The organism is Aquirufa sp. 5-AUSEE-100C1, from assembly GCF_054558655.1.
Genome location: NZ_JBPXKO010000002.1, coordinates 57672 through 115342, shown reverse-complemented (window position 1 = coordinate 115342; position 57671 = coordinate 57672). Strand labels below are relative to the sequence as shown.

General features: G+C 42.7%; 56 protein-coding genes and 1 tRNA gene (2 of these 57 cut by a window edge). 29 read left to right on the top strand and 28 right to left on the bottom strand.

The features are described 5' to 3' along the window. On the bottom strand, positions 1-1801 hold the 5' portion of the coding sequence (gene secA / locus ACMH5P_RS04370; RefSeq protein ID WP_459493101.1) for a preprotein translocase subunit SecA. 1559 nt of this gene lie to the left of the window's left edge; 1801 of the gene's 3360 nt are visible here — the first part of the coding sequence; the start codon lies at positions 1799-1801; the stop codon falls past the left edge of the window. Between the two features lie 151 nt (positions 1802-1952). Between secA and ACMH5P_RS04365 the strand changes: the two genes are divergently transcribed. The 9 genes from ACMH5P_RS04365 (at position 1953) to ACMH5P_RS04325 (ending at position 11825) form a co-directional block, all read left to right on the top strand. Further along, positions 1953-2417 carry a hypothetical protein gene (locus ACMH5P_RS04365; RefSeq protein ID WP_459493100.1) on the top strand — a complete coding sequence of 155 codons (465 nt, stop codon included), beginning with the start codon at positions 1953-1955 and terminating at the stop codon, positions 2415-2417. Between the two features lie 64 nt (positions 2418-2481). Further along, positions 2482-3852 (top strand): DUF1800 domain-containing protein, encoded by a 1371-nt coding sequence (locus tag ACMH5P_RS04360; protein ID WP_459493099.1) that lies wholly within the window; start codon positions 2482-2484, stop codon positions 3850-3852. A gap of 3 nt (positions 3853-3855) precedes the next feature. Then, the gene (locus tag ACMH5P_RS04355; RefSeq protein WP_459493098.1) at positions 3856-5391 is read left to right on the top strand and encodes a DUF1501 domain-containing protein; all 1536 of its coding nucleotides are present in this window, start codon (positions 3856-3858) and stop codon (positions 5389-5391) included. Positions 5392-5474: 83 nt separating this feature from the next. Beyond that, positions 5475-6431 (top strand): hypothetical protein, encoded by a 957-nt coding sequence (locus ACMH5P_RS04350; protein ID WP_459493097.1) that lies wholly within the window; start codon positions 5475-5477, stop codon positions 6429-6431. Continuing rightward, positions 6431-7123, top strand: a complete 693-nt coding sequence (locus tag ACMH5P_RS04345) for a DUF6089 family protein (RefSeq protein WP_459493096.1) — start codon at positions 6431-6433, stop codon at positions 7121-7123. Before ACMH5P_RS04350 ends, ACMH5P_RS04345 begins: the two co-directional genes overlap by 1 nt. Positions 7124-7195: 72 nt before the next feature. Further along, positions 7196-7945 (top strand): isoprenyl transferase, encoded by a 750-nt coding sequence (locus tag ACMH5P_RS04340; protein ID WP_459493617.1) that lies wholly within the window; start codon positions 7196-7198, stop codon positions 7943-7945. 9 nt (positions 7946-7954) lie between these two features. Then, positions 7955-10618, top strand: a complete 2664-nt coding sequence (locus ACMH5P_RS04335) for a BamA/OMP85 family outer membrane protein (RefSeq protein WP_459493095.1) — start codon at positions 7955-7957, stop codon at positions 10616-10618. Positions 10619-10629: 11 nt separating this feature from the next. After that, positions 10630-11169, top strand: a complete 540-nt coding sequence (locus ACMH5P_RS04330) for an OmpH/Skp family outer membrane protein (protein ID WP_459493094.1) — start codon at positions 10630-10632, stop codon at positions 11167-11169. 38 nt (positions 11170-11207) lie between these two features. Further along, positions 11208-11825 (top strand): OmpH/Skp family outer membrane protein, encoded by a 618-nt coding sequence (locus ACMH5P_RS04325; RefSeq protein ID WP_459493093.1) that lies wholly within the window; start codon positions 11208-11210, stop codon positions 11823-11825. A 58-nt stretch (positions 11826-11883) separates the two neighbouring features. On the opposite strand, the gene ACMH5P_RS04320 is transcribed toward ACMH5P_RS04325, so the two are convergent. From ACMH5P_RS04320 to ACMH5P_RS04310, 3 genes are read right to left on the bottom strand one after another with little or no spacing between them, the layout of a single operon-like run. Continuing rightward, complete coding sequence (locus tag ACMH5P_RS04320; protein WP_459493092.1) at positions 11884-12612, bottom strand: sulfite exporter TauE/SafE family protein; 729 nt, start codon at positions 12610-12612, stop codon at positions 11884-11886. 9 nt (positions 12613-12621) lie between these two features. Next, a complete protein-coding gene (locus ACMH5P_RS04315; protein WP_459493091.1) occupies positions 12622-13206 on the bottom strand; it encodes a lipoprotein signal peptidase in 585 nt (194 codons plus the stop codon). Beyond that, positions 13206-14402, bottom strand: a complete 1197-nt coding sequence (locus ACMH5P_RS04310; protein WP_459493090.1) for a proline dehydrogenase family protein — start codon at positions 14400-14402, stop codon at positions 13206-13208. Before ACMH5P_RS04310 ends, ACMH5P_RS04315 begins: the two co-directional genes overlap by 1 nt. A 112-nt stretch (positions 14403-14514) precedes the next feature. Between ACMH5P_RS04310 and ACMH5P_RS04305 the strand changes: the two genes are divergently transcribed. After that, positions 14515-15609 (top strand): chorismate mutase, encoded by a 1095-nt coding sequence (locus tag ACMH5P_RS04305; RefSeq protein WP_459493089.1) that lies wholly within the window; start codon positions 14515-14517, stop codon positions 15607-15609. 342 nt (positions 15610-15951) lie between these two features. On the opposite strand, the gene ACMH5P_RS04300 is transcribed toward ACMH5P_RS04305, so the two are convergent. Then, positions 15952-16845, bottom strand: a complete 894-nt coding sequence (locus ACMH5P_RS04300) for a DMT family transporter (RefSeq protein ID WP_459493088.1) — start codon at positions 16843-16845, stop codon at positions 15952-15954. Positions 16846-16921: 76 nt separating this feature from the next. Here ACMH5P_RS04300 and ACMH5P_RS04295 point away from each other — a divergent pair, with 76 nt between their 5' ends. Genes ACMH5P_RS04295 through gatC form a run of 4 tightly spaced genes read left to right on the top strand, consistent with a single transcriptional unit; the run spans position 16922 to position 19268 of the window. Continuing rightward, positions 16922-17296 (top strand): RidA family protein, encoded by a 375-nt coding sequence (locus ACMH5P_RS04295; RefSeq protein WP_459493087.1) that lies wholly within the window; start codon positions 16922-16924, stop codon positions 17294-17296. A 3-nt stretch (positions 17297-17299) separates the two neighbouring features. Beyond that, complete coding sequence (gltX, locus tag ACMH5P_RS04290) at positions 17300-18802, top strand: glutamate--tRNA ligase (protein WP_459493086.1); 1503 nt, start codon at positions 17300-17302, stop codon at positions 18800-18802. A 3-nt stretch (positions 18803-18805) separates the two neighbouring features. Next, positions 18806-18994: a hypothetical protein gene (locus ACMH5P_RS04285; protein WP_459493085.1), complete on the top strand. Its 189-nt coding sequence runs from the start codon at positions 18806-18808 to the stop codon at positions 18992-18994. Then, on the top strand, positions 18981-19268 hold the full coding sequence (gene gatC / locus ACMH5P_RS04280) for an Asp-tRNA(Asn)/Glu-tRNA(Gln) amidotransferase subunit GatC (RefSeq protein WP_459493084.1): 288 nt from the start codon (positions 18981-18983) through the stop codon (positions 19266-19268). Before ACMH5P_RS04285 ends, gatC begins: the two co-directional genes overlap by 14 nt. Here the strand turns inward: gatC and aroB are convergent, their stop codons facing one another. Next, positions 19269-20297 (bottom strand): 3-dehydroquinate synthase, encoded by a 1029-nt coding sequence (aroB, locus tag ACMH5P_RS04275; RefSeq protein WP_459493083.1) that lies wholly within the window; start codon positions 20295-20297, stop codon positions 19269-19271. A gap of 142 nt (positions 20298-20439) precedes the next feature. Here aroB and ACMH5P_RS04270 point away from each other — a divergent pair, with 142 nt between their 5' ends. Continuing rightward, positions 20440-21423 (top strand): pyruvate dehydrogenase complex E1 component subunit beta, encoded by a 984-nt coding sequence (locus ACMH5P_RS04270; protein WP_459493082.1) that lies wholly within the window; start codon positions 20440-20442, stop codon positions 21421-21423. 149 nt (positions 21424-21572) lie between these two features. Here the strand turns inward: ACMH5P_RS04270 and ACMH5P_RS04265 are convergent, their stop codons facing one another. Continuing rightward, positions 21573-23048 carry a Do family serine endopeptidase gene (locus tag ACMH5P_RS04265; RefSeq protein ID WP_459493081.1) on the bottom strand — a complete coding sequence of 492 codons (1476 nt, stop codon included), beginning with the start codon at positions 23046-23048 and terminating at the stop codon, positions 21573-21575. Positions 23049-23221: 173 nt separating this feature from the next. On the opposite strand from ACMH5P_RS04265, the gene lysS reads away from it, so the two are divergent. Beyond that, positions 23222-24934 (top strand): lysine--tRNA ligase, encoded by a 1713-nt coding sequence (gene lysS, locus ACMH5P_RS04260; protein WP_459493080.1) that lies wholly within the window; start codon positions 23222-23224, stop codon positions 24932-24934. 136 nt (positions 24935-25070) lie between these two features. Here the strand turns inward: lysS and ACMH5P_RS04255 are convergent, their stop codons facing one another. Then, positions 25071-25265 (bottom strand): cold-shock protein, encoded by a 195-nt coding sequence (locus ACMH5P_RS04255; protein WP_130895221.1) that lies wholly within the window; start codon positions 25263-25265, stop codon positions 25071-25073. 313 nt (positions 25266-25578) lie between these two features. On the opposite strand from ACMH5P_RS04255, the gene ACMH5P_RS04250 reads away from it, so the two are divergent. Beyond that, entirely contained in the window at positions 25579-25800 is a 222-nt protein-coding gene (locus ACMH5P_RS04250) for a PspC domain-containing protein (protein WP_459493079.1), read from the top strand. Here ACMH5P_RS04250 and ACMH5P_RS04245 read toward each other — a convergent pair. Further along, positions 25797-26801, bottom strand: a complete 1005-nt coding sequence (locus tag ACMH5P_RS04245; protein WP_459493078.1) for a glycosyltransferase family 2 protein — start codon at positions 26799-26801, stop codon at positions 25797-25799. The genes ACMH5P_RS04250 and ACMH5P_RS04245 overlap by 4 nt on opposite strands. Positions 26802-26888: 87 nt before the next feature. Here ACMH5P_RS04245 and ACMH5P_RS04240 point away from each other — a divergent pair, with 87 nt between their 5' ends. Then, entirely contained in the window at positions 26889-28604 is a 1716-nt protein-coding gene (locus ACMH5P_RS04240; protein ID WP_459493077.1) for an amino acid permease, read from the top strand. Positions 28605-28737: 133 nt separating this feature from the next. Here ACMH5P_RS04240 and ACMH5P_RS04235 read toward each other — a convergent pair whose 3' ends face one another. From ACMH5P_RS04235 to ACMH5P_RS04225, 3 genes are read right to left on the bottom strand one after another with little or no spacing between them, the layout of a single operon-like run. Further along, positions 28738-29415, bottom strand: a complete 678-nt coding sequence (locus ACMH5P_RS04235) for a zinc metallopeptidase (protein ID WP_459493076.1) — start codon at positions 29413-29415, stop codon at positions 28738-28740. 4 nt (positions 29416-29419) lie between these two features. Then, positions 29420-29899: a D-glycero-beta-D-manno-heptose 1-phosphate adenylyltransferase gene (gene rfaE2 / locus ACMH5P_RS04230; RefSeq protein WP_459493075.1), complete on the bottom strand. Its 480-nt coding sequence runs from the start codon at positions 29897-29899 to the stop codon at positions 29420-29422. Next, positions 29880-30872: a lysylphosphatidylglycerol synthase transmembrane domain-containing protein gene (locus ACMH5P_RS04225; RefSeq protein ID WP_459493074.1), complete on the bottom strand. Its 993-nt coding sequence runs from the start codon at positions 30870-30872 to the stop codon at positions 29880-29882. Before ACMH5P_RS04225 ends, rfaE2 begins: the two co-directional genes overlap by 20 nt. Before the next feature lie 132 nt (positions 30873-31004). On the opposite strand from ACMH5P_RS04225, the gene ACMH5P_RS04220 reads away from it, so the two are divergent. The 3 genes from ACMH5P_RS04220 to ACMH5P_RS04210 are packed head-to-tail and all read left to right on the top strand — an operon-like array spanning position 31005 to position 33936. Next, positions 31005-31814: a glycogen/starch synthase gene (locus tag ACMH5P_RS04220; protein WP_459493073.1), complete on the top strand. Its 810-nt coding sequence runs from the start codon at positions 31005-31007 to the stop codon at positions 31812-31814. After that, positions 31765-33135, top strand: coding sequence for a DUF4270 family protein (locus ACMH5P_RS04215; RefSeq protein ID WP_459493072.1), 1371 nt, complete (start codon positions 31765-31767; stop codon positions 33133-33135). Before ACMH5P_RS04220 ends, ACMH5P_RS04215 begins: the two co-directional genes overlap by 50 nt. A gap of 12 nt (positions 33136-33147) precedes the next feature. Then, positions 33148-33936, top strand: a complete 789-nt coding sequence (locus ACMH5P_RS04210; RefSeq protein WP_459493071.1) for an amidohydrolase — start codon at positions 33148-33150, stop codon at positions 33934-33936. On the opposite strand, the gene ACMH5P_RS04205 is transcribed toward ACMH5P_RS04210, so the two are convergent. Continuing rightward, positions 33920-34663: an ABC transporter ATP-binding protein gene (locus tag ACMH5P_RS04205; protein WP_459493070.1), complete on the bottom strand. Its 744-nt coding sequence runs from the start codon at positions 34661-34663 to the stop codon at positions 33920-33922. The two genes, ACMH5P_RS04210 and ACMH5P_RS04205, sit on opposite strands and share 17 nt — an antisense overlap. 63 nt (positions 34664-34726) lie before the next feature. On the opposite strand from ACMH5P_RS04205, the gene ACMH5P_RS04200 reads away from it, so the two are divergent. Then, positions 34727-35947, top strand: a complete 1221-nt coding sequence (locus ACMH5P_RS04200) for a bifunctional 3,4-dihydroxy-2-butanone-4-phosphate synthase/GTP cyclohydrolase II (RefSeq protein WP_459493069.1) — start codon at positions 34727-34729, stop codon at positions 35945-35947. Positions 35948-35980: 33 nt separating this feature from the next. Here ACMH5P_RS04200 and ACMH5P_RS04195 read toward each other — a convergent pair whose 3' ends face one another. Continuing rightward, positions 35981-36886 carry a prohibitin family protein gene (locus ACMH5P_RS04195; RefSeq protein ID WP_459493068.1) on the bottom strand — a complete coding sequence of 302 codons (906 nt, stop codon included), beginning with the start codon at positions 36884-36886 and terminating at the stop codon, positions 35981-35983. A 95-nt stretch (positions 36887-36981) separates the two neighbouring features. Here ACMH5P_RS04195 and ACMH5P_RS04190 point away from each other — a divergent pair, with 95 nt between their 5' ends. From ACMH5P_RS04190 to kdsA, 3 genes are read left to right on the top strand one after another with little or no spacing between them, the layout of a single operon-like run. Further along, positions 36982-37710 carry an ABC transporter ATP-binding protein gene (locus ACMH5P_RS04190; RefSeq protein ID WP_459493067.1) on the top strand — a complete coding sequence of 243 codons (729 nt, stop codon included), beginning with the start codon at positions 36982-36984 and terminating at the stop codon, positions 37708-37710. A 1-nt stretch (position 37711) separates the two neighbouring features. After that, a complete protein-coding gene (gene murB / locus ACMH5P_RS04185; RefSeq protein WP_459493066.1) occupies positions 37712-38752 on the top strand; it encodes a UDP-N-acetylmuramate dehydrogenase in 1041 nt (346 codons plus the stop codon). Between the two features lies 1 nt (position 38753). Further along, positions 38754-39563 (top strand): 3-deoxy-8-phosphooctulonate synthase, encoded by an 810-nt coding sequence (kdsA, locus tag ACMH5P_RS04180; RefSeq protein ID WP_459493065.1) that lies wholly within the window; start codon positions 38754-38756, stop codon positions 39561-39563. On the opposite strand, the gene ACMH5P_RS04175 is transcribed toward kdsA, so the two are convergent. From ACMH5P_RS04175 to ACMH5P_RS04125, 11 genes are all read right to left on the bottom strand, one after another. After that, positions 39560-41455: a hypothetical protein gene (locus ACMH5P_RS04175; protein ID WP_459493064.1), complete on the bottom strand. Its 1896-nt coding sequence runs from the start codon at positions 41453-41455 to the stop codon at positions 39560-39562. The two genes, kdsA and ACMH5P_RS04175, sit on opposite strands and share 4 nt — an antisense overlap. A 66-nt stretch (positions 41456-41521) precedes the next feature. Further along, positions 41522-42415, bottom strand: a complete 894-nt coding sequence (locus ACMH5P_RS04170; RefSeq protein ID WP_459493063.1) for a hypothetical protein — start codon at positions 42413-42415, stop codon at positions 41522-41524. Positions 42416-42421: 6 nt separating this feature from the next. After that, positions 42422-43165: a ribonuclease III gene (rnc, locus tag ACMH5P_RS04165; protein WP_459493062.1), complete on the bottom strand. Its 744-nt coding sequence runs from the start codon at positions 43163-43165 to the stop codon at positions 42422-42424. A gap of 3 nt (positions 43166-43168) precedes the next feature. Beyond that, entirely contained in the window at positions 43169-44416 is a 1248-nt protein-coding gene (fabF, locus tag ACMH5P_RS04160; protein WP_459493061.1) for a beta-ketoacyl-ACP synthase II, read from the bottom strand. 119 nt (positions 44417-44535) lie between these two features. Then, complete coding sequence (locus ACMH5P_RS04155) at positions 44536-44772, bottom strand: acyl carrier protein (protein ID WP_315577664.1); 237 nt, start codon at positions 44770-44772, stop codon at positions 44536-44538. 155 nt (positions 44773-44927) lie between these two features. Continuing rightward, complete coding sequence (locus tag ACMH5P_RS04150) at positions 44928-45845, bottom strand: ROK family protein (RefSeq protein WP_459493060.1); 918 nt, start codon at positions 45843-45845, stop codon at positions 44928-44930. 66 nt (positions 45846-45911) lie between these two features. Further along, a complete protein-coding gene (locus tag ACMH5P_RS04145) occupies positions 45912-46370 on the bottom strand; it encodes a YkgJ family cysteine cluster protein (protein WP_459493059.1) in 459 nt (152 codons plus the stop codon). Position 46371: 1 nt separating this feature from the next. Continuing rightward, positions 46372-46956: a thymidine kinase gene (locus tag ACMH5P_RS04140; RefSeq protein WP_459493616.1), complete on the bottom strand. Its 585-nt coding sequence runs from the start codon at positions 46954-46956 to the stop codon at positions 46372-46374. 50 nt (positions 46957-47006) lie between these two features. Beyond that, a complete protein-coding gene (locus tag ACMH5P_RS04135; RefSeq protein WP_459493058.1) occupies positions 47007-47765 on the bottom strand; it encodes a succinate dehydrogenase/fumarate reductase iron-sulfur subunit in 759 nt (252 codons plus the stop codon). A gap of 9 nt (positions 47766-47774) precedes the next feature. Further along, entirely contained in the window at positions 47775-49754 is a 1980-nt protein-coding gene (locus tag ACMH5P_RS04130) for a fumarate reductase/succinate dehydrogenase flavoprotein subunit (RefSeq protein ID WP_459493057.1), read from the bottom strand. A gap of 19 nt (positions 49755-49773) precedes the next feature. Continuing rightward, entirely contained in the window at positions 49774-50442 is a 669-nt protein-coding gene (locus tag ACMH5P_RS04125; protein WP_459493056.1) for a succinate dehydrogenase cytochrome b subunit, read from the bottom strand. A 185-nt stretch (positions 50443-50627) separates the two neighbouring features. Here ACMH5P_RS04125 and ACMH5P_RS04120 point away from each other — a divergent pair, with 185 nt between their 5' ends. Then, positions 50628-53417, top strand: a complete 2790-nt coding sequence (locus ACMH5P_RS04120) for a T9SS type B sorting domain-containing protein (RefSeq protein ID WP_459493055.1) — start codon at positions 50628-50630, stop codon at positions 53415-53417. A 1-nt stretch (position 53418) separates the two neighbouring features. After that, positions 53419-53790: a thiol-disulfide oxidoreductase DCC family protein gene (locus tag ACMH5P_RS04115; RefSeq protein WP_459493054.1), complete on the top strand. Its 372-nt coding sequence runs from the start codon at positions 53419-53421 to the stop codon at positions 53788-53790. On the opposite strand, the gene ACMH5P_RS04110 is transcribed toward ACMH5P_RS04115, so the two are convergent. Next, positions 53765-54868 (bottom strand): SGNH/GDSL hydrolase family protein, encoded by a 1104-nt coding sequence (locus ACMH5P_RS04110; protein WP_459493053.1) that lies wholly within the window; start codon positions 54866-54868, stop codon positions 53765-53767. The genes ACMH5P_RS04115 and ACMH5P_RS04110 overlap by 26 nt on opposite strands. Before the next feature lie 97 nt (positions 54869-54965). Here ACMH5P_RS04110 and fabD point away from each other — a divergent pair, with 97 nt between their 5' ends. Beyond that, positions 54966-55847 carry an ACP S-malonyltransferase gene (gene fabD / locus ACMH5P_RS04105; protein WP_459493052.1) on the top strand — a complete coding sequence of 294 codons (882 nt, stop codon included), beginning with the start codon at positions 54966-54968 and terminating at the stop codon, positions 55845-55847. A gap of 115 nt (positions 55848-55962) precedes the next feature. Beyond that, a tRNA-Gln gene (locus ACMH5P_RS04100) sits at positions 55963-56033 on the top strand. A gap of 67 nt (positions 56034-56100) precedes the next feature. On the opposite strand, the gene ACMH5P_RS04095 is transcribed toward ACMH5P_RS04100, so the two are convergent. Both ACMH5P_RS04095 and ACMH5P_RS04090 read right to left on the bottom strand, forming a co-directional pair. After that, positions 56101-56874 (bottom strand): TonB-dependent receptor plug domain-containing protein, encoded by a 774-nt coding sequence (locus ACMH5P_RS04095; protein ID WP_459493051.1) that lies wholly within the window; start codon positions 56872-56874, stop codon positions 56101-56103. Further along, a protein-coding gene (locus ACMH5P_RS04090) for an AGE family epimerase/isomerase (protein WP_459493050.1) crosses the window boundary here: on the bottom strand, positions 56871-57671 show its 3' portion. The gene runs 441 nt beyond the window's last position; 801 of the gene's 1242 nt are visible here — the last part of the coding sequence; its start codon lies beyond the right edge, outside the window — the gene reads right to left on this strand; its stop codon occupies positions 56871-56873. Before ACMH5P_RS04090 ends, ACMH5P_RS04095 begins: the two co-directional genes overlap by 4 nt.

The following is a 57671-nucleotide window of genomic DNA, read 5'->3' as shown; positions in this document are numbered from 1 at the left end:
TCGGACGGTTTGTTGGAATCGAAACCACATCCAATTTGTAAATCGTCCAGAATTCACCCGCCTCTGTTTCGGCTGTACCCGTCATACCACCCAATTTGTGGTACATACGGAAGTAATTCTGCAAAGTAATTGTGGCATAAGTCTGCGATGCATCTTCTACATTCACCCCTTCTTTTGCCTCGATTGCTTGGTGTAAACCATCGGAATAACGACGGCCTTCCATCACACGACCGGTTTGCTCGTCGACAATCTTCACTTTGCCCTCCACCAAGATGTATTCGGTATCTTTTTCGAAGAGGGTATAGGCCTTTAGTAATTGGTTAACCGTATGGATACGAGATGCTTTCTCGTTGTATTCCGTAATTAATTGTTCCTTTTGAGACAATCGCTCCGCATCACTTAATTCCTTGTTTTGCTCAATTTTGTTCAAATCAATCGACAAGTGAGGTAATACGAAGAAGTCTGGATTTTCGGTGTTTCCACTCATAAATGCCAAACCTTTTTCTGTCAATTCCACTTGATTATTCTTCTCCTCAATCGTGAACAAGAGTGGCTCATCCGCTTGCGGCATCAATTTTTGGTTTTCAGCCAAGTAGATGGATTCCGTCTCGTGCATGAGTTGTTTCATGCCGTTTTCCGACAAGAATTTAATTAATGGCTTGGATTTTGGTAAACCACGATAGGCACGGAATAAGGCAAGCCCGCCTTCCTTTTTGTTGCCCGCCGCAATTTCTTTTTTGGCTTCTACCAAGAAGTTTTGAACGATTTGTTTTTGGGCTTCCACCAGTTTATTCACACGCGGTTGGAAAGCTTCAAATTCCTGCTCATCTCCTTTCGGAATAGGTCCTGAAATGATCAATGGGGTACGTGCATCATCGATTAACACGGAGTCCACCTCATCGACCATTGCGAAATGATGTGGTCGCTGAACCTGATCTTCCAAGCTGCGCGCCATGTTGTCACGCAAATAATCGAAACCAAACTCATTGTTCGTTCCGTAAGTAATATCCGCTAAATAAGCCTGACGACGCTCTTCGGTATTGGGTTCGTGCTTGTCGATGCAATCCACCTTCAAACCATGGAATTCAAACAGGGGTGCATTCCACTCCGAGTCACGTTTCGCCAAGTAATCATTCACGGTAACCAAGTGAACTCCACGTCCGGCCAAGGCATTCAGGTAAGTTGGCAAGGTTGAAACCAAGGTTTTTCCTTCCCCTGTACCCATTTCGGAAATCTTTCCTTGGTGTAAAACGATACCACCGATCAACTGGACATCGTAGTGAATCATGTCCCAAGTGATTTGGTTTCCGGCGGCAAGCCATTGGTTATGCCAAATGGCTTTATCCCCTTCGATGACCACATTCGCTTTCTTGGCTGCGATGAATTTATCTTCAACAGTCGCTGTAACGACTAATTTTTTGTTCTCTGTAAAACGACGAGCCGTTTCTTTCACAACCGCAAAAGCCTCGGGCAGTAAGTCCATTAATACGACTTCCAATTGCTTGTTGCGCTCTTCGTTTAATTTATCAATTTGCGAAAAATAGGTTTCCTTTTCATCAACGTCCTCCGTCGCATTACCTTGTTCACGCAAGGAGCTGATTTGCGTATCGATATCCGCTAGAAAATCTTGGATGCGTTGTTTGAATTCGTACGATTTTGCGCGCAAAGCATCGTCCGAAAGCTCATGCAAACGTGCATACTCCTCTTTGATCTTCTCCACGATCGGCATGATTGCCTTGATGTCACGTTCTGACTTCGTACCAAATATTTTTGTAACGGTTTTGCTTAGTATTGAAAACATGGTAAAATAGGGCCTACCTAGGCTTGGTGTTAATTTAATTGGCAATTTACCAATTTGAATTTTTATCCTTGCTATGTTCGAAGAATTAATCCAAAATTTTTACGGATTTCGGTATGAATTCATTTGTTTTGTAGCTCAATCAAGATTTGCTATGGCTGATTATCCAACACCTCCTCGTCGCGCTCCGCGCAAGAAACTCAAAATGCCTCTCTTTGGAGGGATGTTAGGGGAAGGTACGGGCCAAGGGGGAACGAAAAATTTCTCCACTTACCTTTTTGTTCTCGTGGGGCTGGGAATGTTGGGTCAGGCTATTTTACCCCAACTTTGGGCGGAGAAAGTTTATGATTCGGAATCCGAGGTTCGTGAAATGGAAATTGATGGTGCGATCCGGAAAAAATATTTTGACGCGAGTGACCGTGCTGAGATTCATTACATTTTAGTGGTGAAAGAAAAAGGAGGGAAGCGTAAGAAAATAGACCTCTATCAGGCGGATTCTACTTTTTTCGAGCAAATAGCTGTTCCTCAGCGACTTAAAAAAGAGTCGGGTAGTCTGAAAGTTCGAGTAACCCGTTTCAGCAAACCGGATACGACGCTCGAAATAAGATTTAAGAAATAATAATTATCAGTTTTTTGATAATCCATATTTAGCCCCTATCTTGGGTTTGATTTACAGTTCTATCATGCCCACACTTACCCTCCCGAATGCTAAACACTTACTAGCTCGTACGCTATTTGGCTACTCCAAAGAGCAACTGCAGCAAGCCATGGGTTATGGATCTTTGGAAGATTTAATCGACAAGGCTTTGTTGGCCGATGTTACATTACCAGCTCCTCCAAATACCTGGGTAACTACCTTACCTGCGCAAGCCCAGCAAGATTCGGGAGATGCGGGAAGATGGTACCGGGAATTAAATTATTGGTGGAACAATCGCATGTTCGCTCAGGGTATTAATTTACAAGAAAAGATGGTCTTGTTTTGGCATAATCATTTTGCCTGTGAACGAGACAAAGTCAATTACCCGCAACACATGTATCAGCAAAATCAATTGTTTCGAAAATTTGCCTTTGGCAATTTCAAACAAATGGTCAAAGAAGTCAGTGTTGATCCGACTATGTTGATTTATTTGGACGGAAATAACAGTCGGGGAACAGGACCGAACGAAAATTACGCGCGCGAATTATTTGAATTATTTGCCTTAGGGATCGGTAATTATACCGAAAATGATATCAAACAAGCCGCGAAGGTCTTATCAGGTTGGCAAGTGAAAGGCTTAACATCCGTATTTGATCCGACGCGCTGGCACAAGGATGCGTCCGTAACGGTTTTTGGAAAAACGGCGCAATTCAATGTCAATACCTTGGTCGACTGGGTGTTTGAGCAAAAAGCCAGTGCCGAATTTATTTGTCGGAAAATTTACAAGAACTTCATTTACTACAAGGCCGACGAGGCTTTTGTGGCGCAGATGGCTACGGTTCTGCGATCGAATAATTATGAAATGAAGCCCTTGCTTCGATTTATGTTTCTTTCGGATCATTTTTATCAAACTAATTTTCAGGGGAGTCGGATCAAAGATCCGCAGGAATTGATGATTGGATCATTGAAGGCCTTGCAGGTAAAAGTACCTGATATGGTGAATGTGTATGAGTTATCAAAAATCCTTCAAATGCAATTGTTCCAACCGCCTAATGTGGCGGGTTGGCCGGGGCAACGGGATTGGATTAGTTCGACAACCTATTCGTACCGAGGTGGATTTACCGATTCGCTCTTGACAGGTAAACGTTTTAATGGGGTTGCTGTAACGGGGAAATTAGATGTATTAGCTTATGCGCGTAGTTTTTCTTCCAGTGAGCAAGCTGGGAAATTTGTGAATGATGTGATTGATTCCTTGATTTTGTTTCCGATATCGGACACCAAAAGACAATTCATGTTGGATACACTTTTGGATGGTACGATTGCGGCCAATTGGTCGACTTATACCCCGCAAGCGGATGCTCGTATTATCCGTTTATTGAAAGCGATTATGCGATTACCTGAATATCAACTGATCTAGGCCATGAAAAAACACATCAATCGGAAATCGTTTTTACAGCAAATGGCTGTCTTGAGTGGGGGGCTTAGCTTTGGTTTGGGAAGTGTTACGGGTAAGGCCTTTGGTCAAATTCCTGCTGCATATGCAGCTCAAGCTCAACCCGGGAAGGTTTTGGTCATCATTCAGCTTTCGGGCGGGAATGATGGATTAAATACGGTGATTCCTGCAGAGGATGACTTGTATTTTTCAGCTCGCCCAGCGATTGCCATTAAAAAGGAAAATGCATTGGCTTTGGATCAAGGCATGTATTTACACCCTTCAGCAGTTGGCTTAAAGAAACTATATGATAAAGGACAAGTTAGTATTGCGCAAAACATCGGTTATCCAAGTCCGAATCGTTCCCACTTTCGGGCGACAGATATTTGGAATACAGGTTCGGATGCTTCAACCGTATTAGAAGAAGGTTGGGCTGGCCGTTTTTTAAAAACGCGCTATCCGAATTTCCCCATTGCCTTGGCGCAACACCCAATGGCAGTACAATTAGGTTCTGTGGAATCGCTGCTTTTTCAATCCGACCAAGGTGGATTTAGTACGGTGTTTGAGGATCCCAATTTATTTTATCAGTTGGTCAATGGAACTACCTCCGACAAAGATATTCCTCCGGCAACATTAGCCGGTGATGAGTTAGGCTTTTTGAAACAGATTGCCGCGGCTTCCTTACAATATGCGGGTGTGATTCAAAGCGGTGCTAATAAGGGAAAGAATACGGTGACTTATCCGTCGACAAATTTGGGTCGACAATTTGGAATCGTGTCAAAATTGATATCAGGAGGCTTAGAGACCCCGGTTTATTTATTGAATATTGGCGGTTTTGATACACATGCCAATCAGTTGACGCAGCATGCGAATTTGTGGAAAACGATTTCGGATGCGGTCACCTCCTTCCAATTGGACATGGATAATCAGAATTTGTCGGATTATGTAAGCATCATGACCTATTCGGAATTCGGTCGGCGAGTAAATCAAAATGGTACTGCAGGGACGGATCATGGGACAGCAGCTCCGATGTTTTTCATAGGCAAAACAGTTCGAGGCGGTTTAATCGGTCCCAATCCGAATTTGAAGGCTTTGGACAGCAATGGAGATTTGAAATTTACTTACGATTATCGTCAGGTTTATAGTACAGTATTGCGCGATCATTTGGGATTAGACAATGTGCGAACCCAACAAATCTTTAAGACAACTTTTGAGCGTTTGCCGATCTACCGTAACTCGCCTGAGGCGCTTCCGGAGGCTATTGTGATGGAATTAATTGCCCCTTGGCCGAATCCAACGAGTGGCATTACCATGTTGCAGTATGGTATATTTGAAGAGGCGACAATTCAATTGGCATTGTATGATTTACAGGGTCAGCAATTGAAATTAATCGATGCAGGAGTACGAAAAGTGGGTTCTTATCAAGCCAACATCGATGTGACAGGTTTTGCTGCAGGTCATTATTTATTGAGTTTGACTTCTAGCAAAGGAAAGCGCGTGACACGTCAATTGGTGATTCAGTAGATTAATTGTTATCTTCGAAACTTGAATTGTATACAACATTCGAAGCGTATTTTCGTTGTTGCTAAAAAGCTAGAGTTTATTCTATGTTTCGACCGCTCGTAGTATTAGTCATTTTAATTGGTTTGGGTCTTCCGGATTCCCATGCTCAGATGTGGTTTTTAGGCCAAAAAGGTAAAAAGAAATCACCTTTCCCAGTCTTTAAAAAGCATAGTTCGATTTCATTTGGAGCAGGCTCTTCGCATTACATTGGGGATTTATTGCCCGTGGGGGGTCTGCCAGCTGTCGGTGCTCAATCCATCCGTTGGAATGTTGGAGCCAATATAACCCGACACTTATCTCCGAATTTCTCCGCCAGCCTTGGCTTGAATTACATCCGCATTGCGGGGGACGATAATTATTTTCCTGCCGTGGGTTCATGGGATGCTAATTCCTTTCGAAACCTTCATTTTCGCAATGATATTAAAGAAATGTCATTGGTTGGCATTTATGAAATCGGCGGAAATCCTGAAAATAATCTCAAACGAAATGTTGTATCTCCCTATGTATATTTAGGTGTAAGTGGAATATTGCATTCCCCAGATGCGAGAGAAGTAGCTCAGATAGATGCTTCCGGAAATCCGATTCAAGGATCTTGGCTTTCCGACAAGGGGGAAAGTTTACAAAATTATTTGAATGAGGGTGTCGAATATTCACTTTTTGGTGTATCTATTCCGTTTGGAGTTGGTGTGCGCTATAAGTTGAACAATAATTTAGATTTAGGTTTCGATTTCGGCTATCGGGTTGCCTTGACGGATTATTTGGATGATGTCAGTGATATTCGAAATAGTATTCTGCCAGGATCATTTCCTGGGGCCCGCATGTTGTATACGAAACGAGAGGGGGAACCTTTTGCTGCAAATACCTTAGCTAATCGAATTCCACTTCCTGCTACCGTAAATGTCCCTAAAATTTCGACGGGACCGGATCAATATTTCACGACGCAGATACGGATTATCTATCATTTGCGTAACAAGGTAGATTGCCCTCCATTGCCGAATTAATGAGAAAATTAATTGTTTTCTTGGGTTTATTGTTGCTTGTATTCTCGGTACAAGCACAGCGTTGGTCTATGTCGGCAGGCGCTGGAGGAACAATTTACAAGGGAGATTTGTCGGACTGGCATTTATTACCTGCTTTTTCTCAGTGGAAGACGACAAATACGGCGATTAATTTTCAATTGAGGTATCAGCCCAAACAGGCTTTTGCGTACCGAGCGAAGCTAACATTTACGGGGATTGATGGGGATGGAGCAAATGATCCCAAACCTACAGTCTCTTATTCAACAAAATCATTTTCGAGTCCATTGATTGAATTGGCGGGTTTGGTTGATTACAATTTCAAGGACTATCAGGCCAATCGAAATATTCGGAATTGGACACCCTTTGTTTATGGTGGTTTAGGTTTTTTATTTGTGAGTCCCGAGAGTCCCATGGGGCCGAATGCGGTGCCAAATCCCCAAACATTTTTTACTTGGGCCATTCCCTTTGGGGTGGGGGTAAAAGCGGCTTTGAGCGATCGATTGGGCTTGCAGTGGGAATTTGGTACGAGTAAATCCTTGACGAATATTTTGGATGGAATGCCTGCGTGGGGCGATCAGCCAAAGACAATAACCTTGAATAAAACCGATCAATATCTTCACAGCTCCGTGTCGATAACGTATTCGCTCATTTCTGTTTATTGTCCTAGGGATTAATGTTTTGTTTAAGGGACAGGATTAGCTATCTTTGTCTCTTGTATTTTGTAATAATTAGCTGTGAGCCAAAATCTGAAAGACGCTATTGATCTAAACAATCTGCCTGAGCACATTGCCGTTATCATGGATGGTAATGGACGTTGGGCGAAACAGCAAGGTTTTAAGGATCGTATTTTTGGTCATCGGCATGCCATTGCTGCGGTTCGAGAGACGATTGAAGCCTGTGGAGAATTAGGTGTTCAATATTTGACTTTGTATGCTTTTTCAACGGAGAATTGGAATCGTCCACCGGCGGAAGTAAAGGCCTTGATGAGTTTATTAGTCAGTGCAATTCATGATGAACTGCCTAGAATGATGAAGAATCAGATTCGTTTAAAAGCGATTGGAGATTTGGAGTCATTGCCGAAGAGCTCTCAAAAAGAATTAGATGCTGCCATGGAAATGACGGCCCAGAACAAAGGTCTGACCTTGGTTTTGGCTTTGTCTTATTCGGGAAAATGGGATTTGACGCAGGCTACGCAACAAATTGCGCGTAAGGTAGCCGCAGGGGATGTGGCACTGGAAGCTGTGAATTCGGATTTGATCAATGCCCATTTATCAACGGCGGGGATGCCGGATCCGGATTTGATGATACGAACCGGTGGTGATCATCGAATTAGTAATTTTATGCTATGGCAATTAGCCTATGCAGAGTTGTATATTTTTGAAGAGTTATATTGGCCAGATTTTAGAAAAGTTAATTTGCATCAAGCAATCATTGATTTTCAGATGCGCGAGCGTCGGTTTGGTAAAACGAGTGAACAAGTTAAACGTGAGGGCTAGACCCTGGAAATGAAAAAGGATATTTACATGAATTTTAGTAAAGAATCAAAAGGCTTTTGGTCAGTGCAAGTATGGGTGCTGGGATTGGTTCTTTTTGTTGCTCAAACCGCTCAAGGGCAAGTATTAGGCGGTCGGCGCTTTTCATCTGCGGCGACAACCGAATCAAGTTTTTCGTGGGCTGATCCTAAGGAATATGAAATTGTGGACATCGAAGTAACGGGTTCTCAGTTTTACGATGGGAATTCCATGATTAATATTTCGGGCCTGCAGCGAGGAGATAAAATCAAGGTTCCCGGAGATGCGGTTGGTACAGCGATTCGTAAAATCATGGATCAGGGGATTTTAGAGGAGGTTGAAATCTATGCGTCGAAAGTCGAGGGAGAAAAAATTTGGCTGAAGATTGAGCTAAAGGAGCGTCCTCGTTTGTATGCGATAAATTACATTGGAATTCGTAAAGGGGAGCAAGAAAGTTTGAGTGAAAAGGTTAAAACCTACAAGGGAAAAATTATTACTGAAACGCTTAAGAAGAATTTGGAATTGGCCATTCGTCGTTATTATCAAGAAAAAGGCCGATTGAATGTGAAGACTAAATCGACCATTCGGGTGGATACGCTTCGCGGTAATAATGCTACGTTAATTGTGACGGTCGATAAAGGGGAGAAGGTAAAGGTTCGCAAAATTATTTTGGATGGGATCGATGAAAAATCCCGCGGTTTAGTCCTTCGTAAAATCAAGAATACGAAGCAAATGCGTTTTGGTAGAATTTTCAAGCCCTCTAAGTTTGTGCCGAAAAAATGGGATGAAGATAAAGTGAAATTGCTTGATGCGATGAACAAACTAGGTTTCCGAGATTTTCAAATCAAATCGGATTCTGTAGGCAAGGTAAACCCAGAGTCGGTTGATTTATACATCAAACTCGTCCAAGGAAAGAAATATTATTACCGTTCAATCAATTTTGAGGGAAATTATATCTATCCAGATTCCGTGTTGAATATGGTGTTGGGAATTAAGAAAGGGGATGTGTACAACACGGAGGAATTGGATAAGAAGATGCAAGGGAACCCGGGGGACGACTTGAGCTCCGTATACATGGACAATGGGTATTTGTATTACAATGCAGAACCTGTTGAATCCGCGATTGAAGGGGATTCGATTGACCTAACCATTCGAATTAGTGAGGGTAAGCAAGCAACGATCAACAAAGTGATTTTGAATGGTAATACGAAAACCTCTGACCATGTGGTTATGCGAGAGATTCGAACATTACCTGGGCAGAAATTCAACAAGTCGGCAATTATCCGTACCGTACGCGAATTATCTACCATTGGATATTTTAACCCTGAAAAGATTACGCCTAACCCGCAGCCTCGTCCTGATGGAACGGTAGATATTGAATATAATGTGGAGGAAAAGCCATCCGATCAAATTGAGCTATCCGGTGGTTGGGGTGGATTCATTGGATTCGTCGGTACCTTAGGAGTCGTATTTAATAACTTCTCCGCCAAAAACATTGGTAATTTGAGTGCTTGGCGCCCATTGCCTGCAGGAGATGGCCAGAAGTTAGCCGTTCGTTTTCAAGCGAATGGTTCAGCTTATCAGAATTACAGCTTCACTTTCACGGAGCCTTGGCTAGGTGGCAAGAAACCGAATTCTTTCTCGATTTCCATAAATCGAAGTGTATCCTATCCTTACAAGTTTAGAAATGCTGGCTTTGGGGGTGGTTTTGGTGGAGGTCTAGGTGGCGGCGGTTTTGGTGGTGGCTTAGGCGGCTTGGGTGGTTACGGTGGATATGGAGGTTATGGCGGCTATGGGTATAATTCGTTTTCGGTGCCTGATTCCTTGTTAGATGCCCACTTTAATGTCAACTCGGTTACTTTCAGTTTAGGAAAGCGTTTGAAATGGCCGGATGATTATTTCTCCTTGAGTAATTCATTGGCATTCTCTCAATTCGATGTGGATCGTTACTATACTTGGGCCTACCCACAGGGTAAATCGATTTCAATTACCTTGATGACAAATTTCTCGAGGAACAGTATTGATAATCCGACATTCCCACGGATGGGGTCAAGTTTTTCTTTGAATGCGTCATTGACGCCACCTTTCTCGCTATTGGGAGGGAATAAAAGCGGTAATTTAATTGAATATCACAAATGGATGTTTGATGCGAGTTGGTTTACGCCTTTGTTAGGAAAACTTGTCTTGCATACGCGTGCGCACTTAGGATTCTTAGGTTCCTACGGTGGGGCGCCAACGACCCGATTTGAGCGCTTTGATTTGGGAGGTTCCGGCATGGTGCAGGGTTTCTCATTTAACCGAGATATCATTGGTTTGCGTGGATATAAAGATCGGGTGATCGGACCATCGGGCTCTTATGGTAATGGTGGGGTTGCTTACAACAAATTTGTGATGGAGGCGCGTTACCCTGTTTCATTAAATCCATCGGCAACTATTTTTGTGCTAGGTTTTGCGGAGGGTGGAAATAACTTCTCATCCATGAGTGATTATAATCCATTTAATCTATATAAGTCGGCTGGTTTTGGTGCACGTATTTTCATGCCGGCCTTCGGTATGATTGGTATCGATTATGGATTTGCCTTCGACAAGCCACGTCCAGGAGATTCGGATTTTGGTCGTCAGGCATTTACCTTTTCCATCGGCCAACAAATCCGTTAGATGTTAACGCAATGAAAAAGTCAATTTTTTTCTTAATTTTGGGAATGCTGTTCATGGGTCAACGGACTTATGCACAGAAATTTGGCTACATTGATACGGAGTTTATCACGTCAAAAATGCCCGAGTATCAAAAGGTACAAGCGGCTTTGAATGAACAAACCAAAGCCTGGTTGAAGGAAGTTTCCGACAAGCAAGCGGCAGTAGCCCAAATGGAAAAAGAATATCATTTGGAAGAATTATTGTTGACGGAAGAATTACGCCAACAACGTATAGCGGTGCTAAAAACAAAAGATCAAGAGGCTAAAGCTTTTCAAGAGAAGATTTTTGGTGAGGAGGGCGAATTGTTTAAGGCAAAGCAAAATGCGATGAAGCCTATTTTGGATGAAATTTCGAAGGCTTTAGAGCGTGTGGTTCGTCAAAAGCGTTTAGATTTTGTCTTTGATAAGGCAAATGATGGATTAGCCTTAATCTATACGAATCCCATCCATGATTATTCCGATTACGTATTAGAAGAATTGGGCTTAGAACTTGATCCCAATCTGAAAAAATAATTAAGATTACCAAACAAAAACAACTAGATTAAATTTTTATGAAAAACAAACTATTCTTAGCTATGAGCCTTGTGTTCGGAATGGCTATTTTACCAGCAAAAGCACAAGTTAAAATTGGATTTATCAATGCTGATTACATCTTAAGCCAAATGCCTGAAGCTAAGCAAGTGGAGGAAGATTTGAAAAACACGCAGAAGCAATATGAAACGCTTTACCAAGGAAAAGTAAAGGACTTTCAAGATAAATTAGCTGTATACGAGAAGTTGAGCGCAGATCCTAAAACGGCTGACATTATCAAGCAAGACAAGGAGAAGGAATTGCAAAACTTGCAAACTTCGATTCAAGAGTTTCAACAAAACTCGCAATCATCTTTGCAAAAGAAGCAAGCTCAATTGTTGCAACCTTTATTGAAGAAAGTGGAAGAAAACATGCATGCGGTGGCTGCTGAAAATGCTTACACCTATGTATTCAATTACGATGCGGGTATGGGAACAGCTCCAATCTTGTTACATTACCCAGCAGACGCAAACATGTCTGATTTGGTTTTGAAAAAGATGGGAATTACGCCAAAGCCAGTAACAGCTACGGCAACTCCTGCGACAGCGGCGCCTGCTACTGCGGCACCTGCGGCAGCACCTGCTAAGCCAAAGAAATAATCGATTAGAATCGAACCAAAAGCCCCGATGAGAATCGGGGCTTTTTTTATGTCCTGCATTACCAAAAATACTTGATTCCTTGCAGTAAAGACGTCAATAATATAACCACTAAGACGATGTATTGAAACACTTTCTCCGGAATATAGTGAAGAATGCGTTTACCGGCATAGGAACCTAGGATGGAGATGACGATTAGAAAAGGTATGAGAATAATGTGTTCTTGATGAAAATAGCCGCTGGCGATGTATATGATGGCCCGACTAGAATCTACGCCCATATCTATCAAGGCCGACGTCGCGATAAAGGCATCCTTTTCCAGATTAAAGGCGGCTAAGGTAATTCCTCGAATGGCTCCTCCTGTGCCAATTAAACCAGCTAAAAAGCCGGAAAGCGTACCGCCAAGGTATAAGTTACTGTTGGATTCTTTTAATCGCTTGTGGTGTCCTGAAATTAAATAAAGGGCTAAACAAAAGATGATAATATTCATCCCCATCTCGATTTCCTTCTGGGGAATGTAATTTGTCAGCCAAGCGCCTAAGGTTACGAAAAGTACGGCGGGTATTCCCAGCTTGATGGCGATGTTTCGATCGATTCCTTGACGGAAGAGGTAAATCTTGGAAAGATTACTGAAAACATGAAAAACAGCCGTAATCCCTAAAACGATTTTGAAGTCGAGCACCAAAGAGGCAAGGGGTACAAATAGGATAGAAGATCCAAACCCACTGATTGTTCCTATGATTTCGGCGAGGAGGGCCAATAAAAATAATATAAAATATTGTCCTCCCATGGCATATGTTTATTCTTGATCTTGTTGGAACAAATGATTCTGAAAAAACAAGATAGTCACCACGCCACAAAATATGGCTGCATCTGCAAAATTAAATATCGGTGTCGAATAGTAAGTTCCGCCCCAGATTGGTATCCAAGTGGGTAATATACCCTCCCAAAAATCAAAAAAGAACATGTCGATTACTTGACCGTGAAACCATTGCATCGGTGCGTCAAGCGGTGCATTGTTAAATAAAACGCCGTAAAACACAGAATCAATCAGGTTACCGATCGCTCCACCTAAAATAAGAGCTGTACAAACGAGTAATAATGGTTTTGATTGCTTGACCGTTAGTTTATATAAGAAATAGCCAATCCCAAACATGGCTAAAATTCGAAAACTCGTTAAGATTAATTTTCCATAATCAGATCCTAGTTGGATCCCAAAAGCCATACCCGGGTTTAGCGTATAATGTAGCTTCACATAGGGGCTGATAATTTCAATTTGACCGTAATAACCCGGTTCCATGTAAAAGTGTACGGCCATTTTGATGGCTTGGTCTAACGCGATGATCAACAAACTCAATAGGAAATAGCGGTAATTCGATTTCATTAGGCGTTTTTTCTTCGTTTAACTTCGTTGAGCAATAGGGTAAACTCGCGGGAAGTCTGTCCCGCAATTGAGCTATTTTCCTCCGCGCGGCGGAACAAATAAGGCATAACAGATTCTACAGGCCCGTAGGGTACATATTTGGCTACGTTATAACCCGCTGCTGCCAGGTTATAGGAAATATTATCCGACATGCCTAATAGCTGAGCGAAGTAGATATTGGGATGGTTTTTGGCCATATTTTGCTTTGCCATTTCTTCGATCAGCAATTGGCAACTTTGTTCATTGTGGGTACCAATACAAAAATGTACTTGGTTGATATTAGCCAAACATGCCAACGTGCCGGCGTTAAAATCATGATCGGTATGTTCCTTGTCTTTATGCAAAGGTTCCGAATATTCGTCTTCGTGCGCACGCTGTCTTTCCTTTTCTAAGTAAGCGCCTCGTACCAATTTCACACCCAAAAAGTAATTTTTATCTTTTGCCGTTTGAATTGCAAGGGATAGATTATCCAGCATGTCCACACGGTACATTTGAAAGGTATTGTAAATGATGGCTTGCTCTTTGTTGAAACGCTCCATCATCTCGTAGGTTAACTGATCGATGGTGTTTTGAATCCAACTCTCCTCGGCATCAATGAAAAGACGAACTTTTAAATCGTGTGCGGCTTGACAAATTTCGGATAGTAATTCCTTACTGTGATTAAATGCATCTGTATTTTCTTCAGATAATCCTGATTCCGTTTGGAATTCCTCGAGTAGCTCGACTTGAAAGATTCCGGTCATCTTAAAAACGGCAAATGGAATCGCTTGATTCTCATGGGCTTTTTGGATCGTTTTAAGGATTTCTTGTTTGGTTGTTTGAAAGGATTTTTCATTTTCCTCTCCCTCGACTGAGTAGTCTAGGATGGTTCCGATCTTTAATTTATGTAGGTGATCAATGGTCGCTTCGCATTCCTGAATCGTTTCCCCTCCGCAGAATTGCTCGAAAATGGTAGATTTTATCAGTTTTTTGATGGGAAAGTGTAGGAAAAGGAACAATTTGATAAAAAAAGTCCCTAACTTTACAAGCCAATTTTGGTTCATTAAAGCAAATATCCAATAGGCTTTCTTGAGTTGGTAATTGGATTTTGCTGAAAAGGCAATTTTCGTGTCTTCGAACGATATTTTAGGTAAGGTTGAAGCGGTTGTTTTGTTCATTGATTTTGAAATAGCTTGCAAATATAAGAGAATTAATAATCCGTTGAATCGGTGAAGTATAAAATAAAATAAACAAAATGTTTGGGGCGAAAGCCTTGTAAATCTGAAAATTATGAATGCCAATTTAGACATTGTACCTATGCAAGAGTGGATTCAGACTGGTGGCAAGCCGTTGATTATTGCGGGTCCATGTTCAGCTGAAACTGAGGAACAAGTATTAGAAACTGCCCGTCGTATTAAGGCGGAAGGATATGCACACATCATGCGTGCGGGAGTCTGGAAACCTCGTACACGTCCAGGAAGCTTTGAAGGTATGGGTGAGCCAGCCTTGAAATGGTTGGTGGAAGCGAAAAAGGAAACCGGTTTGCCTTTGGCAATTGAAGTAGCTACGCCTGAGCATATTGAATTAGCATTAAAATATGGTGTTGATGTACTTTGGATTGGTGCTCGTACAACGGTGAACCCGTTCAACGTACAAGATTTAGCGGATGCCTTGAAAGGGGTTGATGTACCCGTATTGGTAAAGAATCCGGTTAATCCAGATTTGGCGCTTTGGGTAGGTGCATTTGAGCGTTTACAAGGTTCAGGTATTAAGAAATTGGGAGCTATTCACCGTGGTTTTTCAAACGCACAGGAAACGAAATACCGTAACTCACCGATGTGGGCGATGGCTGTTGAATTGAAGCGTTTGTTCCCTCAAATGCCAATGATTGGTGACCCATCTCACATGGCTGGAAAGCGTGCTTTATTGATGGAATTGTCTCAACGTATTTTGGATTTGAACTACGATGGTATGATTATCGAGACGCACCGTGATCCAGATGCGGCTTGGTCGGATGCTTCCCAACAAGTTACTCCTGAGAAATTGGGTGAAATGTTACGCGAATTAGAAGTTCGTAATGCGAATTACGGTTCTGATTTCTCGGATGAATTAGCTAGCCTACGTGAGAAAATTGACAACATCGATCGTGAGTTAATGGAAGTATTGGCAGCACGTATGTCGGTGGTAGAGAAATTAGGCGAATACAAGCGTGATAATAACGTTGCAGTTTTGCAATTAGATCGTTGGAAGCAGTTACACAATGATCGCGCGAATCAAGCGAAGGGTTTAGGTTTGTATCCTGAATTCGTAGAGGAGATGTTCAAGTTAGTTCACTTGGAATCTATTCGTAAGCAAACGGAAGTGATGAATTCAGCTACGGCTTAATTTATATTTCGCTTTTTGAATTTGGAACCCCAGGAGAAATCTTGGGGTTTTGCTTTTTAGACATTAGACGTTAGTCTTTAGACGTTGGACGTTATTCAATAGAAGTTGGATTTTTTGCTTTACTTTTCGATTTCAGGGAAAAAGATATGACTTCCAACGTCTAAATTCAAACGTCCAACGTCTAAATTCAAACGTCTAACGTCTAAAGACTAACGTCCAACGTCTAAAGACTAACGTCTAACGTCTAAAGACTAACGTCTAACGTCTAAAGACTAACGTCCAACGTCTAAAGACTAACGTCTAAAGACTAACGTCTAACGTCTAAAGACTAACGTCCAACGTCTAACGACTAACCTTATAGCTCCCCCAAACCACCAACACCATCCCTAAGCACACCAAGAGCGTCGGGAAACCATGACCCAAGGCGATTTCAATGGCGATGGAAAAGACAACGGCGCTATTTCCCACGGCACCTACGATGCTTGTCTTTTCATGCAACAATGCTTGAGTAGTGAAATATTGTACGCCTAAGGCTAATAAACCCATGATGAGTGCTTGAATCCATTCGAAGGATGTGGGCATAACCCATTTGCCTGTGAAAAAACTATTTGGCATGTCGCCAAAGGTACCCAGACAAAGGGAAATCACCGAAGCAATTAAGCCCGCACCCATGAAGGATACCACAACCCAGCGTGAGTCATAATATTTTTGCGCTTCCTTGATCGCCAAATATCCCAACGCAGTTCCCATGGCATAAACGATTCCGGTTGCATGGTTAAACCATTGTCCGGTGGCCTCCGGTTGGAAAATCAGAAGAATACCAAAAAAGCCGACCAACAAAAACAATACCTGTTTGCCGCTCAATCGTTCATCGGGGAATATTAAATAGCTAAAAATAGCAATGAATAAGGGGAATGCCTGTCCATAGGTATTCGTTAAGGATAAGCCCAGGTGCTCCAAGGTATAAAAGAGGCAGTACAAGGTAAATGCACCCAACAATCCACGTAGGATAATAAAATAAAGTTTGCCGCCGCGCTGAATGGCCGGTCGGCGATATAAACTCGTCAACAAAAAGGGGAGGCCCACGGCGCTGCGGAAGAATACCAGTTCAACCGACCCGAAGCGGGCACTCATGGATTTGGCGATGGCCGACATCAGTGCAAAGCACAGCGAAGAAATCAGCATGTATCCGATGCCCTTATTTCTGTACCAAACCTTGTGCATTTTTTTACGCATGAAAATCTAGATTCCGTCCCCGCCTAATTCGAGATTCAGTCAATTTTTGGTAACTTGCATCTCTTATTTCAAAGGTATGACAAAAAAAATAATTTTTTCTCCTGATGCCCCTGCGGCCATTGGCCCCTATTCACAAGCTGTTGAGGTGAATGGGACAATTTATGTTTCTGGTCAAATTGCATTAAGCGTTTTTGAATCTGGTGCGTCCATTGAGGAAGAGACTGACCAAGTCATGAAAAATTTAGGTCATATTTTAAAAGCCGCTGGATGTACCTACGATAACGTGGTGAAATGTTCCATCTTCGTGAAAGACATGAATAATTTTGCCAAAATCAATCAAGTGTATGGTGCCTATTTTCCGGAGAATCCGCCGGCACGGGAGACGGTTGAGGTGGCCCGACTACCGAAAGACGTTCGCGTTGAAATTTCTTGTATTGCCTATAAATCATAATATATGTCCGCATCTGTTCGCGTTCGTTTTGCTCCTAGTCCAACTGGTCCCTTGCATATCGGTGGGGTAAGAACAGCGTTGTATAATTACCTTTTTGCCCGAAAAATGGGTGGAACCTTTATTCTTCGTGTGGAGGATACCGATCAAACCCGTTTTGTGCCAGGTGCCGAACAATACATTTTAGATAGTTTAGCCTGGTTGGGCATCAGCCCCGACGAGGGGGTAGGCGCCTCGGGGCCACACGCTCCCTATCGTCAGAGTGAGCGTAAGGATTTATACAAAGCCTATGCAGATCAATTAATTCAAGATGGAAAGGCCTATTATGCTTTTGATACCTCTGAGGAATTAGATGCTATGCGTGCGATGTTTGAAAGCAAAGGTTCTGCCTTTCAATACAATGCTTTGACGCGTGTTAAATTGCGAAATTCGTTGGCTTTGCCCGCGGATGAGGTGAAAGCTTTATTGGATTCAGATACACCCTTTGTTATTCGTTTAAAAGTTCCGGCGAAAGGCGAGATTCGCTTTCAAGATTCGGTTCGCGATTGGGTGCATGTACATACTTCGAGTATCGACGATAAGGTTTTGATGAAATCGGACGGCATGCCCACCTACCATTTGGCGAATGTCGTGGATGATCACATCATGGAAATTACCCATGTGATACGAGGAGAAGAATGGTTGCCATCGGCCCCATTACATATTTTATTATACCAAGCCTTCGGTTGGACAGCACCACAATTTGCACATTTGCCCTTGTTGCTGAAGCCAGAGGGTAATGGTAAGTTGTCGAAAAGAGATGCCGACTTGGGTGGTTTCCCTGTATTTCCCATGGAATGGATGGATCCTCAAACGGGTGCGGTTTCCAAAGGATTTAAGCAAGAAGGATATTTACCCGAAGCAACTTTGAATTTCTTAGCTTTTTTAGGTTGGAACCCTGGCACGGAACAAGAATTATTTAGCCTAACGGAATTGGTAGAAGCCTTTTCGTTGGAGCGTATTAATAAAGCTGGAGCCAAATTCGATGTGAATAAGGCCAAATGGTTTAATGAGCAATACCTAAAACAACAGTCGCCAGCGGATTTGGCAAAGGAATATTTAGGGAATTTGCCAACTGACCAAGCCATAGCGTTTGTTGGCTTATTTTTGGATCGCATTACGTTCCCTCAGGAGTTATCGAATTTGGTTGCGTCTTTTGTTGAAAAACCAAGTGTTTACGACGAAGCAGTGATTCAGAATAAATGGAATCAAGAAGCTGCGAATGGTTTAGCGTTGATAGCAACAGCATTACCGCAAGTTTCGGTTTGGGATGCGGATCGTATCAAACAAGCTATTCATGATTGTTTAGAGGCGGGTGGAATTAAGATGGGAAAAGTGATGCAAATGCTACGTGTAGCTTTAAGTGGAAATGGAGCTGGCCCTGATTTGATGATTTCCATGCAATTATGGGGCAAAGATCAGGTAATTGATCGTTTGAATACCGCATTGCAAATTTTCCCCAAGCTATAAGTTATGAAAGGCAATGCAAAATCGAAACCTAAGGCACCTAAAGTGCATCCGGATTTAGCAGGATTTGAAATGAACATTGATTCCTTGGGTCAAATCACATCAAGTCTAGATCGAGATGTACTCAATGCTTTTTTAGATAAGGAGATGCCTGAGGATAAAAAATTAAGAACGAAGAAAGATGAAGGTAAGTAAAGAGGATGTCGTAAAAATTGCCCATTTGGCCCGATTGGATTTGAAAGAATCGAAAGTGGGAGAGATGCAGGATTCGATCAATAAGGTCTTGGATTGGATGGAAGCATTAAATATGGTGGATACGGAGGGAGTTGCCCCTTTGGCGCACATGACTTCGGCTTTGAATCATTTACGGGAAGATCAATCGAGCAATACACTTTCTCGTGAGAAGGCCTTGGCTTTAGGGCCGGATACCAATGAGCAGTATTTTAAAGTACCTCAGGTTATCGAATAATTAGGCGATGTAATACTCCAAGGCCTTTTTCATTTCGGCTTTGGATACGGGAATGTCGTAACCACAATCACCAATTCCAGTCAATAAAGAAAAGCGAATTTCCGTTCCTTTATTCTTTTTATCCTGCGCCGTTAGGGCGATGATGGCAGGAATCTCATCAATTTTTAGGTTGACCCGTCCATAAGTGGCAAACAACATGGCCTCGATGGCTGCTAACTCATCTGTCGAAATCAAATCTCTTTCCTTTGCTAAATAGGCTTCGGTGATCATACCCACGGCGATAGCTTCTCCATGTAAAATAGCTCGTTTGCCTTGGCTTAATAAGTAGGTTTCCACGGCGTGTCCTAGCGTATGGCCAAAGTTTAATATCTTTCGCAATCCAGCTTCTTTGGGGTCTTCGGCAACAACGGCCTTCTTAATTTCCACGGAATGAGCAATCAAATCCGCTAAATCCACTTGGTCAAAATCCAAATGCGCAATGATGTCCCACTTATCCGCATCACGAATTAAGCAATGTTTGATGATTTCAGCATAGCCGGAAAGCTTCTGTCTTTCGGGTAAGGTTTGGATGAAGTTGGGGTCAATTAAAACCGTTTTGGGTAATTGGAATACGCCAATGTGATTTTTTAATCCGTGAAAATCGATGCCTAGTTTCCCGCCTACGCTCGCATCTACTTGGGCTAGCAGGGTCGTTGGGATTTGAATAAAATCAATTCCACGCTTATATGTAGAGGCGCAGAATCCCCCCATGTCACCGATGACGCCTCCACCTAAATTAATCACAAGACCATGGCGATCCATATTAGCCTTCGTCATAGCCGCCCAAATCTTCTCGCAAGTGCTAAGGGTTTTGTGGTCTTCTCCTGAAGGAATCACAATTTTTGTGAATTTCTGTGGGAGTAAAGATTGGATCAAAGGTAGGCAATGCTTCTGGGTCTTTTCGTCCACGATGACAGCGATGTGTGAGTAATCATGCTGATGTAAAAATGACGAAAGGGACTCGGAAATAGGGCCTATTTGAACGGACATAGTTGGATTTATTCGATATAATGTCAAAAATACGATGATTTTACTAAAATAGACCGATTCTAACCTGAATTTTGGTTTTGTGGTATGCTTTTTCTTGCCTAATTTTGTCGCTGCTTGGGAATGCCCAAAACTTAGAAATCATATGAGAGAAATTCAATTTAGAGAAGCCTTACGTGAGGCTATGCAAGAGGAAATGCGCCGCGACGAAACTGTATTCCTAATGGGAGAGGAAGTTGCGGAATATAATGGTGCTTATAAGGTGTCTCAGGGTATGTTGGACGAATTTGGTCCGGAGCGTGTTATTGATACACCGATTGCTGAATTAGGTTTTGGGGGTATTGGGGTAGGAGCTGCCGCAAATGGTTTGCGTCCGATTGTTGAGTTTATGACCTTCAACTTCTCGTTGGTGGCCATTGACCAAGTAATTAACTCCGCATCTAAATTGATGTCGATGTCCGGCGGTCAATATTCTTGTCCAATTGTTTTCCGTGGACCTACGGGAAATGCAGGTCAATTATCTTCTCAGCACTCGTCGAATTTTGAAAATTGGTATGCGAATACACCTGGATTAAAGGTGGTGGTTCCGGCTACACCGGCAGATGCTAAAGGTTTATTGAAAGCTTCTATCCGTGATAACGATCCGGTTATCTTCATGGAATCTGAATTGATGTATGGCGATAAGGGACTTGTTCCAGAGGGTGAATACTTGATTCCCATCGGTAAGGCAAATATCGTGAAGGAAGGAACGGATGTGACTATTGTGACTTTTGGTAAGATGTTGCCACGTGTTGTATTGCCAGCCATAGAGGAGTTGACAAAGCAAGGAATCAATGCGGAAGTAATTGATTTGCGTACCGTACGTCCGATTGATTATTTAGCTGTTGTGGAATCTGTAAAGAAAACGAATCGTTGTGTAGTTGTTGAGGAGGCTAATCCACTATCAGCCATTTCATCTGAAATTGCTTACCATTTACAGCGTTGGGCATTTGATTATTTAGATGCGCCGGTGGTTCGTGTGAATTCACGTGACTTGCCATTGCCATACGCTCCAACCTTAATCGAGGAGATTTTACCGAACGTAGCTCGCACGATTGATGCGGTGAAGACGGTGATGTATCGGAAATAAGTAGTCAGTAGTCAGTAAACAGTAGTCAGTTGTTTGCTGATTCTAGTATCAAATAAAAAAGCCCTGCTCGGAATTCCAAGCAGGGCTTTTTTGTGGCCTTTATTTTCATCATTGACCACTGACCACTGACCATTGGCCACTGTCCACTGTTACAACACATAAATAAACCTCGATCCATCCACGTCGATACCCTCTAACTTCACACGACCTTTACGAGATTCTAATAATTCGGCTGCTTCTTTCGGGTTGTTAACCACCTTGTCGTTAATCTTTGTAATGATAGATCCTTTTGATAATCCATACATTTCTAGACGGCCGTCAGGTGAAATCTCAATGACTTTCACGCCGGTACTTACGTTGAATTTCTCTTTGTCGGAACTACTCAAAGCGCCAAATTTCGCACCCAAGAATTCTGATTTATACGATTCCCCAGATTCGCTCTTGACAATGGACGTGTTACCATCCTTGTTTTTCAAGGTAACAGTGAAATCTTTGTTTTGACCATCACGGTTAACGGTCACATTCAGCGTTTCACCTGGACGCTTACGACCTACGATTTCCATCAATTTTGCCGTGGTTTTTGTTTCAATGCCGTCGATTTTGGTAATAACGTCATTGATTTTGATTCCGGCTGTTTTCGCGGCAGAATTCTCAGAGAAGCCACCCACATATACACCTGTATTAACTTTTAGGTCTTTTTCCTCCACTAATTTGGCATTGACCTCCATGATACTTACGCCCAAGAAGCCACGTTGAACATTACCGTATTTGATTAAGTCGGCTGAAACTTTCTTCACAATACTCACGGGAACAGCAAAGGAATATCCAGCAAATTGGCCTGTACGTGAATAAATAGCCGTATTAATACCAATTAACTCCCCTTTCAAATTCACCAAGGCTCCCCCAGAATTACCCGGATTTACCGCAGCATCTGTTTGAATAAAGGATTCCAAGGGATTCGCGGCGCGGTCTTCATTACGATCGATGATATTTTGACGACCTTTGGCCGAAACGATACCTGCGGTTACCGTAGATTCCAAATTGAATGGATTTCCCACGGCAAGTACCCATTCACCTACTTTTAAGGCATCCGAGTCACCGAAAGTCATGAATGGAAGATCGGTCGCCTTGATTTGAATCACCGCTAAATCCGATGATGGGTCGGTCGAGATGACCTTGGCCTTGAACTCACGCTTATCATTTAAAATAACCGAAATTTCAGAGGCATCTTCCACCACGTGATTATTGGTCACAATGTATCCATCGGCACTGATGATTACCCCAGAGCCCGATGCTTCGGCTTGTTGGGGTGCTTGCCGACGGCCTCCGCCGCCAAATGGATCTCCAAAGCCGCCAAACAAGTCATCGAATGGACTTGAATATTGACGTTGTCTTTGCTCCATTTTGGTCTTAATATGTACGACCGCTGGAGTAGATTTTTCTGCTGCATAGGTAAACTCTCCTGGAGCGCCGGCTGCTGAAATATTAGAAACATTTGAAGAGAATGCGGATGGAGAATCACTGAAATTCGTTTGATTCCCTAAATTTAATAATTGGTAGGCTCCCAAGGTTACCCCGCTGGAAAGGAGCGCAATGACTACATAGGATTTTAATTGATTTTTCATTTCCATCTTGCGATTAATAAAAGGGTTAGATTTTGATTTACGAATTTAACGCAAAAATTGTTCCAACAAACATGTTTGAATTTTGAATTAACAAGTTTTAAGAATTCAAATCAACTTTTATTTGCGAGGAGAAATGGCTAATTTTGTTGCTTCATTTTATCCCATACATTCTGATGATTTTAAGTGAACAAGAACAGCTGAGAAGACAAAAGCGACAAGAGTTAATGGTCTTGGGGATTGATCCCTATCCGGCGGCTGCCTATCCAGTGAATGTCCATTCAACGGAAATTTTAGCGAACTACGCACCTGAAAAAGGGAATTATCAGGAAGTTGTTTTGGCAGGTCGTTTGATGGGCTTCCGAATCATGGGAAATGCGTCATTTGCCGAATTACAAGATGCGGAAGGGCGTATTCAATTGTATTTCCGTCGGGATGATTTATGTCCAGGCGAGGATAAATCACTTTATAATACCGTATTTAAAAAATTACTCGACATTGGTGATATCATCGGGGTCAAAGGATATGCCTTTACCACGCAAGTAGGGGAGATTTCGGTTCACGTACGCGAGTTCACCATATTGTCTAAGGCCTTGCGTCCACTACCGGTGGTAAAGGAAGCTGATGGTCAAACCTATGATGCCTTTTCCGACCCAGAAATGCGCTATCGTCAGCGTTATGTGGATTTAATTGTTAACCCTCAGGTAAAAGATATTTTCATCAAACGCGCCAAAATTATTTCGACGATGCGTTCGATGTTCGATGAGCGCGGTTGGTTAGAGGTAGAAACCCCTGTCTTACAGGCGGTTCATGGGGGTGCCGCGGCTCGTCCCTTTAATACACATCACAATACGCTAGACATGCCGCTTTACTTGCGTATTGCGAATGAATTGTATTTGAAGCGTTTGATCGTGGGTGGTTTTGATGGCGTATATGAGTTCGGTAAGATGTTCCGTAATGAGGGCATGGACCGTACGCACAATCCGGAATTTACTTCATTGGAGTTTTACGTGGCTTATAAAGATTACCACTGGATGATGGATTTGACAGAGACCATCTTCCAAACCGTGGCACAAACCTTGCATGGTCAGACTAAATTACGTGTAGGGGATAATGAAATTGAATTCGCAGGACCTTATCCTCGTTTAACGATTTCAGGTGCTATCCAACAATACGCAGGCGTAGATGTGGATGCGATGTCGGAAGACGAATTACGCAAGCATTGCTTGAGCCTCGGTATGGAGGTTGATGCGCAAATGGGGAAAGGGAAGTTGATCGATGAATTATTCGGAGAGAAGGTAGAGGCGAATTTAATTCAGCCGACATTCATTACGGATTATCCGGTGGAAATGTCCCCATTGACGAAGAAACATCGTTCGAAAGTAGGTCTGGTTGAGCGTTTTGAGCTATTTGTCAACGGAAAAGAAATTGCCAATGCTTATTCAGAATTAAATGATCCGATTGATCAAAAGGAGCGTTTTGAAGATCAATTGCGTTTGGCAGAGAAAGGAGATGATGAGGCGATGGCGATGGATTACGATTTCTTACGATCGCTGGAATATGCGATGCCACCAACCTCTGGAATTGGTATTGGAATTGATCGTCTAACAATGTTAATGACCAATCAAGTTTCGATACAGGAAGTCTTGTTCTTCCCTCAAATGCGTCCAGAAGTAATAAAAGAGGTGTCCTCGGATAGTGAATTCGCGAGTGCGGGTGTACCTGAGATTTGGATTCCTGCTTTGCAAAAGATGGGAATTTTGACATTAGCTCAATTGAAAGAAGCGAATCCAAACAAGGTCTTTAATGACTTGGGAGGAATGCGGAAGAAATTAAAGATTGATGCTTCGATGCCCACAAAAGAAGAGGTAATTGCTTGGATCGGTTAACAAGACAAATTCATTGAATACAAAAAAAGCCTTCCGAAGAAGGCTTTTTTTAATTCTCTTTAACTAGAGATCAATGGGGCAATAGGATATATTGAAATCTACTGATTTGCTCTAATCAAATTAAACGAAAGAAAAATTAGATTTTCTTTACGTTGATTGCGTTTGCTCCGCGCTTTCCATCAGTTACCTCGTAAGATACTGAATCGTTTTCGCGAATCGTAACACCTGAAAGGCCAGTTACGTGTACGAAAATGTCTTCGCCTGTTTGATCATCAACGATGAAACCAAATCCTTTAGTCTCGTTGAAAAATTTTACTTTACCAGTTTGCATAAAAATAATGTTAAAAAATTAATACTTAAATCGACTGTTCCGCGACGAAAGACTATGCAAACTTTAGAATCAAAAACTATAAATAGAGGAAGATACTAGAGGAGGGAAGTCTGAATTGTGGCTGAATTAAATCTTTTAAGTGTTCAAATGTAGAAAAAATAAAATTGTATGCAAGCATTTTACAATTAATTATCAGTTATTTGAAAATAAATTTTAATTATTTTAATTATTTATTGAACTTTTTTTATTCAAGTTAGTTTTTTTATTAATTGAATAAAAAAATCTAATTTTGTAGGACTTAAAATAAAACTCGATGTACAGATTGAAATACTTTGTTGAAAATCAGGCTTTTGGAGTTTGTACACGTCTGGGGGATAAGTTTAAAATCTCCACAAGTAGCATTCGACTGTATTTTATATACACTTCTTTTTTGACGCTTGGTTCGCCAATTATCATTTACCTTATCTTGGCTTTTTGGATGAATATCCGTCGGTATTTACGTCAGCGCAATAACCCCTCTGTTTGGGATATTTAGAATTTTAGCGCTGAGAAGTATTTGATTTTTCGAATAAAATAGTCCCATACGATGCTTCCATCGTAACTGCTCACATACTTTTTAGACAGCCTTAAGGGCAGGTTTTCCTTATTTTTTTCAAAAAGTAAGTAGCGATAGAAATCGCGATGTGCTTTAAGAATGGCTAAGATTTGTCTCAGTTCCCCCTTGAATAGAAATTGAACTCCCGCCAATCCATCTAGTAGCATACGTATAAATAGAATTCCGAAACGTTTACTGGGTTCCAGATTCTTGTAAAGAAGTATCAAATTATTTCTAAAATTCAGATAGGTCTTCTTTGGGTTTCCTTGTGGTAGTGTTCCTCCGCCTACATGGTATACCTCACTGGTAGAGACTGCCGCGATGTTGTGGCCGGCACGTTGGAGGCGCCAACAAAGATCTATTTCTTCCATGTGGGCAAAGAAATAGGCATCAAGTCCGCCAACTTCCCAATATGTCTTTGATTTAATCATCAAACAAGCCCCCGTTGCCCAATTAACTAGGCTGCTCGGGTACTGGTGGTTTTGTGTTTCGATCGAATCAAATATTCTTCCCCGACAAAATGCATATCCGTATTTATCCCAAAATCCGCCTGCGGCTCCGGCATATTCAAATTTATCCGGTTCATGGTAGGAGAGAATATAGGGTTGGGCGGCTGCTATATTGGGATTTGAGTTGAAATAAGCCAATAAATTACCAAGCCAACCCGTTTTGGGTTCGATGTCGGAGTTCATCAAGACATAATAGTCAGCCTCAATTTGTTTGAGCGCATAATTATAGCCCCCCGCATAGCCTAAATTAGTTGCGGATTCAATACAATGGATATTCGGGAATTGGGTTTTTAACCAATGGACTGAATCGTCTTTTGATCCATTATCCGCCACATAAATTTCCCCTTCAGGACTTGTTGCGATGACTTTGGGGAGAAACTTTTCTAAAAAAGCCCTGCCGTTGAAATTCAATATGACGATAGCTATTGACATGCAACAAAGGTAAGGCTTTTCGTTTAATTAGAATTTCTTTGAGAAAGATGTATTTTTGTCATTCATTATTCTAATCAACCAAGCTATATGATGTGGTCGACCTTTTTTCGTAAGAAGTCCATTGATAAAATTATTTCGGACCAACTGGAAATTGAGCAGTTGGAGGGTGGCCAAATGCATCGCAACTTAGGTGTTCGTGATTTGACGTTTATGGGTGTGGCGGCCATTATCGGGGCGAGTATATTTTCCGCGATTGGTCAAGCTTCAGCGAATGGCGGCCCGGCTGTGTCTATGCTTTTTGTCTTTACAGCCCTTGCCTGTATGTTTACTGCTTTTTGCTATGCACGTTTTGCTGCCACTGTTCCGATTAGTGGTAGTGCCTATACGTATGCCTACACGAGTTTGGGTGAAATCGTGGCATGGATATTGGGCTGGAATCTTTTGTTGGAATACGCCATATCCAACGTAGCTGTGGCAATCTCTTGGTCGAAGTATTTTGTTGATTTATTGGAAGGTCTTGGCATGCATGTTCCCGAGTTCTTGACGATGGATTTTTTGTCGGCCAAAAGAGCTTTCCTCGAGGCATCACCAATTCTGCAATCCGGGCAATCTTTGGCTACTTTACCTGTCAACTTACGGGAAGGTTATTTGGCATATGAGTCGGCCCCCACGATTTTTGGTTGGCATTTTGTTGCCAATATGCCGGCCCTATTGATCACGGTTGCTATCACCTATTTAGTATATATCGGAATCAAGGAATCCAAAAACACCAATAATATTCTAGTGATTTTAAAGCTTGCCGTAATTGCTATAGTGATCGGTGTAGGCGCTTTTTATGTTCAGGTAGAAAACTGGACGCCTTTTGCACCTAATGGAATTTCGGGGGTATTGAAAAGTGTCGCGGCGGTTTGTTTCGCATACATTGGATTTGACTCGATTTCAACTACGGCCGAGGAGTGTAAAAATCCCCAACGGGATATTCCCAAAGCCATGATGTGGGCACTTATTATTTGTACAACTTTATATGTTATGGTTACCTTGGTGTTAACCGGAATCGTTCCATCCCATATGTTGGCCGGCATCGAGGATCCATTGGCATTTATGTTCATGAAGGTAAATTTACCTGGCGTTGCGGGAGTTGTTGCTGCAAGTGCGGTGATTGCCTTGACCAGTGCTTTGTTGGTCTATCAATTAGGCCAACCCCGTATCTGGATGACCATGTCGCGGGATGGTCTGCTTCCAAAGGCTTTTTCAAGAATTCATCCCAAATACCGTACACCCTCATTTTCGACCATCATGACGGGTGTTTTGGTGGGAGTTCCCGCATTATTTGCCAATTTGGAAGAGGTGATTAACTTGAGCAGTATCGGTACGTTGTTTGCCTTTGTGTTGGTCTGTGCGGGAGTTTTAATTTTGGATTTGGATCCTGAGAATCAAAAGAAATCGAAGTTTAAGATTCCGTATCTCAATGCCTCGATTTGGGTGGGATTGGCCTGGATTATTGCTTTGTATCTATCTTTACCTGATTCAGCAGCCTGGTCTGCTTGGATGGCGGATTGTTTGCAGGGGGAAGCTATAGCCGATCATTGGATCATGACAGGATTCTTCTTGATTTGGGGCGTATTGTCGATTTATTGCTTCAGCCATAAACTCTCTCTAATCCCGGTGCTAGGATTATTGGTAAATCTATACTTGATGACGCAAATGGGGGCGACCAACTGGGAGCGTTTTGCCTATTGGTGTCTAGCGGGGGTGTTAATTTATTTTGGATATAGCTATCGGAAAAGTAAACTTAATCTGTAGACGTTAGACTTTAGACGTTGGACTTTAGAGAATATTGGGATAAATCCCAATAAAATCAAATTGGCAACTCTATTTGTTCCAGCCTTAACGTCTAAAGTCTAACGTCCAACGTCCAACGTCTAAAGTCTAACGTCTAATCCTCTCTTCTTCCACCTAACAAATTAAGGTAGTATAAAAGTTGGGCCAACATCCCTAACGCAGCGACTACGTATGTCATAGCGGCCCACCAAAGTGCATCTTTTGACATTTCATATTCCGCTGATGTAACAATATTGTTGGCTTTAATCCAAGCCAAGGCGCGGTTCGATGCATCAAATTCCACCGGCAAGGTTACGAAACTAAATAAGGTGGCTAAGGCGAATAAAGCGACCCCAATCGCGAGAATCGTTGAGTTTCCTGTTGAATAAAGAACCATCATTCCTGCCATTAGTAAAAGGGGCATGAATCCGTTTGCAATATTTAACATGGGCACCATCGCACTGCGAAATTGTAAGAAACTATAGGCTCTCGCATGCTGAACCGCGTGCCCACATTCGTGGGCAGAAACCGCTGCCGCCGCTGCATTCCGACCATAATAGACATCATGGCTTAGATTTACGGTTTTGTCGGCCGGATTGTAATGATCTGTCAAACGACCTTCTACAGTGATTACCCGAACATCATGAATACCGTGGTCGGCCAACATACGTTCCGCGATTTCCTGCCCTGACAGATTACTCTGCAAGGCCGTTTCGGAATAGGTCTTGAATTTGGATTTTAAACGCCAAGAAATTAGCATTCCCAATACACCAAAAATAATTGCTATGAACATCGTATTAATTTTTAAGTTTTTGAATAATGTTTGTCGTTGAATAACTCGGTACTAACGGAATCGTTGTCACTTTTCCACCATTGGCAATGACCTCTTTGGCGCCTACGATGGTTTCAATCGAATAGTCATCACCTTTGACCAAAACGTCTGGCAACAAGGTATTGATTAAATCGAGTGGCGTTTCCTCTTCAAATATAATGACCATGTCGACGAATTGCAATGAAGCTAATATTCGTGCTCGAGCATATTCATTATTAACAGGTCTAGATGGGCCTTTCAATTGGCGCACGGATGAATCCGCATTCACGCCTACGATCATTTTGGTCCCTGCTTCTCTCGCTTTCTCTAAATAATCGACGTGACCGAGATGTAAAATGTCGAAGCAACCATTGGTGAAAACGACCGTCTCATTGTTCTCTTTCCATGAAGCCCGACGAACGTTTGCCTCCGTCAATGAGCAAATTTTATGACTCGATTCCTGCATTCTTTTTAGGTAAGAAAAATGTAATGATAAAACTCAATCCGCCAAATAACAAGATTGTTGCCATTTGAGTTCCATGAAAAAAGGTGGCTAATACGGTTGCTTCCTTGAGCGGGATCAAATAAAAACTGAGCGTGGACGCTACGAGGCTATGATAGGCGCCAATTCCTCCTTGCGTGGGGGTAGCCATTCCGAAGGTTCCCATGACTAAAACAGTTAATCCAGCGGCTAACCCTAAACCCTCGCTGCTTGGAAAAGCTAAGAGCAAGGTGTATGTATTTGCATAATACGCAACCCAAATTAAAATGGTATACAGGATGAATTTAGCAGGGTTTTCTACCTCTTTAATGCTTAAGATTCCGGTAAACCATCCGTTGAGTAATTGACCTACTTTATTGGTCGTAGCAAATTGATTCCATCGAATAATCATTCGATCTCTTAAAATCCAAAAAAGCGCAAAGAATGCGATGGCTCCGGCAGCTAAACCGGCAAGCAAAATGGTCGGAGGGAGCTGGAAATTAGGAAAAAGGAATTGCTGAATCGGTTTCCATTCGACCACAAAAGTGATTGCTACCACGGCTGCCAGACCCAGTAAGTCGACAATTCGTTCCGTAATAACAGTCCCAAACGATTTCTCAAATGGAATGTTGGCCGTTTTTTGGAGCGAACCACAGCGAGAAACCTCGCCCATCCGAGGAACGATAAAATTAGCAAAGTAGCCGATCAAGACAGCCGAAAACGTCCGCGTTGTTCCGGGATGATATTGCATGGCCTCTAACAATTGCTCCCAACGAAGGGCTCTGAGCCAATGCGAAAGCAAGGAAATGATAATCGAAATGATAATCCACTGGTAATTAGCCGTTTGAGCCGTTTGATAAATATCGGCCCAGTGTAAGTCGCTTTTGGAAAAGGCCCAGTAAAGTAGACCAGCAGCTAATAAAGTGGAAATGGAATATTTTAAGATTGCTTTAAACATGCAATAGCGGATTCAGTATGAAAATCAATAGGCAAAATAAAGACCTTTAATTAATAAAAGTGCGGATTTATGGTATATTTTTTATATTTTTGCATTTGTTTTTTGGGATAAATTCCCCTAACTAATTTTAGCATGTCTAAATTGCGTATTCTTTACGTTTCCAGCGAGGTTGATCCTTTCCTCAATACATCCAAAATAGCTGATTTTGTTCGCGCATTACCAACAGCTATGCAAGAGCGTGGGATGGAAATTCGAATTTTGGTGCCTCGTTTCGGTTCAATCAATGAGCGTAAAAATCGCTTACATGAAGTTGTTCGTTTATCAGGAATTACGATTCCTATGGGTGATGAGGAAAAGCCATTGACCATTAAAGTTGCGAGTATTCCAGCGGCGAAATTGCAGGTGTATTTTATTGATAATGAGGATTATTTTCAGCGGAAATATGTGTTAACGGATAAGGAAGAAGTATTTTATGCGGATAACCATGAACGTGCAATTTTCTTCTGTAAGGGTGCTTTAGAGACAGTGATTAAGTTAGGTTGGTCGCCAGATGTCATTCATTGCAATGACTGGATGTCGAGCTTTGTTCCCTTATACATATCGTCTTATTACCGCAATCACCCGATCTTTAAAGATTCGAAAACTATTTTCTCTCCACACAATACGAGCTTTGATTTTACGTTCTCAGCAGACGATTTAAAGGAGAAAGTGAAAATAGGCGATATGGACGATGAGCATTTGTCGAGCCTAGATGCAGCGGATTATGGCGCATTTATCAAAATAGGTGCCGAGTTTGCGGATAAAATAGTTTCTTTAGTAAATGCGGATAATAGCCGTATTCAACCGATTATTGATGAATTTCAAGATAAAACCTTCCAAAATATTGCCGATAATGACCTCGATTTCTTCGAAAAAACGTACATTGAGTTGGCCGGCAATTAAATGGGTAGGGATTATTTCCCTTTTTCTCGCTTCCTGTGATGCTCCCAAAGAAATTGGAGCAGATTTATTTAGTGTGGAAGTTGGCCTCAATTTTACAGATACCTTACGTGTCAATTCGAGCACTGTTTTGATGGATTCCATTCAAACGCAGGCGAATACGACTTTTTTGGTGGGTTCGTTTTTTCATCCAACATTAGGAACATTTGAATCGACGGCTTACACGCAGATTGCGAATGCTGATTCCTTGTTTGCCAAAAATACTTCGATCCTCGACTCCGTTAAAATGCATTTGGTGTACAAGAACTTTCAAGGAGATACGAATCAGGTACATACCTTGAATGTTTACAAGTTGAAGGACAGTTTGAGTTTGTCGAAGGATTATTTCACAAATTCTTCGTTGCCCTACCAATCAAGCACCGTTGGTTCGGTTACTTTTCGTCCGCGTCCTATACGTTCGCGCGCCGCAAATGGGGATTCTTTGAAACTGGATACGCTTAATTTCCACATGTCTAAGGCATTGGGAAATGAGCTAATTGCCAAATATTCTGATAAATCGTTAGCGGGGGGTGGATCCGCTTTTCGTGCCTCATTTCCTGGATTGGTATTTAAATCCTCAACTGCTTCTAAATCTGCCTTGATTGGATTTTCGCCGGCTTATTCTCGCATGACACTCCATTGGCACAATCCCAATGATACGACAAAATATACGCTGAATTATTATTTCAGTTTATCTAGCGCCATGATGACGGAAGTTCAAGCTCGTTTTAATCAGTACAATATTGATCGGTCAGGTCCTTTGGCTGCCCTGACAAAATCGGGTAATTCTGTTCCTGCCTCAACGACAGGTAATGTGACTTATGTTCAATCGGGGTCTGGATTAGTGACTAAAATTGATTTTCCTACCTTGCTTAAATTGAAAGGTAATCGGAATATTGCTGTAAATAAGGCTGAGTTAGTTCTTCAGACCACGGATGATATTGATTTAAATCATAGCCTAAATCAATTGACTTTATTGCAAGTTGATGGGAATAACAGACCTATTCGAAATGTATACGGATTAGGATACGTAATGTCGGAAGGTGGATCAGGAATTCAAACGGCTAACTATAGCTCAAGTCAAAAGACCTATACTTTTAATATCACGACAGAATTACAGTCTGTCTTAAATGGTCGTAAAAGTAATTTGGGCTTTTTGGTAACTCCTACGCTTCTCGCAAGTCAAACAGGATATACAAAAATGGTCAGTGAGTCTGCTCGTTTTGTGCCGCTGAATGCGATGAAGACGAAGATCCGGATATATTATTCCTATATTGCCAACTAATTCTCAGGTACCATGTCTACCCCGAATCAAGATTTACGGGTAAGTTATGTGCAAACCGATCTGGTTTGGGAAGATCCTATTGCTAATTGTGCGAATTTAGAAGAACGTCTGCAGGTCCTACAAGGTCAGACCGATGTGGTTGTATTGCCGGAAATGTTTAGTACGGGCTTTAGCATGTCAGATAAAGGTGCTGAAATTTCGGGTGGACCTACCGTTCAATGGATGAAATTGCAGGCGCAACGCTTGAACGTTTTATTAATTGGAAGTTTGAAAATTAAGGATTCTGGTAAGTTTTATAATCGTTTATTTGCCGTACATCCTTCCGGTCAGATGGATACCTATGATAAGAAGCATTTGTTTCGGATGGGGCAGGAGGATGGCTTTTATACGGCGGGTCAATCGCAGACAATTATTACCTATAAATCTTGGCGGATCGCTCCTTTTATATGCTATGATTTGCGATTTCCGGTTTGGTCCAGAAATGTAGGTTTACAATATGATTTATCGATTTATGTGGCGAATTGGCCAGCTGCTCGTACCCATGCTTGGTCGAGTTTATTGCGCGCGCGTGCCATTGAAAATTTGGCTTATGTCGTTGGGGTTAATCGCATCGGAGTAGACGGAAATCAATTAGCCTACGAGGGAGCCTCTGGTTTTGTGTCATTCAAAGGGGAGGATATGTCGGCACTTCATTCAAATGAAGCAATCGAAACCCAAAGCCTATCTTTGGAGGATCTATTGGATTTTCGAACGAAATTTCCGGCCCATTTAGATGCCGATTCGTTTACGCTTTTGCCTTAGTTTTTTCTTGGAAAAATTGGCTGAGTCCACCCGGAAAAGCCTTGGCTTCTTGCATACTGCAATCTGCCTGTAAAACACCCTGATTAATAATTAATAAGCGGTCGCAAATGGCTTCTACCTCGCTAAGGATGTGGCTGGAAAACAAGATGGTTCTTCCTGGTTTTAAGGACTGTATGAGCTGACGGATTTCTTCCATTTGATTCGGGTCCAAACCGCTGGTGGGTTCATCCAAAATTAAAATGGACGGATTATGAAGAATAGCTTGAGCAATTCCAATGCGCTGTTGGTAGCCCTTGGAAAGCATGTGAATCTTCTTGTGCTGTTCTTTTTGTAGCCCCGTCAATTCAATGACCTCTTGAATCCGAGCATTTCTAGTTTTTGAGGGCAGATCATGCACCGAAGCGATAAACGCCAAGAATTCCTTTACATACATGTCGGGGTATACCGGATTGTCTTCGGCTAAATATCCCAGTGCTTTTTTAATTGTGACCGAATCCGATTCCACGCGTGTTCCGGCTAAGTATGCTTCTCCGGAACTGGGTTTGATGAGGCCAACTAACATTTTTAGGGTCGTGGATTTACCCGCGCCATTGGGCCCTAGAAAGCCAACGATTTGCCCGGCATCCGCTTTAAACTGAATGGCATCTACGGCATGTTGGGCGCCATAAGTTTTGCTGAGGTTTTTGGCTTCGATGGACATACGCAAATCTTTGATTTTATCTGACAAAGGTAGCTAAAATGGGAACTATTTCTGCTTACCTTTGTGTTTTCGTTTTTAAAATAGGACAATATGCAGGAGGATAGTATACGTTTGGACCGCATTGAAGATGCGATTGAGGATATTCGTCAAGGGAAGATGATTATAGTGGCCGATGATGAAAATCGGGAAAACGAGGGAGACCTAATTTGTGCTTCTGAGGCAATTACGCCTGAGATTGTCAATTTCATGATTCGCGAGGCACGTGGTTTAATGTGCGTTTCCTTAACGAATGAGCGTTGTGTTGAGCTGGGATTGGAGATGATGGTGGATCAAAATACGACCTCGCATGAAACCCCATTTACTGTTTCTGTGGATCTTTTGGGACATGGATGTACTACGGGTATTTCTGCGCAAGATCGGGCAAAAACAATTCAAGCATTAGTGGATCCTGCTACAAAGCCCTCGGATTTGGGTCGGCCGGGACATATATTCCCCTTAAAGAGCCGTTCCGAAGGAGTTCTTCGTCGGACGGGTCACACGGAGGCTTCCATGGATTTTGCCAAATTAGCCGGCTTTAAGCCATCGGGTGTTTTGATTGAAATCCTGAATGAGGATGGATCGATGGCGCGCTTACCTGATTTACGGAAGATTGCGGATAAATTCGATATGAAGTTGGTGACCATCAAGGACTTGATTGAATATCGATTGGCGACAGAATCCTTAATCCAACGGGAAATAGGAGTGGATATGCCTACCGAATGGGGTCATTTTGACCTTATTGCTTATAAGCAGAAGAATACGGGTGATACGCATTTAGCTTTGATTAAAGGTACTTGGGAAGCCGATGAGCCTGTCATGGTACGTGTGCATAGTTCGTGTGTGACGGGAGATATTTTTGGTTCTTGTCGGTGCGACTGCGGAGGTCAATTGCACCAAGCGATGGAGATGGTCGAAAAAGCTGGAAAAGGAGTTGTGTTATACATGTTCCAAGAAGGTCGAGGAATTGGTTTATTGAATAAGTTAAAGGCCTATAAACTACAGGAGCAGGGGCGTGATACGGTCGAGGCGAATTTGGAATTAGGCTTTGCGATGGATGAGCGCGACTATGGAGTGGGAGCGCAAATTCTGCGAGATTTAGGCATTCGTAAGATCAAGTTGATTTCAAATAATCCGAAGAAACGCGCGGGCTTATTGGGCTACGGATTAGAGATTGTTGATTCGCTTCCGATTGAGATTCCCTCGAATCCGCACAATGAGCAATACCTCAAGACGAAACGAGATAAAATGGGTCATACCATTTTAAAGAAATAAAAAAAGGCTCCGATTTTTCGGAGCCTTTTTTTATTAGTTGTTTCCTAAAATAATGGGTGCTGATTTGTTGCCTCCCATGATGATTACTTTGGTATTGGGTGATTTAGCTAACTCTTTTTGCGCAATTATGGATTCGTATTGCAATTGCTTGTCGCTAAGTCCCGTTGATAGAATTTTTTGGTAATCCGCGATACCTTGCGCCTCTACACGCTTTCTTTCTGCCTCTTGCTTTTCTTTCAGTAAAACGAATTGCATTTTCTGTGCATCTTGTTCGGCATTGATTTTCGACTCGATCGTTTGCTTCACGGAGTTAGGAAGATTGATGTTACGAATGAGGAGTTGTTCCAAGACCAAACCTCTTTTCTTGAAATTGTTTTCAATATCTTTGTAGATACGCGCTTGGAATTCATTCCGCTTCAAGGAGTATAAGGCTACCGCATCGTAATACACGGCATTGTCACGAATCATAGTTCGCGTAATCGGGCGAACGACTTTGTCCTTATAATCTGGTCCAATTTCCTTCAAGATCGTGGGTGCCTTGGATGGTAGGATGCGGTAAAGAACAGTTAAGTCAACCACGACCTCTAGTCCATCCGCAGTTAACACACGAATGGCATCATCCCCTTCGCGATCTCCTTCGTCATGGACGGCCGACATCGTATAGTTTTGTGTTTTCGCGTCAAATACGGTTATCGAGGCTAAGGGATTTACGATATTTAATCCACTAGATAGGGTTCCTTCAGAGACCTTACCAAATACACTTTGCACACCCACTTCACCAGCATCAATTTGCTTAATCGTGGAAGAAGAAATGCCCAAAATGAATAATACAAGGGCAGTAATTCGCAAGGGTCTTGCAAATTTTGAGAAAATCAGATTGGGATTGTCGATGGCTTTGCTGGCAAGATATGCCATAACGCTTAAAATGATGAGTAGCATAATTTGTATAATTTAGGCTGAAAGGTACATATTTCTTTGCGTTTAAATTCAAATTGGGGGTAACGTTTTTCGGCAAAATATAGCTAATTTTGGATATGATTCAGTTGAAGCACATACACAAAGAATTTGACGGTCGTGTTGTTTTAGATGGGATAGACGCAAGTTTTCAGCCTGGAAAAATTAACATGGTGATCGGAGGTAGTGGAACAGGAAAGAGTGTATTGTTAAAGTGTATGATTGGAATTTTAAAGCCTGAAGCCGGAGAGGTCTTGTATAACGGTCGGGATTTTTTACAGGCCGACCAAGATACGGTCAAAGCGATTCGTCGGGAAATGGGTGTTCTCTTTCAAGGAGGAGCCTTATTCGATTCCAAGACGGTTTTGGAAAATGTTCGTTTTCCGTTGGATACCTTGACTTCGCAGACGGCGGAAGAAAAAAATGCGCGCGCGATGCTTTGTCTTCAGCGTGTGGGTTTGGAGGCTGCTGCCAATCAGATGCCATCCGATATTTCCGGAGGGATGAAGAAACGTGTAGGTATTGCGAGAGCAATCGTCATGAATCCCAAGTATCTGTACTGCGATGAACCCAATTCAGGGCTTGATCCGTTGACAGCTGTTAAAATTGATTTGCTGATTCAAGAAATCACCAAAGAGTTTAATATCACGACCATTGTGATATCCCATGACATGAATTCGGTGATGCGTATGGGCGAATACATTATATTTTTAAAAGACGGTAAGAAGATTTGGGAGGGAAGTAATCAGAATTTGTTGACCAATGACGTTCCTTCGTTGCAAGAGTTTTTATCGACTAAATTGATTTAATATGCCCTTTGCTAAATCGGCTCCACGCGTTCGTGAAAATGTTTCCATGCTACCCTATAATACCTTTGGTATCGATGTGTCAGCCCGATATTTTGTGGAAATCAATCATTTGCAGGAATATATCCAACTCGTTCAAGATGGACAATATGCACATGTTAAGCATTTGTTTTTAGGTGGAGGGAGTAATTTATTATTGACTCAAGACATCGATGCGCTCGTGGTAAAAATTCAAATGTCGGGCATTGAGGTGATTGATGAGAATGCAGAATATGTTTGGGTGAAAGCGGGCGCTGGTGTGGTTTGGCATGATTTCGTATGTTATGCGGTGGATCATCATTGGGCTGGAATCGAAAATATGTCTTTGATTCCGGGGACGGTTGGAGCCGCACCGATGCAAAACATTGGTGCCTATGGAGTCGAGATTAAAGATACGTTTGATCATTTGGATGCGCTGAACTTAACGACCTTGGAGGTTGAACGTTTCGATACGCTTCGCTGTGCATTTGGATATCGTGAAAGCTATTTTAAGCATGCTGGAAAAGGAAATTACCTGATTGCTTCGGTGTGTTTCCGATTAAACAAAAAGGCTAATCCGCAGACCTCATATGGGGCTATTCAAACCGTTCTAAGCGAAAAAGGAATAAGCCACCCAAGTATCAAGAACGTTGCGGATGCGGTGATTGAAATTCGGCAGAGTAAGTTGCCAGATCCGAAAGAGATTGGTAATTCGGGTAGTTTTTTTAAGAATCCAACGGTTTCAGCCACTGAAGCCGAACGTTTAATTACATCATATCCGGGTATCCCGCATTATGCAGTGGAAGGAAGTACGGATGTTAAATTCCCAGCGGGTTGGTTGATTGAACAGGCCGGTTGGAAAGGTTATCGTGCCGGAGATGCGGGCGTTCACGCCAAACAGGCTTTGGTTTTGGTGAACTACGGAAAAGCGAAGGGGAGCGAGGTTAAATCGCTTTCGGAGCAAATTAAAAAATCGATTTTGGACAAATTTGGTGTCGCTTTAGAGACCGAAGTAAATATATTATAACATGCAGTTACCCTCATTAGAAAATTTAGGAAAGGGGCCATTCTTTTTGATGGCCGGAAGTTGTGCCATTGAAAGTAGGGATCTTGCTTTTGAGATTGCTGAACGGATTGATGGTATTACCAAATCGATGGGGATTCCCTATATTTTTAAAGGTTCTTATCGCAAGGCCAACCGCACAAAAATCGATTCCTTTACAGGGATTGGAGATATTAAGGCGCTTGAGATTTTGAAAGAGGTGGGTGCGCATTATGACTTGCCTACTGTTACGGATATACATGAAAGTTCAGAGGCGGCGATGGCAGCTGCCTATGTGGATGTCCTTCAAATTCCGGCTTTTTTATGTCGGCAGACCGACTTACTCGCTGCTGCGGCACAAACGGGTAAAGCAGTTAATATTAAAAAGGGCCAATTCATGTCGGGCGCTTCGATGAAATTTGCCGTAGAAAAGGTCTTACATGAAAATCCACAAGCACAGGTTTATTTGACAGATCGCGGTAATTCCTTTGGTTACGGGGATTTGGTGGTCGACTACCGTAATTTGCCAGAGATGTCCAATATTGGAGTGCCTGTGATCATGGATTGTACGCATTCGCTGCAGCGCCCGAATCAGGGGAGTGGGGTGACCGGTGGCCAACCCGCTTTAATTGAAACCATTGCGAAAGCTGCAATTGCTGTCGGTGCCGATGGCTTATTCATAGAAACGCATCCGAATCCTTCGATAGCTAAGTCGGACGGAGCCAATATGCTTCCTCTAGATCAATTGGAGGGTTTATTGGAAAAACTTTTGAAAGTTCGCCAAGCCATCGTTTAGGGGCTGTAAACCAATTGAATTCCCAGGTCCGTTTTATGTGATGTGGGAATGGTATCTAATCCGGAACCGATTTCATCCTTTTGGAAGAAGTCGGTTCTTGCTATTTTTATTGCCAAGGATATTCGATTAATACCCTTGTATTCCATCACGAGCACATGTCGGGTGCTGGGATCATAGTAGGCGGGAAGTAGAAAGGCGTAGGGAAGACTGGGTTCAAAGGCATACAGGCGTGTGTCGTAGCTCGCCGACCACACCCAGGCACTTCTCACTTGAATTTTGAATCGTTTATATTGAAAATCAATATCATGCAGATTAAGATATCCGGATTCAATCTGTTTTCCTGCACGAATGTGCGCCCACATGATTCGTCCATGCCATTCGAGAAAGCGATATTTTTTGTTCCAATCGAAACTGGCTTGATAAAGATTGAATTGGGCATCCTCACGTACTTTTTGTGTCCATTTGATTTGCAGGAAGTATTGACCTAATTTTCGTCTGTCCCATTGATAACGGCTCAATAATTCAAAACCAAGTTTATTCGATACCCATCGACTGCTAGTTTCGGATGGGAATCGAAATAAATCAATGTAGCTTGACAGTCGGCGGTATTTACTCAGTTGATACTGATGGCCTATGTATAGGCCTATTTCATTTTTATTCGTTGAGCTCTCCCGAAAAGCATTGGCCATCGGGCTGAAGTAGCTAGCTTGGTAATAGCGCACGATGGCAGAAAAATCCATCTTTTTGGATGCAGCGATCGAAAAGGCTTGAATCATCGCCCAAGCTGAAAAATTAGCATGAGCCAATTCACCGGAGAATCGTTTATTTCCATGTTGGACTAAATAACTCACTGAGCTGTTGGAGAGATTTTTCCCCGACCAATCTAATGGCTCGCTTGGGCGATACACGTAATTCCAGTTCGTCCAAGTATGCGATAAGGTTACATCAAAGTGGGGTTGACTATATCGAAAATTGGCCCCTGCCGCTTTTTCATTTAATCGGTTTTTCTGACTTATTTCGGTAGGGGTACGATGTAATCCGTCCAATTGAAAAGCTCGGAAATAACTGCTATCCTTGGAGAGGATGAGATCTTTTTTACGATTTGAGAGATAGAATTGATATTGCCAGCTTCCCTTTAAAAAATGAAAATTAAGGCCCCGATAAAATTCCGATTCTCCCGATGATGTATAGGGCAATCCCCCACCATGGAATTTTTGTGTGGCACGGATACTCTCGTAACTCTTCCCTAAGCTAAAGGAACCGGACTGAATCAGTCCTTGACCCCATTGATTGATAAAGTCTCCCAGAATCCATTTATATTGCCCATTCGGGTGCTTAATTTCGATAAAGCCGCTGTAAAAATCGAAGTAATTGGGTTCGCCGGCATCCTTCGCAATCAGTATGCCGCCGCGAAGAAATGAATTCACATATCCTCGGTAACGAAATACTTGATTCCAGGGGTTTCCCAAGTAACGCGTTTTGCTGCGTGAAGTAGGTTCCGAAAAGCCCTTTTTCTGCTCAAGCGTTCGTTCTGAGCGGAGCAGTATTTGGTGTTTAGGGTTGTCGGGACTTAGCCAGTTTTTGGGGAGGGGCCGACAAACCATCAATCGCTGAATGATTCGTAAGGTGTTTATTTCAAAGTGCGGAATGCTTTGTAATTCATACATGGATAGAAAACGGCCAATTTGCTGACGGTGATTGATAAAGGCATTTATTTGTGTAGCATCCAAGATGCCTAATGCAATCAATTCAGCCTCCCCGACTAGGTTGATATCCAGAGGATTTTGTTCATAAAAAGCGATGATGCCTTGTTTCTCTTCCGTTAGCACAAGCGAGTTTTGTGCTAGGATTGAAAAGGGGAGGAGCCAACAAACAAAAATGAGCTGTTTCAAGTTTTTTTCTTGAAACTAGCTCATTCGAATGTTTTGATAGATTAAAAAACTGATAAAGAAAATCAGTTAGCTGAATTTACGTTCGATTAAATTGTATAGCTCGTGTTTGGCCGCATTTTCCTCGAAAGAATAACGCGTTTCTATTTCTTGTTTCCAGGTAGCAGGCTGAGCTTCGAAGTCGATGAATTCAATGAATCGACTGAATTCTTCGGCGTTTCCGTCGAATAATTCTTGGATAAAATTGAGGCGTTGGAAAAGGGAAATGCTTTCGGCCAACAGCGATGTCATTTGATTCGCGACCAAATTTTTCAAAGTATGATCTTCCACTTGAATGGTATCCAGCACCTTTTCTTCCGTGGAATCCGCAAGCATGTCCTTGATACTTTGTGGTTTTTCTTCTTCTGTTGGGCTTAATTCGCTGATGTCTGGCAACTCATTGGATACTTCGAAGTAGTCTGAAACAGGGCTAGGGATTAATTCCTCCTCTTCTTGAATTTCTGCTTCCCGGGCCACCTCGGCTAAATCCGAAGGCGCAATTTCGATTTCAGGGGTAAATTCAGGTTCCTCGGGTAGATCTTCCAAGGAATCGGATGGGCGTTCGTAATATACCTCTGCATTTAATAAATCTGCAAAGCTTGGAATTTCTGGTTCTGGGCTAGGTGCTTCGATTTGGCCGCCCAATGCTTGAATCCATGACATCCAAATACGTTCAGGCAATTGGACTTGCATCAAAAGACTTTGCGCCATCGATTGCCATTTTTCTTGCATGCGTGGATTCTCCCAATCAAAGTTGGGTAAATTTTCTTGCAGACGGTCTCCACTTAGTTGTTGGAGTAAATCGGCTTGAATCGCCGCCAAAATACTTGGGTCGATTTCGAGGGACAGTATTTCTTGAAAAGTTACGAGTGAATCGTCGGCTGACCAGTAGTATACAAAAAGATTGGGTGTTGTGGTCATCATGTTATCTTATTTAATATAGAGTGCGTCGCAGGCTTTCATGGCGGCATTTTGTTCAGCCTTCTTTTTCGAATAGCCTTTGCCTTCGGCTATTTTCTCATTTTCGAGCAAAACGAATGCCGTAAATTCTTTGTTATGGTGTGCCCCTTCTTCGTCTAAGGTGAATTGGACCTTTTTCCCCTCTTTTTGCGCCCATTCAATCAGTAATGATTTGAAATTCGGGTTGTTTTGAACAACCGTATCCAAATCAAAATACTGGGCTAAAATCTTTTGGGTAACGAATTTCTGAGTAAAACTAAACCCTTTGTCTAGATAGACGGCTCCAATGAATGCTTCCAAGGCGTCACCATACATGCTCGAGCGCGACAAAGAGGTCTTTCGTTGGTTTTCATACTCAATCACTTCCTCAAGTCCCAATTTGCGACCCAGCACGTTGAGGGATTCTCTACTCACCATGCGTGAACGGATTTCGGTTAGAAAACCTTCGTCTTTGAATGGAAATTTCTTGAACAGATAGGAAGCGGTAATCATGCCGAGAACGGAATCCCCTAAGAATTCCAAGCGCTCGTTAGACTCTTTGTAGGTTTTTGAAACGGATTCTCGGGATGCCGAGGCATGCAAAAAGGCTAATCGGTATAATTCTAGATTAGAAGGATTAGCCCCGATAAGGTGTTTGACAGATTCATAAAGGTGTTTCTCGCGTTCATCTTTGGGATTTAGGCCGAACCAGGACAACGGAGAAAATAACTTCATAAACTAGATCTTTCTAAAGATGATGGTTGCATTGTGTCCACCAAAACCGAAGCCATTGCTCAATGCAACATCGATTTTACGCGCCTTACCCACGTTTTCCGTTAAGTCAATGCGTTGATCAATTTCTGGATCACGATTGAATACGTTGATGGTTGGTGGAACAAATTGATTTTTAATCGCTAATACCGAGGCAACTGCTTCAACAGCCCCAGCACCACCTAATAAGTGACCCGTCATGGATTTCGTGGAAGAAATAGCCATTTTATAAGCATGTTCTCCGAAGCAATCTACGATGGCTTTAATTTCTTGTGGATCACCAATCGGAGTTGATGTACCGTGTGTGTTGATGTAATCTACTTCCTCCGGCTTGATTTGTGCGTCTTCCAAGGCATCTTGCATCGAAAGTAAGGCACCATAACCATCTGGATGCGGAGCAGTGATGTGATAGGCATCGGATGAGAACCCTCCACCGATTAATTCAGCATAGATTTTCGCACCACGAGCTTTAGCGTGTTCGTATTCTTCCAAAACCAAAGCACCTGCTCCTTCGCCTACCACGAAACCATCACGGTCAACGTCATAAGGACGTGATGCCGTCGCTGGATCATCATTGCGCGTAGACATAGCATGCATGGCCGTAAAACCTCCTACCGATGCGATAGTCACTGGGGCTTCCGAACCTCCGGTGATGCAAACGTTCACCCGACCGGTGCGGATGTAGTTGAAGGCATCAATGATGGCATTATTCGCTGATGAACAAGCCGATACCGTTACATAATTCGGGCCACGGAATCCATTCCGAATGGAAATTTGTCCGGAACTCGAATCGGCAATCATTTTTGGAATAAAGAAGGGATTGATTTTCGGTGTGCCATCTCCTTGTCCGAAATAAATCATTTCGTCCTCAAAGGTTTTTAATCCACCGATTCCTGATCCCCAAATAACACCCACCTTGTTTAGGTTTAATTTCTCCATATCGAATCCCGCATCTGCAATCGCTTCATCGGAAGCAACAACTGCATACTGGGTGAATGGGTCCATTTTACGGGCCTCTTTGGTATTGATAAAATCTTCTACCTTAAAGTCTTTTAACTCACATGCAAAGCGCGTTTTGAATTTTTCAGCATCAAATCGTGTAATTGGTGCACAACCACTTTTACCCGCGGCTAGGCCTTCCCAGAATGCGTCAACTGTGTTACCAATGGGTGTCAGAGCACCTAGGCCCGTTACCACTACGCGTTTTAACTCCATGTGTTATTTAATAGACTTTGTTACAATAAAAAATGTCAATTAGTCAGGGGTTCAACTGAGGATAGAATCCTTAGGAATTACCATGTACTAATTGACATCATTATGATCGTGTGATTCGATTACTTTGCGTTTTCTTCCAAATAGGCTACTGCTTGTCCTACCGTTTGGATATTTTCAGCTTGGTCATCTGGGATAGAAACATTGAATTCTTTTTCAAATTCCATGATCAATTCTACCGTGTCTAAGGAGTCAGCTCCCAAATCGTTTGTGAAAGACGCCTCAGTTGTAACTTCTGATGCCTCAACACCTAACTTCTCTACGATGATGCTTTTTACTTTTTCTGCAATATCTGACATTTTATAAAAATTTTGGGGTTCAAAAACGATGCAAAGATTAGAATTAAAAGTTAGAATATCAAACAAATTTTATTCCATTTTGCACTTTAAAAATATTAATTATAAACGATTTAATTCTTTTTGGAAAAAACTTCGCTGACCTAGTCTGTTTTTACTTAAAAACAGAGCGATGCCGCTCCTAAAAGTCCGGCGTCATTTCCCAATAAAGCCTTCTTAATATTTAACTTTTCCAAGTAGGCAGGGGTCAACCAATAGTTTAATTGACGTTCCATGCTCGGTAAAATAAAGTCATAGGATGCCGATAAACCACCACCGATGAAGATGTTTTTGATATCTAAAATTCGGATTAGGGATACCAACATATCTCCTAACAAACTACCCACCTCATCCCAAATCGCTAAAGCCAAGGCGTCACCTTCTTCCGCGGCTACGACTAAGGCCGTCGTTGATATGGTACCATCGGATGCCAACACAGTTTGCCCCGTATAATTTGCACGCATTTCAGTCGCTAATTGAAGTAATTCTTTCTTACCTACATTACGCTCTAAAACCTTTCCGTTTTTAGATGGTACATGACCTGGTTCCATCGCGTTACCATCGCCGCCTAAGAAGATTTTACGATCGATGATCGCTGCACCTCCTACGCCTGTACCCAAGGTAATAAAAATGAAATCCTCTGGCATGACGTTTTTCTCCGGAGAGAAATAGAATTCGCCTAAGGCTGCTGCATTCGCATCGTTTTCCATGAAGAACTCATGTTCAGGGAAGCGCTTCTCCAGCATATCGATCATGGGTGAACCATCAATCTCTGGAATAGCTGTAATTTCAATCAATGTCCGACGATTTTTCGTTAAGATACCTGGAAGGCCGATACCTACCTTCTTGACATTCTTATGCTGGTATAATTGCAAGGCAATCGCATCTGCTAAACGATCTAAAAAATGGTGTGATTCACGCCAAGTAGCGGTATCGTAGCTTTGGAAATTGCTGATTTGGCCGGTGTCCGAATGTACGATGCCCATTTTAACGCCGGTACCTCCTACGTCAATTCCTAAATATTCTGCTGCTGCCATAGTATCCTATTAAATTGAAAGACTAATTTCTTGATTTTTCATGGCAATTTCAAATCTGATGGGAACTCAATTGTAAATTCGCTCCATTTTCTCCATGATTTGAGCCACGGCAGGGCAGATGAGGGCGTTCTTTTGGGTGAGGTTCATGATGCCCAACATGTTTTTGCGGTTGGTGTGTGGGTATTCCCTACAAGCCTTTGGGCGATGCTCGTAGATCTGACAGGTATTGTCTTCCAGCGTTAAGAAGGGGCAAGGAGCCGCTGGATATACCCAGTCGCCGTCTGAATCTTTAATTAAATATTGGTCGAGGAATTGCGCGACCTTCATTTTTAGTAGATGAGCAACGCGTTGTATATCGGTCTCATTCCACATCGGACTGGTCGTTTTACAACAATTTCCGCAGGTGAGACAATCCATATTTTCGAATACCTGATCATGGGCTTTTTCGAATTGCATATCCAAGTCGCGGGGCTTTTTCGCCTTGATGCGTTGAAAAACTTTCTTGAAGCTTGGATCCTTGGGCATGCTAGATGTCGGCGTGAAAACAAGCACGGCAACGTGCCTGGTAGGATTCTGTTTCTCCTAAGAGTACCGTTTCTTCCTTGTCAACGATCCGGTAGGAGTAATGAGCGACAGCCCCACATTGCACACATACTGCATGCACCTTGGTGACATACTCGGCGATTGCCATGAGTTTAGGCATGGGGCCAAAGGGATTTCCTTTGAAGTCCATGTCGAGGCCTGCGATGATGATACGTTTGCCTTGATTGGCTAATGCGTCTACAACTTCGACGATGGAATCATCGAAGAATTGCACTTCATCCAATCCCACCACATCACAATCTCCCGCCAAAAGAAGTATTTCGCTTGCACTTAAAACGGGCGTGGAGCGAATCGAATTTTGGTTGTGGGAAACGATGTCCTCGTCATGGTAGCGGGTATCTGAGGCAGGTTTGAAGATTTCTACGCGTAATTGAGCAATCTTCGCGCGCTTCAAGCGACGAATTAATTCTTCCGTTTTACCGGAAAACATGGAGCCACAAATAACCTCTATCCAGCCGAGGGCCTGGGATTTTTGATTGGAACGCGAATGGGTGGGTTCTAAAAACAAGGGCGTAAAAAGCCCCTGAAATTGCATTCAGGGGCTGATAAATAGATTAATTATTTGGATGAGAATGTCGCAGAGAAATACTCACGATTCATTCGTGCAATATTCTCTAACGAAATGCCTTTTGGACATTCTGCTTCGCAAGCACCTGTATTTGAACAAGCACCGAATCCTTCTTCGTCCATTTGAGCAACCATTGCTTCCGCACGTTTGGCTGCTTCCACTTTACCTTGCGGTAATAGGGCCAACTGCGAGATTTTCGCGGAAGTAAATAACATCGCGGATGCATTTTTACAAGCTGCTACGCAAGCACCACAACCGATACATGCCGCTGCTGCAAATGCATCATCTGCATCCTCCTTCGGAATTGGAAGGTTGTTTGCATCTTGTGCGTTACCCGTGTTCACGGAAACGAATCCACCTGCCGCAATGATACGGTCAAAGGCAGAACGGTTCACCACTAAGTCTTTGATTACCGGGAATGCACTCGCTCTCCATGGCTCTACCGTAATGGTTTCGCCGTCTTTGAATGAACGCATGTGCAATTGGCAAGTTGTTACACCGCGGTTTGGTCCGTGAGGACGTCCATTGATGTACATCGAACACATTCCGCAAATACCTTCGCGGCAATCGTGGTCAAATGCTACCGGATCATCTCCTTCTTCGATCAAACGGTTGTTTAACACGTCAATCATTTCCAAAAATGACATATCGGTGGAAATACCACTTACTTGATAAGTTTCGAACTTACCAGCTACGTTGGCATTTTTTTGTCTCCAAATTTTGAGTGTCAGGTTTAAATGTCCTTCCATTGTATCGAATTATTTATAAGATCTCTGAGCAATTTTGATATTTTCGTACTTCAATTCTTCTTTATGTAAGTCGAATTTTCCGTCTCCTTTGTATTCCCAAGCCGCTACGTAAGCGTATTTTTCGTCATCACGTAATGCTTCTCCATCTTCCGTCTGGTATTCTACACGGAAGTGTCCACCACAACTTTCGTTGCGATCTAATGCATCGATACACATCAACTCGCCCAATTCAAGGAAGTCGGCCACACGACCCGCTTTCTCTAATTCAGGGTTCAAGTTATCGATCTCGCCTGGGATTTTAACATCCGACCAGAATTCCTTCTGCAAGGCTTGAATTTCTTTGATCGAGGCTTTCAATCCTGCTTCGCTACGTGCCATACCGCACTCATCCCACATGATTTTACCTAAACGCTTGTGGAAGTAATCCACCGGCTTCGTTCCTTTGATGTTCATCAAGGTCTCCAAACGATCACGTACTGCTTTCTCAGCAGCTACGAAATCTTCAGAATCTGTTGACATCGCCGGGGTACGAATCTCGGAAGCCAAGTAATTACCAATTGTATATGGAATGACGAAGTATCCATCAGCTAAACCTTGCATCAAGGCTGACGCTCCTAAACGGTTAGCACCGTGATCTGAGAAGTTAGCCTCTCCTAAAGCATATAATCCAGGAACTGTCGTCATCAAGTTGTAATCTACCCAAAGCCCACCCATCGTGTAGTGAACCGCTGGATAGATACGCATAGGAACCTCATATGGATCTTCACCGGTGATTTGCTTGTACATATCGAACAAGTTGCCGTACTTCTCTTTAACGACTGCCTTACCCATCGCTTGAATTTCTTCATCCGATGGATTGTGGATGTTGTTTTTATTCGCTTCTGCTTTACCGTAACGAATGATCGCCGCCGCGTAATCCAAGTAAACGGCCATCTTAGAAGCTCCCACACCGTAACCTGCATCGCAACGCTCTTTCGCAGCACGTGATGCAATATCACGCGGTACCAAGTTACCGAATGCAGGATAACGACGCTCTAAGTAATAATCTCTTTCATCCTCAGGAATCTCGTTCGCCTTACGATTATCGTTTTGTTTCTTCGGTACCCAAATCCGTCCGTCATTACGTAATGACTCGGACATCAAGGTTAATTTAGATTGGTGATCACCCGAAACTGGAATACACGTAGGGTGAATTTGCGTATAACATGGGTTGGCGAAGAAGGCACCCTTTTTGTGTGCTTTCCAAGCCGCTGTTACGTTGGATCCCATGGCATTGGTCGACAAGTAGAATACGTTACCATATCCACCCGTGCATAACAATACTGCATGTCCGAAGTGACGCTCCAAGGCTCCTGTCACCGAATCACGAGCGATGATGCCGCGCGCTTTTCCGTCGATGGTTACCACGTCCAACATCTCATGTCGGGTGTATAATTTTACGTTACCCATTCCCACCTGGCGTTGCAAGGCAGAATATGCACCTAATAATAATTGCTGACCAGTTTGACCGGCTGCGTAAAATGTACGTTGTACTTGCGTTCCACCGAAAGAACGGTTCGAAAGTAATCCGCCGTATTCACGAGCGAAAGGTACACCTTGCGCTACGCATTGGTCGATAATGTTACCAGATACCTCAGCTAAACGGTGAACGTTAGCCTCACGTGCACGGTAGTCACCGCCTTTGATCGTATCGTAGAACAAACGGTAAACCGAGTCACCGTCGTTTTGGTAGTTTTTTGCTGCGTTGATACCCCCCTGTGCGGCAATAGAGTGCGCACGACGTGGAGAATCTTGGAAGCAGAATACTTTGACTTTATATCCTAATTCAGCTAATGAGGCTGCTGCAGAGGCACCAGCCAAACCTGAACCAACGACCACAATTTCCAAAGAACGCTTGTTGGCAGGATTCACTAAGGGCACGCTCGAGCGGTACTTGGTCCATTTTTCAGCCAGCGAACCTTCTGGTATTTTAGCATCTAATTTTGTCATAATCGTATCAGCTGAGGAATTATTGAATCAATTTAAAATAGAAAGCAATGGGCATGGCTGCGAAGGCCGCTGCGATAACGATTGAGTAAATCGCACCAATCGCTTGAATGGTTGGCGTGTATTTTGGGTGGTTCCAACCAATCGTTTGGAATGCACTTTGGAAACCATGTAATAAGTGATATCCCAAAGAGATACATCCCAACACATAAATAATCACCACGATAGGACTTTCAAATACCACTTGCATTTCATTATACAAGGTATGTGTCTCCGTTAAGTCGTTTGTTAAACGCGAGAAGTACCAGAAATGCTTTAAGTGGATGATAAGGAATAACAATAACAAAGTTCCCAATAGACCCATGGAACGTGAGTACCACTTGCTATTCGCAGCGCCGTCTACGACAGCATATGCAACGGGACGTTTTTTCTTGTTTTCGAACCACAAACGTAGACCATCAAAAATGTGCAACAACAATCCACCAAATAAAACGATTTCCATCGTACGAATGATTGGGTTGTGCGCCATAAACTCAGCACCTTCATTGAAAGCAACACCCCCATCATTTAAGAAGATCGTTGCATTCAGACCACAGTGAACAATTAGGAAGCTAATCAAAAATAGGCCTGTAATTGCCATGAGAAGCTTTTTTCCAAGGGATGAATTAAGAGATTTTGCTAGCCAAGCCATAAATTAGGTTATTAGATTTAGGTAAAAACATTCAGAGCTAATTAATCAGATTAACTGAACCACTGAATTTTAGCCTTCAAAACTACAATCCAATCGCTTGTCAATCAAATTAATCAAGTAAAAAATCTGTTTTTTTTACGATTTTAATTTTGCCTTAGTAACTTGCTGACCATCTCAAATGTTTTATGCGGAAATATATTTTTCTTGTCTTTTTGATGCTTTTTTCTGTGGGTTCTGCTTGGGCCACTCACTTGAAAGGTGGGGAGATTACGGTTCGACGTATTTCGGATAAGACACTTACCTACGAATTCACGTTGACGACCTACACGGAAAACAATCGGGCTAACCAGGATCAGGAGGAAGTTAATTTTTGTTTTGGGGATGGTTCTACGATTATTAAGGCCAAAAGATGTTGTGGAACTCCGGTAGATATCGGAAATGGAACCTTGAAGAATCTCTATAAAGTAGAATATACGTATCCCGCACCAGCCTTGTTTTACAAAGTCTCCGTAGCAATTCCCAATCGGAATGATGGAGTGCGAAATATTACCCGATCCGTGGAGGTTCCCTTTTATGTGGAAACCATATTTTCAATCAATTCTGGTCTCGGTCAAAATTCCACACCACTTTTGCTCAACCCCGCGGTTGACCTAACCGCGGTTGTTGGTCAAGTGTTTATTCATAACCCGAATGCAGTAGATGCAGAAGGGGATAGTTTGGCTTATCGATTATCGGTTTCGCGTACAGGTGATTCCGAGACTTGTAATCCAGCGAGTCGGGGAATTACGGCGCCTAATTTTCGCCAGCCCAATGAGGTGTCGGCTTTGCCTTCGACGTTTACCATCAATTCGACAACGGGTGATTTGATTTGGAATGCCCCGCAAGAATTGGGACTCTATAATTGTGCCTTCATTATTGAGGAATGGAGAAATGGAGTTAAGATTTCGGAGACAGTTCGAGATATGCAGATTGAGGTGAAGGATGTGGATAACCGCGCGCCTAAATTGACCATTCCACCCGATGTCTGTGTTCAGGCGGGAACCCTACTAAATGAGAGTATTACAGCAATAGATTCGCCATCCAAGACAGGTCGAATCGACCCTTTGACGATCTTTAGTTTTGGAAATGTATATGCCATGGATTCGGTTTATGCGGTAAAGCAACCTTTTGCTTCGTTTAGCTCAATTGCTCGTCAAAATTCACCGGCAAAGGCGACGTTTCGCTGGCAGACAGCTTGCCAACATATTCGCAAGGAAACCTATGATGTACTCTTCAAGGTCGAGGATAATCCACCAGCGAATGTGGGAAATGGTGTGAAGTTAGTGGATAGCAAACTTTGGAAAATACAAGTGATTGCTCCTGCGCCGAAGGGCTTGAAAGTTGTCCTCCAGAGTACGAATGCCGTATTGACCTGGAATCCCTTTTTGTGTTCTTTACCTGGATCGAAAGTCTTAATCTACCGTAGGACGGGAGCCTGCGGACCGGTAACGGCTAGTTCATGTAGCACAGGAATGACTGCGCAAGGTTTTGAGAAAATCGGTGAAGTAGGGATAGGTATCAATACATTCACGGATAAGAATGGTGGAGAAGGTTTGGCAAAGAATACGAATTATTCGTATGTCTTGGTGGTGGAATTTCAAAACTCGAAGGGCTTGGTGAATTACAGTCCTATGTCGGAATCGGTTTGTGCCTTTATTCCATCGACGGCCCCTCTGATGACACAAGCGAGCGTGTTAAAGACAGATATTTCGAAAGGGGAAATACAAGTTCGGTGGACCCGACCATTGAAATTGGATACATCGGTTTATCAAGCGCCCTACCAATATCGCTTGAAACGAGCGGAGGGCCAAACGGGATCTCAATTCGTGGAGGTGGGTGTGACGGCGGATACGATGTTTGTCGACAAGGATTTGAATACCTTGGAGAAGGGCTATCGCTATCAAGTGGATTTTTATTACACGGTCAATAAGGCATTTACGTATTTAGATAGTCCGAGTCCTGCGAGTTCGGTACGCGTGCAGGCGCAGGCAGCGGTGAAATCTGTTAAATTAACTTGGACTGCCTTTGTCCCTTGGTCGAATGATTTCCAGGTTCACCGGGTTTACCGAGAAAGTTTTGCGGGTTCGGGGAAGTTCAATCAGATTTCTGATGTTTCGGTAGCTGGGCCGGGTACCTATCAATTTACGGATATCGGGACCGATTTTATTGCTGCCGATGGAAAATCAGATGTTGTGATTTCAGCGGATTCAACCTATTGTTATTATGTTCAGACGGTTGGGCGCTATGGTGACGGCTTACCTGCTATGCGGATTGAGAATGCGTCTCAGCGGATTTGCATTAAGCCATTGGCGCAATTAATTCCACCTTGTGCGCCTGTTTTGCAAGTGTCTGTGCCTGATTGCGGTGTGCAGACGAGCAACTGTGAATCATTGACGGTCTCGAATGTGTTGTCATGGAAGGCTGTTACCTCAGGTACATGTGATCCGTTTATTGAAAAGTATCGTGTTTATGGGGCAAAGTCTTCGTCGGAGACCTTCTTGAAGTTGGCCGAAACGGAGAATCTAAATTACATCGATAAGAATTTGAGTTCGCACATTGCTTGTTACTATGTGGTCGCAGTCAGTCAAAATGGACTGGAAAGTCCAAAGAGCAATATTGTCTGTGTAGATAATTGCCCATCTTTCGACTTGCCGAATTTATTCAGTCCGAATGGGGATGGGAAAAACGATGTATTCCAAGCGATGTATTGCCCTCGATTTGTGAAGCAGGTCAAGGCAAAAATTGTGGATCGCTATGGCGCCTTGATTTATGAGTACGTTGGAGATTTGCCTGGTTTTGGTTGGAACGGAAAATCAAGTTCGGGGCAAGTGATGGCGACGGGAACTTATTTCTATACGGTTGAGGTTGAATTTGATGTGGTGGATACAACGAAGTCAACGAAACAATTAAAAGGCTGGCTCGAGCTGGTGCGTTAGGATGTTAGTCGTAATTGATGGTGATTGTTGTTTTTGTCAGTGGGCTTCCCGACTGCTGAAAAGGATTTGTCAGGATGGCTTTGAAATTATCCCCTTATCCAGTGTATCTCCTGAAATTCAAAACACCTGGGCGTCGGATCCTACTTGGGCGATTGATAGCATTAAAGTGATATCGAATGGTCGGCTCTATATTAAATCTGAAGCGGTGGCTCAGGTATTAATACGTGCCAAATGGTTTGCGCAGCCCTTGCGGTTATTATTTTTGCTACCCACCGGTTTGTTGGATCGGATGTATGATTGGGTTGCGCGCAATCGCTATTTTTGGGGGAAGGGAACTACCTGTGAGCTTAATTCGAACGGAAATAAGGCTTAGTTTGCTGGAAAAACTCTGGCGTCATCACATCATTCCAACGGTTTGCAGCCTCTTCCAATCCAGCGAAATTAAAGTGAATGCTATCCCAGCGGTAGGTGCTTCCGCTAACCGATTCCAGGTCGGCACCTAAATAGGTGAAGGGGATTTCGGTTAACATCCTTTTTTGGGCATTTTTTACTTTCGCAACCTCGGGAATGTTGATGTTGGTATTGGATTTGGCAATTAAAAAAGTCAATTTGGGTGCGTTCAATAGATCTCTGGTTTTCTCGATGTAGGCACGCGTACTTTCGACAATTTGATTTTCTGCTAGGGCGTAGTCATTTTCTCCATGCATCACGAGAATAGCACGAATACCCGATTTAGGAATATCATTATTGACACGATCTTCAAAAAAGGAATAGGGAAATCTTTTTTTCCAATCGAACAGTGGGCTTTGGAACTCCAATCCATAGGCTGATTGTCCCCATTCATACGAATTACTTCCCCCAATTCCCGTATTGTATACCATGATGGGAACTTGAAGTTTGATGCGTAATTTGTCAGCGAATCTGCCCCAAAAAGCATCGATTCCATTAGTGCCTGGCCATTTGATAATCTCACACCATTGTTGGTCATAAGCCGTGATGGTGTAAGGGCTTTGACCTTCTGCGAGGGAATGGCCAATGACTGCGAATATTTCACCAACCTTGAAGTTTTGGGGAAGCAGGGTATCTTTGAGAACTTGACCGTTATTTTGAACAATGACCTGGGGATAATATCCACCCCCTTTGAGGGTAAATGTTCCTTTGAAACCATTGGACTCGTCGATATTCATGTTCAGCCAATCGGTCTCTTGACCGCTGAAGTAATTTTTGAATTTGACTTTGGCTGAAGTAATGGGTTTTGAGCAATTGCCTACGATTAGTACTTCACCTTCATTTTTTTCGTTGCGTTGGACAAATTTTCGTGTTTTGGCTAAATCGATGGATACGAGGGTGCCGGGTTCTGCCAGCGGAGTAATCACTTCGTCGGGTTTACAAGCATTTAAAATAAATAACAGAAATAGGACGAAAAGTTGTTTAATCTGATTATTTATCATGTTTTTAAAAATAAACGATGAAGATGAAAAATGAACAAATGCTTATCTTTGTTTCATTAAGCTTTTAATAAGCATCAAATTTAAAAAAAATAGTCAAATGAAAGCATATGTCTTCCCAGGTCAAGGATCTCAGTTTCCAGGAATGGCCAAAGATCTTAATGAAAATTACGCAATTGCGAAGTCGATTGTCGATGAGGCTGATGCCATTTTAGGCTTCTCGTTATCGCAAGTGATGTTTGAGGGGACGGAAGAAGAGTTAAAACAAACGCGTATAACGCAGCCTGCGATTTATTTGCATTCTGTATTGGTCGCTAAATTGGGAAAAGATTTTGCTCCTTCGGTGGTGGCGGGTCATTCATTGGGTGAATTTTCTGCTTTGGTTGCAGCCGGGGGATTGGCTTGGCAAGATGGTTTACAATTGGTTTACAAACGTGCCTTGGCGATGCAAAAGGCGTGTGAAATCGAGCCAAGCACGATGGCGGCAGTTCTTGGTTTACCTGACGCGACGATTGAGGAAATTTGTTCGGCATTTGGCCCTTCGGTAGTGGCGGCAAATTACAATTGCCCGGGCCAGGTGGTTATTTCGGGTTCCGTGGAAGGTATTGAGGCAGTAGGTGTACAATTGAAAGAGGCAGGCGCCAAGCGCGTCTTAACTTTGCCCGTAGGTGGTGCATTTCATTCGCCCTTCATGGAGCCGGCTCGTGTGGAATTGGCGGCAGCGATTGAAGCGACCGAGGTATTGAAACCCATTTGCCCAATCGTTCAAAATGTGAACGCAAAAGCCTCACAAGATCCAGCAGAAATTAAAGCGAATTTGATTGCTCAGTTAACCGGTGCGGTTCGTTGGACTCAATCGGTCGAGACCATGGTGGGATTAGGTGTGTCTGAGTTTATTGAATGCGGTCCAGGAAAAGTTTTGCAAGGTTTGGTGAAGAAGATCCATGCGGAGGCATTGGTGTCTTCGATGGAATTGGCATAATAATACCATGATACTGAGCTACCCTTAAATTGAGCAAATAAATAATTCGTTTTTTTTTAGAACGATGTTTGATTTTTTGGGAGCAAGGCCTTACTTTTGCATCACAATTTGGTATTGACCTATGGTGTAATGGTAACACACCAGTTTTTGGTTCTGGTTTTCTAGGTTCGAGTCCTGGTAGGTCAACACAACAAAATAAGCCTTCGACAGAAATGTGGAAGGCTTTTTTGTTGATTAGAAATTTATTGCTGTCTTAATTATATTTAGGCTTAATTAAATAATCTACAATTTCTTTCAGTTTTCCCGTGGCCATTAAAGCATTCCGCTTTTCCCCCCAGCACCATATCGTCATGGGTAATATAGACATGGGAGGTAGTTGCAACACAGATTCTTTGTGCTGAATCGTTTTTATTAGAATTACCCCATTCGCACCTCTTACGCCATACATCGCGGTTTCTGCGGGGTCTTTTAGTACTTGCACGCTCTCCACATCATTCGGGTTGATTGAATTAATATTCCCTTGTAAAGGAACGCCATCAACGACATATAAAGGACTATTCGCATTAATGGAACCGATTCCATGAATCCGAACCATCGCATTGCCTCCCGGCGAATTATCATTTCCTACTTGTACGCCTGCTGCCTGTCCTTGCAATTTTTGTTGGAGTGAAGCCGCATTTGTCTGACTTAACTTATCTCTACCAATGCTTTTCTCCTGGGAATTCGTTTTATCCTCCGTAACGATGCTCGGGAATATTTGTAAACCTATTCCGCGCTCTCCCTGTGGGTTCCGCCCTTTTATAACCTTTACCTGGGCAATTTGATTTAATGCGATGATACTCGTATCTCTAAATTCTTGTGGATTTAGTTGAGTAGCTGATTCATACCAAAACACCTTGAGCGTATCATTTTTAATTATTACTCGCTGATTCGGGCTTGAGAAATGCTGTTCGATAAGGCGAGGTATTTCAACGTCTTGCGCCAAAACATTGGTACTAATCAAAAATAAAAGGATGAATTTTTTCATAGGTTGATTTCGCCTAGTTTCTCATAGGAGAGAATCATCGAACGAACGTTATGGTAATTGATTTTCCAATTATGTGCCATGTGTCGCCAAATGGGCTCACCCTCGCGGGTCATTAATGGCCACCATTCTCCGGTATTCCGATTAATCATCTTATCAAACACAAAGCGATGAACCTGTTTGTGGGCATCCAAAAAGCGGCTGTCTTGGGTTAATTTGTAGGCGTCCAGCATCCCGATAAGCATCTCGGCTTGTTGCCAAAACTCCTTCTCGTAATCGGAGGCTTCGCCTGTGTGCGAACCTTCTACATACACACCGCCATACTTCCAATCGATTCCATGATTTAAGGCATGATAGAACGCTTTTTCTAAATTCGGACGGTATTTTTCAATATCAAATCCCCCAATTTTAATGGCATGCATGAGAAGCCAGCCGAACTCCGCATTGTGTCCGTAAGACGTATTGTCGGTCGAGGAAGCCTTTTGCCCTCCATCCGCAAAACGATCCCATCCCCATACCACATCAAATTTGATTTGTGGTGCGACCGACCAATCCGCCCAAAATTGCGGAATACCCGTGCCCGTCACGGGATGCATGATTTTCTGGATTAAAATCTCGATGGACTCTTCCAATTTCCGACGATGCAAGGATTTTCCGCTCGCCTCATACAGTGTCGTGAATGCCTCCATCAAATGCATGTGCACATCCAAGGTTTTTCGATCTCCACCCGGTGAGCCTGGCCCCATCAAGGACCAATCCTCATCGAAGAATTCCCAATAGCCACCATAATTCGTATCAAC

Excerpts from the sequence above, each read along its gene's own strand:
- ACMH5P_RS04360 (WP_459493099.1), top strand. The coding sequence starts at position 2,482 with ATGCCCACACTTACCCTCCCGAATGCTAAACACTTACTAGCTCGTACG.
- ACMH5P_RS04240 (WP_459493077.1), top strand. The coding sequence starts at position 26,889 with ATGATGTGGTCGACCTTTTTTCGTAAGAAGTCCATTGATAAAATTATT.
- ACMH5P_RS04350 (WP_459493097.1), top strand. The coding sequence starts at position 5,475 with ATGTTTCGACCGCTCGTAGTATTAGTCATTTTAATTGGTTTGGGTCTT.
- ACMH5P_RS04115 (WP_459493054.1), top strand. The coding sequence starts at position 53,419 with ATGTTAGTCGTAATTGATGGTGATTGTTGTTTTTGTCAGTGGGCTTCC.
- lysS (WP_459493080.1), top strand. The coding sequence starts at position 23,222 with ATGATTTTAAGTGAACAAGAACAGCTGAGAAGACAAAAGCGACAAGAG.
- ACMH5P_RS04270 (WP_459493082.1), top strand. The coding sequence starts at position 20,440 with ATGAGAGAAATTCAATTTAGAGAAGCCTTACGTGAGGCTATGCAAGAG.
- rfaE2 (WP_459493075.1), bottom strand. The coding sequence starts at position 29,899 with ATGCAGGAATCGAGTCATAAAATTTGCTCATTGACGGAGGCAAACGTT.
- ACMH5P_RS04335 (WP_459493095.1), top strand. The coding sequence starts at position 7,955 with ATGAAAAAGGATATTTACATGAATTTTAGTAAAGAATCAAAAGGCTTT.
- gatC (WP_459493084.1), top strand. The coding sequence starts at position 18,981 with ATGAAGGTAAGTAAAGAGGATGTCGTAAAAATTGCCCATTTGGCCCGA.
- ACMH5P_RS04355 (WP_459493098.1), top strand. The coding sequence starts at position 3,856 with ATGAAAAAACACATCAATCGGAAATCGTTTTTACAGCAAATGGCTGTC.
- ACMH5P_RS04300 (WP_459493088.1), bottom strand. The coding sequence starts at position 16,845 with ATGCGTAAAAAAATGCACAAGGTTTGGTACAGAAATAAGGGCATCGGA.
- ACMH5P_RS04255 (WP_130895221.1), bottom strand. The coding sequence starts at position 25,265 with ATGCAAACTGGTAAAGTAAAATTTTTCAACGAGACTAAAGGATTTGGT.
- ACMH5P_RS04310 (WP_459493090.1), bottom strand. The coding sequence starts at position 14,402 with ATGAACAAAACAACCGCTTCAACCTTACCTAAAATATCGTTCGAAGAC.
- ACMH5P_RS04345 (WP_459493096.1), top strand. The coding sequence starts at position 6,431 with ATGAGAAAATTAATTGTTTTCTTGGGTTTATTGTTGCTTGTATTCTCG.
- ACMH5P_RS04120 (WP_459493055.1), top strand. The coding sequence starts at position 50,628 with ATGCGGAAATATATTTTTCTTGTCTTTTTGATGCTTTTTTCTGTGGGT.
- ACMH5P_RS04250 (WP_459493079.1), top strand. The coding sequence starts at position 25,579 with ATGTACAGATTGAAATACTTTGTTGAAAATCAGGCTTTTGGAGTTTGT.
- ACMH5P_RS04135 (WP_459493058.1), bottom strand. The coding sequence starts at position 47,765 with ATGGAAGGACATTTAAACCTGACACTCAAAATTTGGAGACAAAAAAAT.
- ACMH5P_RS04130 (WP_459493057.1), bottom strand. The coding sequence starts at position 49,754 with ATGACAAAATTAGATGCTAAAATACCAGAAGGTTCGCTGGCTGAAAAA.
- ACMH5P_RS04330 (WP_459493094.1), top strand. The coding sequence starts at position 10,630 with ATGAAAAAGTCAATTTTTTTCTTAATTTTGGGAATGCTGTTCATGGGT.
- murB (WP_459493066.1), top strand. The coding sequence starts at position 37,712 with ATGCCCTTTGCTAAATCGGCTCCACGCGTTCGTGAAAATGTTTCCATG.
- ACMH5P_RS04155 (WP_315577664.1), bottom strand. The coding sequence starts at position 44,772 with ATGTCAGATATTGCAGAAAAAGTAAAAAGCATCATCGTAGAGAAGTTA.
- ACMH5P_RS04285 (WP_459493085.1), top strand. The coding sequence starts at position 18,806 with ATGAAAGGCAATGCAAAATCGAAACCTAAGGCACCTAAAGTGCATCCG.
- ACMH5P_RS04215 (WP_459493072.1), top strand. The coding sequence starts at position 31,765 with ATGACCTCGATTTCTTCGAAAAAACGTACATTGAGTTGGCCGGCAATT.
- fabD (WP_459493052.1), top strand. The coding sequence starts at position 54,966 with ATGAAAGCATATGTCTTCCCAGGTCAAGGATCTCAGTTTCCAGGAATG.
- ACMH5P_RS04225 (WP_459493074.1), bottom strand. The coding sequence starts at position 30,872 with ATGTTTAAAGCAATCTTAAAATATTCCATTTCCACTTTATTAGCTGCT.
- ACMH5P_RS04125 (WP_459493056.1), bottom strand. The coding sequence starts at position 50,442 with ATGGCTTGGCTAGCAAAATCTCTTAATTCATCCCTTGGAAAAAAGCTT.
- ACMH5P_RS04145 (WP_459493059.1), bottom strand. The coding sequence starts at position 46,370 with ATGCCCAAGGATCCAAGCTTCAAGAAAGTTTTTCAACGCATCAAGGCG.
- rnc (WP_459493062.1), bottom strand. The coding sequence starts at position 43,165 with ATGAAGTTATTTTCTCCGTTGTCCTGGTTCGGCCTAAATCCCAAAGAT.
- ACMH5P_RS04210 (WP_459493071.1), top strand. The coding sequence starts at position 33,148 with ATGTCTACCCCGAATCAAGATTTACGGGTAAGTTATGTGCAAACCGAT.
- ACMH5P_RS04220 (WP_459493073.1), top strand. The coding sequence starts at position 31,005 with ATGTCTAAATTGCGTATTCTTTACGTTTCCAGCGAGGTTGATCCTTTC.
- ACMH5P_RS04195 (WP_459493068.1), bottom strand. The coding sequence starts at position 36,886 with ATGCTACTCATCATTTTAAGCGTTATGGCATATCTTGCCAGCAAAGCC.
- ACMH5P_RS04305 (WP_459493089.1), top strand. The coding sequence starts at position 14,515 with ATGAATGCCAATTTAGACATTGTACCTATGCAAGAGTGGATTCAGACT.
- ACMH5P_RS04235 (WP_459493076.1), bottom strand. The coding sequence starts at position 29,415 with ATGTTCATAGCAATTATTTTTGGTGTATTGGGAATGCTAATTTCTTGG.
- kdsA (WP_459493065.1), top strand. The coding sequence starts at position 38,754 with ATGCAGTTACCCTCATTAGAAAATTTAGGAAAGGGGCCATTCTTTTTG.
- ACMH5P_RS04095 (WP_459493051.1), bottom strand. The coding sequence starts at position 56,874 with ATGAAAAAATTCATCCTTTTATTTTTGATTAGTACCAATGTTTTGGCG.
- aroB (WP_459493083.1), bottom strand. The coding sequence starts at position 20,297 with ATGTCCGTTCAAATAGGCCCTATTTCCGAGTCCCTTTCGTCATTTTTA.
- ACMH5P_RS04110 (WP_459493053.1), bottom strand. The coding sequence starts at position 54,868 with ATGATAAATAATCAGATTAAACAACTTTTCGTCCTATTTCTGTTATTT.
- gltX (WP_459493086.1), top strand. The coding sequence starts at position 17,300 with ATGTCCGCATCTGTTCGCGTTCGTTTTGCTCCTAGTCCAACTGGTCCC.
- ACMH5P_RS04200 (WP_459493069.1), top strand. The coding sequence starts at position 34,727 with ATGCAGGAGGATAGTATACGTTTGGACCGCATTGAAGATGCGATTGAG.
- ACMH5P_RS04150 (WP_459493060.1), bottom strand. The coding sequence starts at position 45,845 with ATGGCAGCAGCAGAATATTTAGGAATTGACGTAGGAGGTACCGGCGTT.
- ACMH5P_RS04365 (WP_459493100.1), top strand. The coding sequence starts at position 1,953 with ATGGCTGATTATCCAACACCTCCTCGTCGCGCTCCGCGCAAGAAACTC.
- ACMH5P_RS04295 (WP_459493087.1), top strand. The coding sequence starts at position 16,922 with ATGACAAAAAAAATAATTTTTTCTCCTGATGCCCCTGCGGCCATTGGC.
- ACMH5P_RS04325 (WP_459493093.1), top strand. The coding sequence starts at position 11,208 with ATGAAAAACAAACTATTCTTAGCTATGAGCCTTGTGTTCGGAATGGCT.
- ACMH5P_RS04245 (WP_459493078.1), bottom strand. The coding sequence starts at position 26,801 with ATGTCAATAGCTATCGTCATATTGAATTTCAACGGCAGGGCTTTTTTA.
- ACMH5P_RS04190 (WP_459493067.1), top strand. The coding sequence starts at position 36,982 with ATGATTCAGTTGAAGCACATACACAAAGAATTTGACGGTCGTGTTGTT.
- ACMH5P_RS04320 (WP_459493092.1), bottom strand. The coding sequence starts at position 12,612 with ATGGGAGGACAATATTTTATATTATTTTTATTGGCCCTCCTCGCCGAA.
- ACMH5P_RS04170 (WP_459493063.1), bottom strand. The coding sequence starts at position 42,415 with ATGATGACCACAACACCCAATCTTTTTGTATACTACTGGTCAGCCGAC.
- fabF (WP_459493061.1), bottom strand. The coding sequence starts at position 44,416 with ATGGAGTTAAAACGCGTAGTGGTAACGGGCCTAGGTGCTCTGACACCC.
- ACMH5P_RS04265 (WP_459493081.1), bottom strand. The coding sequence starts at position 23,048 with ATGAAAAATCAATTAAAATCCTATGTAGTCATTGCGCTCCTTTCCAGC.
- ACMH5P_RS04315 (WP_459493091.1), bottom strand. The coding sequence starts at position 13,206 with ATGAAATCGAATTACCGCTATTTCCTATTGAGTTTGTTGATCATCGCG.